This is a genomic window from Streptomyces sp. SAS_270, assembly GCF_052543295.1.
This window is the reverse complement of record NZ_JBMNDS010000086.1, coordinates 1-45,076: the sequence shown is the minus strand read 5'-3', so window position 1 is coordinate 45,076 and position 45,076 is coordinate 1. Positions and strand designations below refer to the sequence as shown.

Genomic DNA, 45,076 nt, shown 5'->3' with positions numbered 1-45,076 from the left:
CCCCCCCCCCCCCCCCCCCCCCCCCCCCCCCCCCCCCCCCCCCCCCCCCCCCCCCCCCCCCCCCCCCCTTCGCGACCACGAACGGCCGCCGAAGAGGACCGAAGAAGGGCCGAAGGATGCTGAACGGGGCCTGAGGGCGAACGGCTCAGAAGCCGGGGAAGACGCCCCGCAGTTCGTCCAGGCTGAGCGAGTCGCCGTCGAGGGCCACCCCGGCCGGCGTGTGCGCGGGCGCGTGGCGACCGGTCGTGAGCCGCAGCCACCACTCGGCCGGCGCGCGCAGCACGGCGTCGGGCCCGCTCGGCACCTCGTCGGCGAGCTGGACCGTGTCGTGCACGACCAGCCCGAAGGAGCGCTCCGGCTCGTGCGTCCGCACGGCGATACGCACCGCGCGCCCGCCCAGTACGTCGGCCTTGCCGAGGAAGCCGATGAGCATGCCGGCCTGGTCCAGAAGCAGTTCGACGGCCACGGGCGCCAGGGTGGCCGCGTGGTCGAACGCGACTTCCACGTCCCAGGTGTGGTGGGTGAACTCGCCGAGTCGCAGGCCCGCGACGGTGGCCACGTCCACGGGCACAGGCAGGAAGCCGAGGTCGACCCGCAGGTCCTTCCGCGCCTGCGCGTCAAGGCCCTCGTAGCGGCTGACCAGTGCCTCGTCGGCGGTCACGAAGGCTTCGGCCCGCTCAACGGGGGACATCGCGTCCCAGCGCGCCCACACGGACTTGTTGAAGTCCGCGCCCGGCGCACCGGTTCCGCCCAACGCGCCCTCCAGCGTGGCCAGGCCTATCTCGGCGCCGCTGCCCAGATGGCTGAGCACCTGCGAGACGTCCCAGTCCGCCGCTCCGGACGGTCGTCGCAGGTCAGCGGTGGCCAGGCCGTGCACCACGGCGGTGAGGTAGTCGTGCCCGCTGCGCAGGGCGTCGATCGTCCGGTCGGCACGTTCGGTCATGGTCGTCTCCAGAGAAGGGCGAGCAGGGTGTGTCGCACGATTCAACTCCCCGAGGATGTCCGCGGATTCCCCCAGCCGACCGGTGTTGCGTCGCCTCCTCACACGAAGGTCTGCCCGTCCCTCGTCCCGGCCGCGACCCACAAGGCGATCTGCGTGCGGGATCGCAGGCCGAGCTTGTCGCGGACCTTGTCGAGGTGGGTGGCGACCGTGCGGGTCGACAGGCCCAGGCGCTCCGCGATGTGACGGTTGGTCAGGCCTTCGGCTACGAGTTCGGCCACCATGAACTCCCGTCCGGTGAGGGTGAGGAGGAGCTCGGGGGCCTTCGCGGCGCCCGGGGCCCTTCGGGGGGCGCCGTCCGCTGCCCGGAGGGCGTAGGCGACAAGCCGCTCCCCGCGCAGGCGGCGGCTGCCGCTGACCGCTGCCTCGCGCGCGGCCGGCGACAGCCGTGTCCTGGCGCGCGCCGCCGTCTGCTCCACCCGGCGCCGCCAAGGGGTCTCGGCCTCGGTGTCCAGGCCGCGACGGGCCTGCACGCTCGCCTCGTACAGTCGTAGGGCTCGCTGCATGTCACCGCTCTCGGCGGCCACCAGAGCAAGGCCCTCGACGGGGTACAGCGCGTGGAAGCTTGCCTCGGGGACGATCCGCAGCACTTCGGCGAACAGTTCCTCCGCGCTGTCCAGCCGGCCCAGCGCGAGCCGTACGGCGCCCGCGGTGTGCAGGGCGGCGGCGGTCCGGCTCCATGGCGCGCGCTCCCTGATCACCGGCAGGCAGCGGGACATGAGCACGTCGGCCTCCGCCTCCCCGCCCGCTTGGAGCAGCGCCCAGGCCAGGTGGTGGGTGCACCACGCGGTGTCCTGTGGTCTGCCGAGCTCGGTGACGATGTCCAGGCACGCGCGCAGGTCCGCGACGGCCGGGGCGGATTCGCCTCGGCACAGATACGCCGCAGCCCGCGCGTCCAGAGCATTGGCGAGGCCCGCGGGGTGGTCGCGCCCGCGCTCCAGGTCCACCGCCCGGTCGCCCAGGTGCAGCGCCTGGACGGGGTCGGCCCGCTGGCAGGCCACGCGCGCGGCGAGCGCGAACGCCGCGCCGCCGGACGCCCGGCGGTCTGCGTCCCGCAGCAGTTCGGTCAGCAGCGGGCGGGCGGCCGACGGCTGCTCCTGCTGGTAGTGCACGCGCGCCAGTTCCAGCGCCAGCCGCGCTTCCGGGGTTCCCTCGGGCCCGGTGGAAGAGGCCAGGGCGGCCGCGAGATTGTCCCGCTCGGCGGCCAGCGGGCTGCCGGCCTGGTCGGCGAACACCTCGTCCTCTGCCCGGTCCGCCAGCTCGTTCAGCCAGCGAAGGACCCGCTGCCGGGTGGCGTGCAGTTCGCCGGATGCGAGGAGGCGCTCCATGGCGTAGGCCCGGATGGCGCTCAACTGCCGGAATCGCGCCGCCTCTTCGTCTCCGGATGCCTGTCCGGATGCGTCTCCCCGTCCGACTCCGGGCAGGCGGCTGATCAGGGACTTGGCCTCAAGCGCGCAGAGGATGCGGAGGATCTGCCGCGGCGCGACGCCGTCACCGGCGCAGACAGCCTGCGCCGCGGCCGTGTCGAACCCTCCGACGAGAACCGCGAGGCGCCGGAAGACCGTCTGTTCGGCCGGATCGAGCAGCCGGTGGCTCCAGTCGATCGCGGCGGCGAGCTCGCTGTGGCGCCGGGGGCCGGTTCTGCTTCCGTCGGCCAGGAGGGACAGCGCGGACACCGAAGGCAGGAGCGGTATTCGGGACAGCGGGGAAAGCTGGTCGTCCAGTCCCGCCAGGATGTCGCGCAGGGGAAGGGTTCCTGCCCGGCGCGCCGCGAGTTCGATGGCGAGCGTCAGGCCGTCCAGTCGTCGGCAGATCTCGGCGACGATCCAGCCGTTGCCCCGGTGGAGACGGAATCCGGGTGCGCGGCCGGCGGCGCGGTCGACGAACAGCCGGACGGCATCGGCCCGCAGCAGGGCCACCGGGTCGTCCGAGGCATCGGCGGGCGGCAGGGGCAGTTCGCCGACCCGGACGACGACCTCACCGGGCACCCGCAGGGCTTCCCGGCTGGTGGCGAGGATCCGTAAGCGGGGGCAGTGGCTCAGCAGGGTCGCGGTCAGCCGGGCGCACGGTTCGGCCAGATGCTCGCAGTTGTCGAGGATCAACAGCCGCGGGGCGTCGCCGATCGCCCGGACCAGGGCGTCGACGCCGGACCGGCCCGCCCGTTCGGCCACGGCCAGACCGGCGGCGACGGACTGCGCGAGCAGGGCGCCGTCCTGCAGCGCGTCGAGTTCGACCAGGTGGACGCGTCCGTGACGCCGGGGCGCGTCCTTGGCGAACTCCAGAGCCAGCCGTGTCTTGCCGACGCCGCCTGCCCCGGTCAGGGTGACGAGCCGCGACGTCCGCAACAGGGCACACAGGCTCGACAACTCCTGCCGCCGGCCCACGAAGGAGTCGAGGGCCCGCGGCAGGTCGCGCCCCTGGACGGTCGCGGAATCCGCGGCCGGCGTGACAGTCGGCGCGGTCGGCGGCGTCCTCGGAGGACCCCCGGTCGCCGCCGACCGCTGTCTGAGGGCACGTTGCCTGCACGCGTTGGAGCAGTAGCGAGCCGGCCGACCGCCCCCGTGCACGCGCGGGGTCAGCGCCGCGCCGCACACCTCACACGTCAGGCTCCGGGTCATCCCCGGTTCCTGGCCATGCGTGACCGGGACGAAACCATCGCGGCCCTCTCCGTGTCAGGGCGTGGCCGCGGGCCTGATGCCGAGTACGACGGTGCCGATCACGCCCTTGCCCAGGTCGCTGCCCATCTGGGTGAGGGTCAGCAGGGTCGACGATCCGCCGTTGCGGTAGATACCGTCCCTGGCGTTGAGCGTGCGGGTCGCCGAGTTGCTCCGGTAGGGCGCCAGGGCGGCGACTTTGGTGTTGTACGTCTCGGGGAAGTACAGCTGGCCCGTGTGGGACACATGGCCGCCGTGATACGTCCCGTTGGACACCGTGCCGCCCGCGTGGGTCTTCACATGGATGTGGAGGGCGCGGCCGACATACCAACCGGGGTAGACGGTGGCGAACTCCGCGACGCCTGTGGAGTCGGTCAGTTGGACACCGCGCAGGAAGGTGGTGTCCGGAGTGGAGCCGCCGGCCACGTATCCCGAGTACACGCCCAGGGCGTCGCAGTGCCATATGTCGACCGCCGTGTTGGGCAGCGGGGAGCAGGTCGCGGTGTCGACCACCGTGACGCGGAGGGTGAGCGGCACGCCGGCCTTGCCCTCGGTGATGTTCTTGCGGACCGTCTCCAGGTCCAGGTAGTACGGCCCCTCGGTCTGCTCGGGCGTGAGGACGCAGGCGGCGGCCAGTCGGGCAGGAGGCTGGGTCGCGGTGTTCGGCTCCGCGGCGGCGGTGGCCTGCGCGGCCGTGAGACCCAGGGCCGCCACTCCGAGGGTCGCGCCGCCCAGCGTCGCGATGACAGATCTGCGGGTGGCGCCGGCCGGAGGGGCGACCGGCTCGGAACCGCGCTCCGGTTCCGCTGAATTGAGGTGGGGGGTGTCAGTCATGGGGCTGACGATGGCGCGCACGACCGCCGCCGGGATCGGTCGAACGACCGAGGAATCGGGCGCGTTACGAAACTCACCGCGCCCCGTTCACGGCACCGGCGCTGTTGCGCGTGCTGTCCCAGAAGCTCGACCGGCCGTCGGTGGGCGGCGGCGACAAGCCAGGAGGTCGCGATTTCATCCGCTCCCTGGAACTGCTCGCACATCGTCGGCTTCGGACACTGCGGTTGTCCCCCGGTGCCGCCGGGGGTGCTCCCGCTGCGGAACCGGGGGACAGCGGGAGCGAATTGACCCCGGTTGCGCGGCTAGCGTTCCGATACAGGGGCGCCCCTCAGGCATCCTCCGGAAACGAGCGCCCGACCGAAGGAGCCGTACCCCATGGACCGGACCGATGCCACGCGCCGCAGCGTGCTCTCGCTGGGCGCCGCGGCCTCCGCCACACCGTGGCTCGGCACGGCGCGTGCCGACGCCCGGACCCCGCCCCCTGCCGACGCCGCGCCCGGCCCGCTGGACGACCTCGGCATCACCGAGCTGCGCAAGCGCATGGAGGACGGAGAGCTCGACGCCGTACGGCTCACCCGCTACTACCTGGACCGGATCGAACGGATCGACCCGCTCCTGCACGCGGTGATCGAGGTCAATCCCGACGCGCTCGGCGAGGCCCGGCGGCTGGACGCCGAACGGCATCCGCGCGGGCCGCTGCACGGTATGCCCGTCCTGATGAAGGACCTGGTGGAGACCGCGGACCGGATGCACACCACGGCCGGATCGCTCGCCCTGGAGGGTCTGCGGCCGGCAAGGGACGCCACGGTCGCGGCCCGGTTGCGTGCGGCGGGCGCTGTCATCCTCGGCAAGACCAATCTGAGCGAATGGGCCGGCGGCCTGTCGCTCACCCACCACGCCGGCTGGAGCGCCCGGGGCGGGCAGACCCGCAACCCGTACAAGCTGGACCGCTCGCCGAACGAGTCCAGCTCCGGCACGGCGGTCGCCGCAGCGGCGAGCCTGTGCGTCGGCGGCATCGGTACCGAGACGAACGGTTCCATCATCGACCCGGCCTCGGCGAACTCCGTCGTGGGGGTGAAGCCGACCGTCGGGCTCGTCGGGCGCGGGGGTGTGATCCCCGGCGTGCCGAGTCAGGACAGCGTGGGTCCGATCGCGCGCACGGTCCGCGACGCCGCGATCCTGCTCGGCACCCTCGTCGGTGTCGATGCCCGCGATCCTGCGACCATGGCGAGTCGCGGTCGCTTCCACCGTGACTACACCCGGTTCCTGCGCGCCGACGGCCTGCGCGGCGCGCGCATCGGCGTGCCCCGAGCCGTGTACTTCGGCTACAGCCACCACGCCGACGAGATCGCGGAGCGGGCGATCTCCGTGCTTCGCGCGGCCGGAGCCACCGTGGTCGACCCGGCCGACATCCCGACGGCCGAGCAGTTGGAGGACCTGCCCGGTTCCATGGTCGTCCAGGCCTACGAGTTCAAGCGGGCGCTCAACGCCTACCTGGCCGGCGCCCCTGGTGAACACCCGCGCAATCTGGCCGAGTTGATCGAGTTCAACCGTGCGCACGCCGACCGCGAACTCCGTTACGTCCGCCAGGACGGGCTGGAAGCGGTGCAGCGGCTGGACTTCTCCGAGCGCGAGTACCGCGAGGCGCTGGCCACCAACCACCGGCTGTCCCGCGCCGAGGGCATCGACGCCGTGCTGCGCCGGCACCGGCTGGACGCGCTGGTCATGCCGACCACCGGACCACCCGCCAAGATCGACCTGGTCCTCGGGGACAGCTATGGCGGCGGTGCGTCGACACCCGCCGCCCTTGCCGGGTACCCCGCGGTCAGCGTCCCGGCCGGTTTCGCGTTCGGTCTGCCGGTCGGCGTGACGTTCATGGGTACGGCATGGAGCGAGCCGACCCTGCTCCGCCTGGCGTATGCCTACGAGCAGGCCTCGCGCGTCCGCCGCCCTCCGACATACCGCCCGGCCGACATCGGCTTCTGACTCGGGACGGCCGCCGCCGGCCGATCGATCGTCCGATCACCACCACGGACTTCTACTCGGCCGGCAGGGCCTCCCGCATCAACTTCGCGGTGGACGCCGGGTCGTAGCCCTCGGGAACGCCGCCGACCAGGATGATGTCGCCCTCGATGTGCCGCGCGCGCAGCGGTGCGATCTCCTGGTAGTCGGGTGAGTCCCACCAGGCCCGCGCCTCGGCGATCCCGGGGAAGCCGATCACCACGACATGCCCGGGCCAGCCGCCCTCCTTCACCTCGTGCTGAGTGCCGTGTACGAGGAAACGGCCGCCGTACGGCTCGAAGGTGGCCGGGATGCGCTCCATGTACTCGGCGATCTCGGGGTGCGGGGCGGCCTCCTGCAGATGGGCTATGGCGTAGGCGGGCATGGTGTCCTTCCGGTTTGTCGGGTCGATCCGTACACCGACAACCATGCCAAGCGGTCGCGCCGGGGTCGATGACCTCGGAGGTAAGGCGGCGGTCGACGCCGCGCAGGTCACCGAAGCGGTTCGCCGTCCGGAACCTGCGAGCAAGCTGATCGTCCGGCGCAGCCGATGCCGTGGGCTGCCCCGGGTCAGCGCACCCTCCCGCGCGGTTTCAGCGGCACCGGCGGGAGTTCGGGTGCGGGCAGTGCGGCGCCGTCGTAGCCCTTCACCTCACCGAAGCGTGAGCCCGTCATCCAGTCCGAACGGGCCTGCGCGATGTCCTCGTTGGACCGGCCGATGAAGTTCCACCACATGACGAGTTCCTCGTCGAACGGCTCGCCGCCCAGAAGCATCAGGCCCGCGTCCGACAGGGCGCGCAGCGGGAGTTCGGTGCGGCCGCAGCCGAGGTAGAGCATGGAACCGGGCAGCAGCGGGACGCCGTCGACATGGGCCTCGCCGGACATGGACAGCACGGCGTACTCGAAGTCGGGCTCCAGCGGCAGGCGTACGTCGGCGCCCGCGGAGAGGGCCAGGTCGGCGCCGACGATCGGGGTGTACGTCGTACCGGGCGACGTCGCGCCGTCGACGCTGCCGAGGATGAGCGTGGCCTTGAGGCCGGGCGCCGTCACGACGGGCAGTTCGGCGTGGTGCTCGAAGTGCGGGTCGGTGTGGCGGTGACCGTCCGGGAGGGCGACCCAGAGCTGCGCGCCGTGCAGCAGGCGGGCGTGCGCCTTGGGGCTCTCCTCCGAGTGGCTGATCGCGCGGCCCGAGGTCATCAGGCCCAGTTCACGCGGGCGGATGGTCTGCAGGCTGCCGGTGGAGTCGCGGTGCAGGACCTCGCCGTCGTGCAGCCAGCTGACCGTCTGCAGCCCCATGTGCGGGTGCGGGGGAACCTGCATGCCGGGCTCGTCGGCGATGTCGTCGGGCCCGTAGTGATCGACGAAGCACCACGCACCGATCATGCGGCGGCCCAGGTTGGGCAGCAGGCGGCGGACTTCGGTGGACTCGCCGAGCTTGACCCGGCGGGGACTGAGGAGTTCACGGACCGGTTCGGCCACCACGAAACCGCGGCCTCCACAGAGCGCGGGTACCGCCTCACGATCAAGATTGCTCATGGCGCACAACCTAGCCCTGCCGGGGACCCTCCGTCAGTCCGTCGATCCGCCCATTGAGGGGCACTTGGCTCGGAACCGGCGCGGGACCCGGGCCTGCGGTCACCGACGCGTGCGCCCTTGGTCGCCGTCGGTCAAAAACAGTAGCCATGGACATAGTAGCCATGTATGGTTTCTGTCATGAGTTCGGTATCCGAGGGCGCGACGCCCGGTTTCCTTGTCTGGCGTCTGTCGATGAAGTGGCGCGTGGCCGTCGACCGCGCGGTCGCACCGCTCGGCCTCACCCACGCGCAGTACTCGCTGGTGGCATCGCTGTACGGCCTGCACCGGGACGGTCGGCGGCCCAGCCAGCGGCAGCTCGCCGACCACACGGGGCTTGAGGCGCTGTACGTCTCGAAGCTGGCCCGCGCCCTGGAGACGGCCGGGCTGGTCGACCGGACGAGGGATCCCGTGGACCCTCGGGCGATTCAGCTGTCACTCACCGAGAAAGGGCGCGAGGTCACACGGCGGGCCATCCGGGTCGTCCAGGGGCTTCTGGACCAGCTCCTCGAACCCCTCGGTGGCCTCGACGGCGAGCGCACGAAGGCCCTCAGCAAGGAGCTGGTGACCCTGCTCGACGTACCACTGGACCCACAGCCCGCCCCGCACGACTGAGCGAGACGCACGACGAAGCACGACCAGCACCACAGGCACGGCCGGCACAACCCGAGCAGGACGCACGAGACACACGACCGAGACACACAACAAGGAGCAGCCATGTCCACCACCACTCCCCCCGCCACCCCCGCCCCCTCGGTCAACGGTCAGGTCATCGGCCTCGCCCACTACGCGAGCCGGGCCCTCCTGGAGGCCATCCTGGCCCGCACGGGAACCAGCTTCAACGAGTCGGTCGCCCTCAGGGCCGTCGCCGACAACGGCGGGACCGTCGAGCGTGCCTGGCTCGTGGCCCGTCTCACCGGAGCCCTGAAGATCGCGGAGTCGGCTGCGTCGGAGACGGTCGACGAGATGGCCGAGCGGAAGACACTGGACACGCCCGCGGCCGGGCAGGTGTCGTTGACGGACAGCGGCCGGGAGCTGTTCGAGGGCATCCGCGCCGGCGGCAACCGGATCGCGGCCCGGCTGTACGCGGGCATTCCGGCCGAGGACCTGGCGGCCGCGGGGCGCGTACTGACGCTGGTCACCGAGCGCGCCAACGCGGAACTGGCCGACGCGTAGCGCACCGAAGTCTCCACGCCGGCCCGCCGACCCTCCGCCAAGGTGGTGGAATATTCAACCAGCAGGCTCGGTTGTGGCCGTCGAAGGAGGTCAGCAGTGAACACGACGTACTACGACCACGGAACGGCCGCGGAGCGCTGGGAGCGGGCGCGGATGTTCTTCGACGCCAAGGAATACGCCACCGCCGCGCGGATTCTGGACGGGCTGGTCGAGGAGGTGCCCGAGCAGGCCGGGCCGCGGCTGCTGCTGGCGCGTTCGTACTACCACTCGGCCCAACTTCGGCGCGCGGAGACGGAGTTGCGCGTTCTCGTGGAGCGTGACCCGGTGGAGCACTACGCCCGGCTGATGCTGGGCCGCACGCTGGAGCGCCAGGGACGCCACGACGAGGCCGGGTCCCACCTGCGGATCGCCTCGGCGCTGGCGGGCGACTTCGAGCAACTGTAAATCGCAGGCACAGCAGGAGGCCGAGCCCCGGGCACAGGGGCTCGGCCTTTTGCCGTACCGGCTACGCCGCCCGACCGCCGTACGTCCGCTTCCCCCTCCGGTACGCGATCTCACCGAGCAGCACATCCACCGCGATGAACGCGGCGAGCGGGATGCCGAGCAGCGGGACGAAGTAGCCGAGCACCGCGACGGCCGCCATGAGCGGGACCAGGAGCTGCGCGGGGACCTGTTGCCAGGCGCCGCGCGGGATGGGGCGGCCGAACGCGGAGGCACGGCCGCGCCGCCACCACATGAGGTAGCCCCAGACTATGAGCAGGACCAGGGACAGCGCGAGGGCCATCAGGGCGATCTGGTTGGCGAGGCCGAAGAGGACGCCGGTGTGGGCGTCGATGCCCCAGCGGGTCAGCTTGGCGAGCAACGGGTAGTCGGCGAAGCGGAGTTCGTCGGTCACCTTGCCGGTCGCCGGGTCCACCGCCACCGAGTCCTGCTTCTCGGGCCAGCTGCGCTGGATCTGCCGGACGACGTACGCGGAGGAGGCGTCGGCCGGCGCGACGATCTCGACCGGGTCGCCCAGGCCCTTGGCGCGGGCGGCCGCGAGGACCTTGTCGAGGCCCACGCCGTGGTCGGTGCCGCCGGCCGCGGCGCCGGATCCATGGCCCGCGTGCTCGCCGCCTGCCGCCGCCGACACGGAGGGCGTCGCCTGGTCGAGCGAGGTCCGCAGGTCGTCGATGTTCGCACCGGCGTACGTCGACCAGGTCAGGCCGGTCGCCGAGAGGAAGAAGAATCCGGCGGCCGCCCAGACACCGACCGTGCCGTGCAGGCCGAGGGTGCGACGCCGCCCGCTGGTGCCGCGCACCTTGCGCTGGGCGCGGCGGCGGCCGAACCACAGCACGAGCCCGCCGCCCGCGATCACCCACAGCCAACTGGCCGCCAGCTCGCTGTAGAGGCGTCCGTTCTCGCCGAGTTGGAGGTTCGCGTGCAGCCCGTCGATCCAGGTGCGCAGCGGGAGCGCGCCGGTGGACCCGTACTGCTCCAACGACCCGCGCACCTTGCCTGTGTACGGGTCGACGAAGACGGCGAGGGTGTGGTCCTCGTCGACGCCGGGAACGCCGGAGAGCAGCACCCTGGTCGTCGCGTCGGCCTCCGGCGAGGGACGTACGGCCGAGAGCGTGCCCTCGGGGTGCGCCTTGCGGGCTGCGGCGACCTGCTCGCCGATCGGCAGCTTGGTGTCACCGACCGGAACGGTCAGCTCATGCGCGTAAACGATCTTCTCGGCCTGGAACGAGGCGGCGTACAGGCACCCCGTCAGGGCGGCGACCAGCAGGAACGGGGCGATCAGCAGCCCGGCGTAGAAATGCAGGCGCAGGACCAGCGGGCGCAGGACGGGCCCCAGGCCACGGGCCGACGTCGGTGTCGGAGTCGGCGAGTCGGACTGAGGGGAGTCGTCCGCCTCGGTCGAGGGAGCGGTGGTCATCGGCGGGTTCTCCGTGGGCAGGGGACGGACTCGGGCCAAGGGCAGGGGAGTTCACCCGTGGCGGTCCAGTAGTCGGCCCCGTCCGTCACCGAGTTCCCGGCCTTTCGTGTGATGTGGAGCACAGGGGGTGCGTGCGGGAGACGTCGAGCCGCCTCGCACCGCGCGATTCCGCTTGGCATCCTGGCGCGATGGCATCCGAACGTGACCCCAGCACCTCCCGCCCGCTGAGCGACCGGATCGAGGAACTCCTCGCCCACGAAGGCCCGCTGCCGATCGTCGCCGCCGGGGACCCCGTGCTGCGCCGCGCCGCCGAGCCCTTCGACGGCCAGCTGGAGCCGGGCCTCCTGGCCCGTTTCATCGCGGCGATGCGCGCGACCATGCACGCGGCGCCGGGTGTCGGACTCGCCGCGCCGCAGGTCGGCGTGGCCCTGCGGCTCGCGGTCATCGAGGACCCGGCGCCGGTGTCGCAGGAGGTGCGGCTAGCGCGGGGCAGGGAGCCGCAGCCCTTTCGGGTGCTGGTCAATCCGTCGTACGAGGCGGTCGGCGCGGGCCGGGCCGCGTTCTTCGAGGGCTGCCTGAGCGTGCCGGGCTGGCAGGCGGTGGTGGCGCGCCATGCCGAGGTGCGGCTGAAGGCGCTGGACGAGCACGGCCGCACGGTCGACGAGGTGTTCACGGGCTGGCCCGCGCGCATCGTCCAGCACGAGACGGACCATCTGGACGGCATGCTCTACCTCGACCGCGCCGAGCTGCGCTCCCTGTCCGCGAACCAGGCGGTCGCAGAGCGCTGGATGCAGCCGACCCCCGAACAGGCCGCACGGGAACTGGGGTTCACGCTCCCCGACTGACGGCCGTCGTCCGGCAACCGTCCTCTGACACCCGTCTGCCGGACCGCACGGCATCGGTGAACAACACCGGTGACAAACACTGGCCAAAAAACCGAAGGCGCGCCGCACGCTCTTCCCGCTACCGTGAAGGCATGTCTACGCCCCGGCTCTCTTAGCTTCAGGACCCGCTTCCACGCCACCCGTGTGTCCTTTCGCTGATTGATCCCCCGGAGCGTTTCTCATGATCACCGTCCGCGGTGCGGATGTGCGCGTCGGCGCCCGTCTGCTGCTGTCCGACATCTCCTTCCACGTCTCCCCCGGCGACCGCATCGGCCTGGTCGGCCGCAACGGCTCGGGCAAGACGACCCTCCTGAACACCCTGGCGGGCGAGGCGCGGCCCACCGCCGGGTCCGTCTCGCGCAGCGGGGCGCTGGGTTACCTGCCGCAGGACTCCCGCGCGGCCGACCCCGCCGTGACGGTCACCGACCGGATCCTGTCGGCGCGCGGCCTCGACCGGGCGGCACACGCGCTGCGGGCCGCCGAGACGGCGATGGCCGAGGCGGTCCGACCCGGCTCGCAGGAGCGGGCGATGGACGCCTATGTGCGCGCGGAGGCCGAGTTCCAGGCGCACGGCGGGTACGCCGCCGAGGCGGAGGCCGCCCGGGTCGCCGCCGGACTGGGGCTGCCGACGCGCGTGATGGACCAGCCTGTCGGCGCCCTGTCCGGCGGGCAGCGGCGCCGCGTCGAGCTGGCCCGCATCCTGTTCGCGGGCCACGGCACACTGCTCCTCGACGAGCCGACCAACCACCTGGACGCCGACTCGATCGCCTGGCTGCGCGCCTTCCTGACGAACCATCAGGGGGGTCTCGTGCTCATCAGCCACGACACCTCACTGCTGGCCGAGACGGTCAACCGTGTCTTCCACCTCGACCCGCGGCGCGCCGCGCTCGACGTGCACAACACCGGCTGGCACGCCTACCTCGCCCAGCGGGACGCCGCCGAGCGCCGCCGTGCGCGGGAGCGGGCGAACGCCGAGCGCAAGGCGGCGACCCTGCACACGCAGGCGGACCGGATGCGCGCGAACGCGGGAACCTCGATGGCGGCGAAGAACATGGCACGCCGCGCCGACCGTCTGCTGGCCGAACTGGAACCGGTGCGGCAGACGGACCGGGTGGCCAGGATCCGGCTGCCCGAGCCCGCCCCCTGCGGACGGATGCCGCTCGGCGCCGTCGCCCTCGCCAAGTCGTACGGCGAGCGCCAGGTGCTGAGCGGCGTGGACCTGGCCGTCGACCGGGGCAGCCGGCTGGTCGTCCTCGGCTTCAACGGGGCGGGCAAGACGACGCTGCTGCGCCTGCTGGCCGGACACGAGAGGCCGGACGGCGGACGGGTGGTCCACGGCCACGGACTGCGCGTCGGCTACTTCGCGCAGGAGCACGACACGCTCGACCCGTCCGGCACGGTCCGCGGGCACCTGGGCGCGGCCGCGCCGCACCTCACGGACGGCGAGGTGCGGCGTGTGCTCGGCTCGTTCCTGTTCACCGGTGACGACGCCGACAAGCGCATCGGGGTCCTGTCCGGCGGCGAGAAGACCCGGCTCGCGCTGGCGGGCCTGGTCCACTCCGGTGCGAACGTGCTGCTCCTGGACGAGCCCACCAACAACCTGGACCCGGCCTCCCGCGCCGAGGTGCTGGCCGCGGTGGGCACGTACCCGGGCGCGATCGTCATGGTCACCCACGACGAGGGCGCGATCGCGGCCCTGCGCCCGGACCGGGTGCTGCTGCTCCCGGACGCGGACGAGGACCTGTGGAGCGAGGAGTACCTGGAGCTCGTCCGGCTGACCTGATGGGGCCGCCTACTTGTCCCGGTAGGCCTCCAGCAGTCGCAGCCACACCTCGCTCACCGTCGGGTACGACGGCACGGCGTGCCACAGGCGGCTGATGGGCACCTCCCCGGCGACGGCGACCGTCGCCGAGTGGATCAGCTCGCCGACGCCGGGGCCGACGAAGGTGACGCCGAGCAGGACCTCGCGTTGCACGTCGACGATCATGCGGGCGCGGCCGCGGTAGCCGTCGGCGTACAGACCCGCGCCGGCCACCGAGGAAAGGTCCACGTCGACGGAGCGGACGCGGTGGCCGGCCTGTTCGGCCTCGGCGAGGGAGAGGCCCACGGCCGCCGCCTCCGGGTCGGTGAAGACGACCTGGGGTACGGCCGCGTGGTCGGCGGTGGCGGCGTGTGCGCCCCACGGGTCCGTCTCCAGCAGGGGGGCGCCCTCGGCGCGGGCGGCGATGGCGGCACCGGCGATGCGGGCCTGGTACTTGCCCTGGTGGGTGAGGAGTGCACGGTGGTTGACGTCGCCGACGGCGTACAGCCATTCGCTGCCGAGCACGCGCAGGCTGTCGTCGACAGTCAGCCACGAGCCGGGCTCCAGGTCGACCGTGTCGAGGCCGAGGTCGTCGGTGCGCGGAGCGCGGCCGGTGGCGAAGAGGATCTCGTCGGCCTCGATGCGGTCGCCCTTGTCGGTGAGCACCACCACGGCGGAGCCCTCCCGGGTGACCGCGGACACCGAGGTGCCGGTCCGTACGTCCGCGCCCGCCTCGGCGAGGGCGTCGAGGACCAGTTCACCGGCGAACGGTTCCATGCGGGGCAGTACGCCCTTGCCGCGGACCAGGAGGGTGACCTGCGAGCCGAGGGACTGCCAGGCGGTCGCCATCTCCACGGCGACCACACCCCCGCCCACCACGACGAGCCGGCCGGGCACGGCGGGCGCGCTGGTGGCCTCGCGGCTGGTCCAGGGCTTGACCTGGGCGAGCCCGGGCAGGTCGGGCAGGAGGGCGCGGCTGCCTGTGCACACGGCGACGGCGTGCCGGGCGGTGAGCACGTGCCGCGCGCCGTCCGGCCCGTCGACGGCCACCGTGCGCGGCCCGGCCAGCCGGCCGTGTCCGCGGTAGAGGTCGGCACCGATGCCGCTGAGCCAGTCGACCTGGCCGTCGTCCTTCCAGTGGGAGGTGTAGTCGTCGCGGTGTGCGAGGACCGCGGGAGCGTCGAGGGGGCCCTGCACGGACTGGCGCAGTCCGGGCACGCGCCGGGCGTCGGCGCGGGCGATGGCCGGGCGCAGGAGGGCCTTGCTGGGCATGCACGCCCAGTACGAGCACTCGCCGCCCACCAGTTCGCTCTCCACGACCGCGGTGGAGAGACCGGCCGCACGGGTGCGGTCGGCGACGTTCTCCCCCACGGGTCCGGCACCGAGCACCACGACGTCGTAGGCGATGGATTCCGTTTCCGTCATGGGGCCAGTCTGGTGGGTGGTGTGCGCGCTGACCACACGGGTACGCGCGCGGAATACGCCGCGGCGGTGCGGCGTTCTCAACAGCGGCTTGGCCCCCGAGCCCCGACATTCAGGAAGAGGGATGCACGCCATGAGCAGCACCGTGGAGCTCACCAAGGAGAACTTCGACCAGACGGTCACGGAGAACGAGTTCGTCCTGATCGACTTCTGGGCGTCCTGGTGCGGGCCGTGCCGTCAGTTCGCCCCGGTCTACGAGAAGGCCGCGGAGGCCAACCCCGACCTGGTCTTCGCCAAGGTCGACACGGAGGCGCAGCCCGAGCTGGCCCAGGCCTTCGACATCCGCTCGATCCCGACGCTGATGATCGTCCGCGACCAGGTGGCGATCTTCTCCCAGCCCGGAGCGCTGCCCGCCACCGCACTCGACGATGTCATCGGGCAGGCCCGGAAGCTGGACATGGACGAGGTCCGCAAGTCCGTTGCCGCGCAGCAGGCACAGCAGGGCGAGTAGCTCTCCGTCCCGGCGTCGGATCCCGATCGGATCCCGGCGATCAGAAGGGGTACGTCGCCACGTCCCCGCGCACTGTCGTCCAGCGCACGTCGGTGAAGGCCTCCAGGTTGGCCTCGCCGCCGAAGCGGGCGCCGGTGCCGGAGGCGGCGATGCCGCCGAAGGGCGCGACGGCCTCGTCGTTGACGGTCTGGTCGTTGATGTGGGCGATGCCGGTCGGGATGCGCTCGGCGAGATCGAGGCCGCGCGCGGTGTCCCGGGTGACGATGCCCAGCGACAGGCCGTAGGGGCCCTCGGAGGCGAGGGCCGCGGCCTGTTCGGCGGTGGTGAAGGAGCGCACCGGCGCGACCGGGCCGAAGACCTCCTCGCTGTACGCGGGGGTCGCGTCGTCGACTCCGGCCAGCACCGTCGGCCGGTAGAACAGCCGCTCATGGGTGCCACCCGCCGCGAGCTTCGCGCCGCGCGCCGTGCTGGCCTCCACCAGGCCGTGGATCTTGGCGAGTTGGGCGTCGTCGATGATCGGACCGAGGTGCACCTGCTCGCGGTACGGGTCGCCGACGGCGAGCGCTTCGGCCTTCGCGGCGAGCCGTTCGACGTACTCCTCGTACAGGGAGGCGTGCACGAGATGGCGTCCGGTGGTCATGCAGATCTGGCCCTGGTGGAAGAACGAGCCCCACGCGGCCGTGGAGATCACCGCGTCGAGGTCGGCGTCCTCCAGCACGATCAGGGCGGAGTTGCCGCCCAACTCCAGGTGCACGCGCTTGAGATGACGTCCCGCCGCCTCACCGACCGCGCGTCCGGCGGCCGTTGAGCCGGTGAAGGAGACGACGGGCACCAGCGGGTCCGCCACCAGCGCCTGGCCGGTCTCGGCACCGCCCGGCAGGACGTGCAGCAGCCCCTCCGGCAGCCCGGCCGCCGCGAAGACCGCCGCGAGGACGAGGCCGCCGCAGACGGCGGTGCGCGGGTCCGGCTTCAGCACGACACCGTTGCCGAGCGCGAGCGCGGGGGCCACCGAACGGATCGAGAGGATCAGCGGCGCGTTGAAGGGCGCGATCACGCCGACGACACCGACCGGGACCCGCCGGGTGTACGACAGCCGGGGCGCCTCCGACGGCAGGATCTGGCCGGTGGGGCGGGAGACGAGCGCGGCCGCCTCGTAGCACTCCTGGGCGGCGACGTGCAGCTCGAAGTCGGCCTTGCCGGGTATCGAGCCGGACTCGCGCACGATCCAGTCGCGCAGCTCGTCGGCGTGCTCGGTGAACAGGTCGCCGGCCTTGCGCAGGGCGGCGGCACGGACGAAGTGCGGGGCCCTGGCCCAGTCGGCCTGGGCCGCGCGGGCTTCCTGCGCGGCCGTGGCGACGTCCTGGGCGGCGGCGAGCGTGACGGTGGCGAGCGTGTCGCCGGTGGCGGGCTCCGTGACGGCGTACTCACCCCCGGACAGGGTGCGGGACTGCCAGGTCTTGGGGTCGAGCAGCGGCATGACGCTCTCCGATCGATCACTGTCGCCGGTGGAATTCACAGGGCGAGAGGGAGTCCCGTGTAGTTCGCGGCCAGTTCGGCGGCCGCGGGCCGGGATGCCGTGATTCGGCGCAGCCGTGCGAGCTGCATCCGGTGTTCGAAGGCATCCCCATCTGGTTGAGCGTGCAACATCTTAGTCATGTCGTACGAGAACCGCGTGGCCTGCCAGACCCGGTCGAGACACATCTGCGAGTAGCGGTCGAGAAGTCGGGCGGATCCGGTGCGGTGCAGCTCGGCGAAACCGCGGGCCAGTACGCGGACGTCGGCCACGGCGAGGTTGAGGCCCTTTGCGCCGGTCGGCGGCACGATGTGGGCGGCGTCCCCGGCCAGGAAGAGTCGTCCGTGGCGCATCGGCTCGTGGACGCAACTGCGCATCGGGGTCACCGACTTGGTGGTGATCGGTCCGCGTTCAAGGCGCCAGTCGCCGTCGATCGCGAAGCGCGCGTCGAGCTCGTCCCAGATACGGTCGTCGGGCCAGTCCCGCAGGTCCGCGCCGTCCGGGACCTGGAGGTAGAGGCGGGAGACGGCCGGTGAGCGCATGCTGTGCAGCGCGAATCCGCTCTCACCGCGCGCGTAGATCAACTCCTCGCAGGAGGGCGGCACTTCGGCGAGGATCCCGAGCCAGGCGTAGGGGTAGTCGTGCGCGTATGTGCGGCTCACCTCGGGCGGAAACGCGTTGCGCGCGATGCCGTGGGACCCGTCGCAGCCGACGACCCAGTCGCAGCTCAGGGTCTGCTCCCGGCCTTCGTGCACGAAGCGCACCACGGGCGAGTCACTCTCCGCCTTCTCGACGCCGAGCGCCTCGGCCTGGAACAACAGCGGTGGTCCGTCGGCGAGTTGGAGGCCGACGAGGTCCTTCACGATCTCCGTCTGGGGGTAGATGGTGACGGTACGGCCGCCGGTGAGCGCCGGGAAGTCGAGGTGGTGGCGTTCACGGTCGAAGCGCAGCTCGATGCCGTGGTGGGTGAGGCCCTCCAGGTCGAGGCGGTCGGCGGCGCCGCACTCGCGCAGCGCGTCGACCGTGCCCTGCTCCAGCATTCCGGCGCGCTGGCGCTGCTCGACGTACGCACGCGCTCTGCTCTCCAGGACGACGCAGTCGATGCCCGTCCGGTGCAGCAGTCTGGCCAGCAGCAGTCCGGCAGGGCCTCCGCCGATGATGCCCACCGTGGTCCGCATGACGCGCCTCCCAGGGGATACGACAGCAGGATCTCAGCTGGAGTCGCGGTGCACGACCGTTGCGCCCAGGACCTCGTGCGCCTCGGGCGCGGCGCCCGGTTCCCGTACCGCCCGGTCGACCAGTTCCGCCAGGTCGCGCCCGGACGGCAGATCGATGTGGACCGTGCTCAGGCGTGGCCGCAGCAGGCGGCCGAGCATCAGGTCGTCGGCGCCGACGACGGCCGTCTCGTCCGGGATGCGGATGCCCTCGTCCTGGAGGGCGCGCATCAGGAGCATGGCGTACTCGTCGTTGTAGGCGAAGACGGCGTCCAGGCCGAGAGAGCGCCAGCGTCCGGCGAGGCGGGCCGCGGCTTCCTCGTCGTACGCCAGTGGCAGTTCGGTCACCGTCGCGTCCATGCCGTGCAGGGCACGGCGTACGCCTTCGAGACGGGGCGCGGAGAAGACCTCCAGGCCGGGTTCCTCGGGCACCACGACACCGATGCGGCGCCGGCCGCGGGCCGCGAGATGGGCGCCGGCGCTGTGGCCGACCTTGTGGTGGTCCATGAGCAGCGCGTGCGCGCCCTCGACCCGATCGGGCCCCAGCGTGACGACGGCCCGCGCGCCGGAGCGCTTGAGGACGGCCACGCCCTGCGGACCGAGGCTGCTGCCGGGCACCAGCACGGCGACCGGCCGCAGCTCCGCCCAGGCCCGGGCGGCCTCGTCGCCGTGCAGGCCGACGCTGCCGTGCTGCACGACGGTGTAGTCGAGGCGGCTCAGCGCCCACTGGAGTTCGTTGAGGAACTGGCTGTAGAGCGGGCCCACCGGCACGGGCGGCGCGGGCATCAGGACCATTCGGCTGTGCCCGGCGCGCAGGCTGCGCGCGGCGGCGTGCGGGACGTATCCCAGTTCCTTCGCCGCTGCGTGGACGCGGCGGCGGGTGGGTTCGCTGATGCGGACGGCGCTGGTGTTGTTGAGGACGTAGGACACGGTCGCGCGCGAGACGCCTGCCAGACGGGCCACGTCGGCACTCGTCGGCACGGAGCGCTGGGCGGGCGGTTGCGGTATCTGCTGCACCATGACGTACGGCATCCTTGCAGAAGCCGGCCGCGGGCTCGGGGCCGGGTGAACTTCCGGCGCGGGAACGTGCCTCGGGGGCAGCCGGCCCGCACTCCGCAGCGCGGCTCGGGCCGGGCAGACCTGCTCCCCTCGCCGCCCGGCGGCCTCAGCTCACCGGTTCGGTGCGGGTCACGCGCGCCACCAGGTCCAGCCAGCCGGCCTCCAGCCGCTCCAGGGGCATGCCGCACTGCTTGGTCAGATGATGGGCCAGGACGGGGTCGAGGTACCCCATCAGCGTGTGGGCGAGGAGTTCGCAGTCGCCGTCCGGGACCGCCTGCCGCAGCAGCAGGGTGACATGACCGGCGAGAACGCGGCGGGGCGCGGCCGAGAAACGGCGGGCCGGGTCCGGTTCGGCCGCCAGTTGCAGTTCCAGCGCGTCGACCGAGCGGCGCAGGACCGCGCAGCCGAACGCCCGCAGCCGCTCGACGGGCGGCGCCCCGGGTCCCAGCGGCGGCGGACCGCTGAGGAACGAGGCCTGGAGCTGCTTCTCGGAGTGATCCAGCAACGCCATCAGCAGGCCGGTGCGGTCGCCGAAGCGCCGGAAGACGGTGCCCTTGCCGACCTGGGCCGCGGCGGCGACGGCTTCCATCGTCACCCCGGCCGCCCCGTGCTCCTCCACCAGCCGGGCGGCGGCCTCCAGCAGCCGGGCGCGGTTGCGAGCCGCGTCCGCGCGCAGGCAGGGCTCGTCCACGCCGGACGAAAGCTCCAGCAGGACGGGCTCGTCGGTCGATGCCTGGGGCTTCGGAAAGGGTGGCAGGGCGGCGGACATGAACACAGCGTAACGCGTCGGGAAGAAAACTGGACCGCGGTCCGTTTGGCTGGTAGTAATTAAAGCGGACCTCGGTCCGGTTCATTGCGGCCCTGTTTCAGCACCCTGGAGTCCCCATGTCTGTTCGCATCCTCGCGCTCGTCGGCAGCCTGCGTGCCGGTTCCCACAACCGCCAGCTCGCCGAGGCGGCCGTCAAGCTCGCTCCCGAGGGCGCGGAGGTCGAGCTGTTCGAGGGCCTGGCGGAGGTCCCCTTCTACAACGAGGACATCGACGTCGAAGGCGCCGTGCCTGCCGCCGCCGCGCGCCTGCGCGAGGCCGCCGGCCGCTCGGACGCCTTCCTGCTCTTCTCGCCCGAGTACAACGGCACCATCCCCGCCGTCCTGAAGAACGCCATCGACTGGCTGTCGCGCCCGTACGGCGCCGGCGCCTTCACCGGCAAGCCGGTCGCCGTGGTCGGTACCGCCTACGGCCAGTTCGGCGGCGTCTGGGCGCAGGACGAGGCCCGCAAGGCCGTGGGCATCGCCGGCGGCACCGTCCTGGAGGACGTCAAGCTCTCCATCCCCGGCTCCGTGGTCCGCTTCGCCGAGACCCACCCGGTGGACGACGCCGAGGTCGCCGGCCAGCTCACCGAGGTGATCAGCCGCCTCCACGGTCACGCGGAGACGGCCACCACCGCGGCCTGACACCGACGCCTCACCCCTCGACACCTCGGTGCCGAACGGCCCCGGCCGTACGGTGACTGACGCGGCTCAGCCGAGCTCGCTCAGCCGCCGGACGACCGGGGCCGCGGTGCGTTCGATCCACGCGGCGGGCTCCTCCTCGCGCGGTCCCACGATCACGGTGTCGACCCCGAGCTTCGCGTACTCGGCCATCTCCCGCGAGAACGCGTCGACGTCACCTTCTCCCGGGGCGCCGCCCGCGGGCACGATCGTCGTGCGGATGTCGGCGTAGTCGCGCCCCACGGCATCGCAGTGCCCGCGCAGCACGTCCAGCTTGTGCGCGGTCTCCGCCGGGGACGAGGTGATCAGGTTGCACGCGTCCGCGTACTGGGCGACCAGCCGCAGCGTCTTCTTCTCCCCGGTGCCGCCGATCATGATCTCCGGATGCGGTGCGCTCACCGGCGCGGGAACACAGAGCGTCTCGGCGAGCCGGTAGTGGGTGCCCTCGAAGGGGCCGTTGGTGTCCGGGTCCCACATCTGCAGGCAGATCCGCAGCGTCTCCTCCAGCCGTTCGAAGCGCTCGGCGAGCGGCGGGAACGGAACGCCGAGCCCCTCGTGCTCACGGTCGTACCAGGCCGCGCCGATACCGAGCGTGGCCCGGCCGCCGGACAGTACGTCGAGCGTGGTGGCGACCTTGGCCAGCAGCCCGGGGTGGCGGTAGGTCACGCCGGTCACCAGCGCGCCGAGGCGGACCGTGGAGGTGTGGGCGGCGAGGTAGCCAAGGGTCGTGTAGGCCTCCAGCATGGCGTCCTCGGCGCCGCCGTTGAACTCCATCTGGAAGTAGTGGTCCATGACCGACAGCCAGCTCACGCCCGCGGCCTCGGCGGCGGCACCGGTCGCGGCCAGCTCCGGGCCGAGGCCGACCGCGCCCCGGGGGTGATTGAACCGAGTGATGTGGACGCCCAACCGCATGTCCGTCTCCCGTCGTGTCCCGTCGTGCCGAGACCTCTGCCGGATCGGTCACCGGCTCCGGTGACGCTAGTTCTTGGAGCGCTCTCGAAGTCAAGCCCTGCCGTCGAGGGACGGCTCGGTGTCAGGATGACCTGCTGTCACAGCGGGCCTGTGCCATGAAGGCCGGATGGCGACAGCGATACTGAGCCACGACGTTCGGGGGCCGCGGCGACGGCCACCCGCCGGATGGCGGGACACTTCCGCCGTACGGCGGCGTCCGCGCCCGGGGCGGGGCGCCGACGATGACCGTACGAGCCGCCGGAACGGCACCCGCCCCGTTCGAGGAGTAACCATGCCCCTGGTCCCGCCCCCGTTCGACCCCGAACTCGCCGCCGCCCTGGAGCTGGTCGGCGAGCTGGTCCCTCCCGCCATCACGCTGGACCATCTCCCGGTCGCGAGGGAAGGCGTCGGCGCCCTGCTGCCGCCCGACGAGACGCTCACCGGGGGCGGTGCCTTCGAGGTCGAGGACCGGACGGTGCCGGGCCCTGCGGGCGCGCCCGACATCTCGCTGCTGATCTGCCGTCCGGCCGCGCCGGTGCACGACGACCCGCGTCCCGTCGTCTACCACGTCCACGGCGGCGGCATGATCCTCGGCACGAACCGGTTCGGCATGGACGTGGTCCTGGAGTGGGCGAAGGAGCTGGACGCCGTCGTCGTGTCGGTGGAGTACCGGCTGGCGCCGGAGAACCCCTACCCGGCCGCCGTGGAGGACGTCTACGCCGGACTGCTGTGGACGGCCGAGCATGCCAAGGAGGTCGGCGGCGACGCCGAGCGGATCGTGATCGCCGGCTCCAGCGCGGGCGGCGGCCTGACCGCCGCGCTGGCCCTGCTCGCCCGCGACCGCGGGGGCCCGCGGCCGCTCGGCCAGGTCCTGATGTGCCCGATGCTGGACGACCGCAACGACAGCCCGTCCGTGCGGCAGATGGAGGGCATCGGCATATGGGACCGTACGTCCAACGAGACAGGCTGGACCGCACTCCTCGGCGAGCGGCGCGGCGGCCCGGACGTACCCGCGTACGCCGCACCGGCCCGGGCCGAGGATCTGACGGGGCTGCCGCCGACCTTCCTCGACGTCGGCTCCGCGGAGACGTTCCGGGACGAGGTCGTCGCGTACGCCTCGCGCCTCTGGCAGGCCGGCGGGCGCGCAGAACTGCATGTGTGGCCCGGCGGTTTCCACGGCTTCGACGCCTTCGCCCCGCAGGCCGCGCTGTCGCAGACGGCCCGGGCGGCCCGGATTCAGTGGCTACGGCGGCTGCTCGGAGAGTGACCCGGTAGCGCACCATGGACGTATGAGAGAGCTGGCAGGGCGCCTGACCGCGCTGGATCCGGACGCCGGTGCCGCCGTTCGGGTCATCGCCTACTTCGACCGGCTGTCCGAGGCCCGGGCCGGCCTGGAGGCACTGGTCCGCGGCGCCGCCGTACTGGCCGGCTGCCCCGCCCGCCTCGCGGACCCCGACCGACGCGTCCACGTCCGCGTCGAACCCGACGGCATACGCCGCGACACCGACGCTCCACCGGATCCGACCTGGCCGTCCGCGGCACTGAGACCGGACGGGGCTCCGGCACTTTGGCTGGAGCGGAGCGAGGGGCAAGCGGGTTCGGCGGAGATGGCGGTCGGCGCGGTCGGCGCGGTCGGCGCGGTCGGCGCGGTCGGCGCGGTCGGCGCGGTCGGCGCGGTCGGCGCGGTCGGCGCGGTCGGCGCGGTCGGGGCCGAACGCGTCGACGGTGTGCGGGACATGGGCCAGGAACTGGCCCCCGCACGGGCTGCCGACCCGCGCGGCACAGGCGAGGGGATCACCGTCGCCCCGTCCGCTCGCTCGCTGCCCGAAGCAGTCGCCGAGGCGTCGCCGGAATCTGCCGTCGCGCACGACGCGGTCGATCCATCCGGACCCGGACCTGGACCCGGACCGGCCGCCCGGCCCGAAGCGCCCCATGGAACCCACCCCGAACCGTCCGCCGCCCTCACCCTCAGCGTCGTCGACGCCGTCATCCTGGAGCGGGCCGCGGGTGCCATCCGGCTCGTCCTGGACCGCACCCGGGGCCGCGCCCCCGCGGCTCGTGCAGACGACCCGGCACTGGTGGAGACCGTCCTGGACCCCACCGCATCCGAGCAGGCCCGGCTGCACGCGGCCCGTCATCTCGGCCTCGACACCGGTGATCCCGGCACCCGGGCACGCGCGCTCGCCCCGCTCGTCGGGCCGCCCCGCATCGCCGCGGCGCATCCGGATGCCGAGCTGCCGCCGATCGGCCGTCTCGGGGTCGGTCCGGCCGTCCCGGTGCTGGACCTGCCCCGTTCCTGGACCGCCGCCCGCACGGCCCTGCGGTTCACCGCCGAGGGCACCGCGCAGGATCCCGGCCCGCGCGTGGTCCATGCCGACGAACTCGGCGGCATCGCCCTTCTCGCCACCCTCGTCACGCCGGGGGCCGAGCCGCCTCCTGACGTCCACGCCCTCGAAGCCGCCGCGGCCGCCGCGCCCTGGATGCTCGTCACCCTCCGCGCGGTCGCCTCGACGGCGAGCCTGCGGGCAGCCGCCACCGAGGTCAACGTCCACCACTCCACCCTGCAGGACCGGCTGACCCACGCCGAAACCCTGCTCGGCTGGCCCATCCGCACCCCGCAGGGCCGCCTGCGCCTGCAACTGGCCCTGACAATGCGGAATTTGTCCCGCCCTTGACCTCAGAGGGAGCGGCTCGCAAATCCCCTACCGTGTCACGTCATGACGATCCTGATCATCGGCGGCAGCGGTTACCTGGGCAGTGAGCTGGTCCGCCAGTCGGCAGCGGCCGGGCACCCGACGGCCGCGACCTTCGCGACCAGGCCCGGCAAGGCGGCGGAGGTCACGTGGCACGCGCTCGACCTGCGCGATCCCGAGCGTGTCGAAGCAGTGCTGGCCGAGTCCGCCCCGCACGTCGTCGTCAACGCGACGAGCGGCGGATCCGACTGGGCGATCACGGCCGAAGGCCCTGTCCGTCTGGCGATGGCCGCGGCGAAGCACGATTGCCGCCTGGTCCATGTGTCCAGCGACGCGGTGTTCTCCGGCGCCCGCGTGCACTACGACGAATCCTGCCTCCCCGACCCCGTCACCCCTTACGGCGCGGCAAAGGCCGCAGCGGAGACCGCGATTCGTCTCTCGCACCCGGACTCCGTCGTCGCGCGCACCTCGCTGATCATCGGCGACCGGCGGTCCACACACGTACGCGCGGTGCACGACCTCGCGGCCGGTACCCGCAACGGCGCCCTGTTCACCGATGACATCCGCTGCCCCGTGCATGTCGCCGACCTGGCAGCCGCCCTGCTGGAACTCGCATCCGGCGAGGCGAACGGCATCCACCATCTGGCAGGAGCCGACGCCGTGAGCCGGTATGAACTCGGACGCCTCATCGCCAGGCGTGACGGGCTCGACGCCTCCCGACTGCCGACAGGTCTACGGGCGGACAGCGCGCTTCCCGGGGCCCTCGATGTGCGCCTCGACAGTCGCGCAACCCAGCGCAAGCTGCACACCACGTTGCGCGGCGCCCGCCGGTTCCTCGCCCAGGGGGCTTGAGTGTCACAGACGCCAGCCTCAACTCGCCCCTGTCGCACGCTTGTTGATGTGTCCGATCCGTGTGCACCTGCGTGTTACCGCCAATAACCGTCCGCCCGATTTGGTGGCCCCATGCCCTGCGCCGCCGCACCCGGCCCGGCTAACGTCCCGGCATGACGCGACGCAAACGGATCGGAACGCGGCGAATCAAGGGCTTACAGCGCGTACGGGACCGAGCGCTACGGCGGCGTGAGGACGGGCTGTCGGTCGGCTGGGGCCGACGGCTCGGGCGACGGGCCGAACGGGCCCGCCCCTGGCTCCAGTTCCTCACCGACCTCACGGCGCTCCTGGCGAGGGTGGTGAGGTGACGTACGGCGATCACGGAAATCCGTTTTCGAGCGTTGCCGCGACGCCTCTACTCTGACGTGATGACGACTGAGGTGATCGTTCTCAACGGTGGTTCCAGCTCCGGGAAGTCCGGGATCGTCCGGTGCCTGCAGGCGGTCCTGCCGAACCCGTGGCTGGCCCTGGGAACGGACACGCTGGTCGATGCGATGCCCGCCTCCATGCGGGCATCCGATGCCGGGATCGAGTTCGCCCCGGACGGAGAGGTGATCGTCGGGCCGGAGTTCCGGACGCTGGAGGCCGCCTGGATCGAGGGGGTCGCCGCGATGGCCCGCGCGGGCGCCAGGGTCATCGTCGACGAGGTCTTCCTCGGCGGAGCGGACTCACAGCAGCGATGGCAGAAGGCCCTGGGCGAACTGCGGGTGCTCTGGGTCGGCGTGCGGTGTGACAGTGCGGTCGCCGCGGACCGTGAGGTCGCACGCGGCGACCGGGTCATCGGAATGGCCGCGGCCCAGGCGGACATGGTCCACCGAGGCATGGCCTACGACCTGGAGGTGGACACCACCCACGCCGAACCGATGGAGTGCGCCCGGACCATCGCCGCACACGTCAGCTGATCGCCCCCGCCACGCGACGACCACGACACCGGACACTGCGTACGGTCAGGACACTCAGCACCAATTCGTCGGCGACCGCGGCGAGAAGGGCGGCGCCCACCTGAGACATGTACGAGTTCTCATCCGGTTTCTGCCTCCCCGGTACGGCAGCCCGCGAGGGGCCGCACCGAGCGGCTCAGGTGAGCTCATGAGCACGTGAACGGCGGTATGTCCCGGTCGGCAGCGGGCCGGAGACGACTGCCGAGCCCTCGTCAGACCGCTGTCGTTCGCCGGGCCGCTGTCATTCCCCGCCGTCGAGATCGGTGCACTGGCGCAGCACCCGTAGCTCGTGGCCATGGAGTTGCATCTCGTACAGCTTGCCCCGGGCGTTGCCGAAGGGACGGTGCAGGACCATCATCAGCCTGCCGTCGAAGGAGGCGAACAGCATGCCGTGCCCGCTGTCGTCCCGGACCAACGGCCGGCGCTGCTGCCACGGCCCTGTGATGTCGCCGGACTCCGAGACGGCGTAGGTCTGCACATAGCCGCCGCTGATCGTGCCGTCCCTGCCCGCCACGTTCTTCTCGTACGTCGACCACAGCATGAGCAGGGACCCGTCGGGGGCGCGGTGCAGCTGCGGTCCGTCGGTGATGTACGGCGGGAGCTGATGCGGCGTGCCGCCGGGGATCTGCTCGCTGAGCCAGGGTGCGTCCGAGCCCTTGAACAGGAAGACGGGTTCGCCGATGGTCCGGGTGAGGTCCGGGGCAAGGCGGATCGCTTCCATGATTCCGTCGATGGTCTGCAGCCACTCGTGTGCGTAGACCATCCAGGGCTGTCCGGAGGGGTCGACGTGGAGCGTGCCGTCGAGGGTCATGAGGTTCTCGGGCGGGGTGGGCCGTGCGGGGTCGACGACCGTGAACGGGCCGAGCAGCGAGTCGGATACGGCGGTGACGGTGCCGCGTCGGTGGTTCGGGACCTGGAACGGCGTGCCCCAGCGGTTCGGTGGGGGCACCGGGAGCTTTTCGTCCTCGTTGTGCAGCGTGGTGAAGAGGTAGTACTTGTCACCCCAGGCGTGCACCTCGGGCGCCCACGCTCCGTCGGTCGCCCAGATTCCCTTTTGTTCGGCGGTCAGGAAGACAACGACGGGGCGCATCCAGTCACGCAGGTCGTGGCTGCGGTAGACCATCGTGCCGATGCCGTCCACGCCCGACACGGACGGTTCGTTGGACGTGTAGAGGTAGTAGGTGCGGGTGTCGCTGTCGGCGACGATGAACGGATCGTGCAGCGGCATGTCGGGAAGCCGCAGGAGTTCGGTCTCAGCCACGGTCGGAGCATACGTTGGCGCGGCGCCGACGATTCGGCGGGAAGAGTGGGGAAACCTTGACGGTGTCGGGACGGAGGCCGGGAGTGACGACGGCGCGGGCACGCCCTGTGGGTCTGTTCGTCGGGCTGTGCACACTGGATGTCATCCAACTCCTGGACCATGTGCCGGGGTCCGACGAGAAGGTGACGGCTCGCGATCAGACCGTGGCGGCAGGCGGGCCCGCCGCGAACGCCGCCGCGGCCTTCGCCCACCTGGGCGGCGCGGCCACGCTGCTCACCGCGATCGGCTCCCATCCGCTGGGAGTTGCTGTCGCCGCGGACCTCGACCGCCTGGGTGTGATGGTGTCGGACCTGGCCGCCGAGTCGGTCGATCCGCCCGCCGTGTCCTCCATCCTGGTGACCGCCTCCAGCGGGGACCGTGCCGTCGCCTCGACCAATGCGACGGGGTACCGGCTCGGCCCGCCCGACGATCTCGACGCGTCGGTGGCGGCCTGCGACATCCTCGAACTCGACGGCCACCACATGGAGTTGGCCATGGCTGCCGCCCGCACCGCGCGTGCCGTCGGCCGTCGGACGGTTCTCGACGGCGGCAGTTGGAAGGCCGGTACGGAGAGCCTGCTGCCGTCGATCGACGTGGCCGTCTGCTCGGACGACTTCCACCCGCCCGGTGCGATCACTCCGGCGGACACCCTGCGGTTCCTCCGGGAGCACGGCGTCGCCTGGTCGGCGGTCAGCCGGGGAGGACAGCCTCTCGTGTGGGCGGGCCCCGACGACAGCGGCACGGTGGACGTGCCTGCCGTACGGGTCGCGGACACCCTGGGCGCGGGTGACGTCCTGCACGGCGCCCTCACCTATCACCTCGCGCTTCAGGGCGAGTTGACGGCACCCGGCTTCGTCGAGGCCCTTCGCGCCGCGGCCGCCGTGGCGTCGCGGGCGTGCGCCTCGTTCGGCACCCGGGCCTGGATGCGGGGAGAGTGACGCGCGGCGGCCGGTGGTGCGAAAGCAGCCCTCGGGCCCGACCACGTCCGCCGCGCGGACGGCCCTGTCTCACCGTCGGTCCGCGGACGCCGGGTCCTGGGCGAGCCCGAGGTCCGGGACGCTCCCGGACCCCGACCGATCCGATCGACGTGCCGCGACCGTCATCACGGCGAGCCCCATCAGGACGATGACGGCGCCGACGTACAGCGGAGCCGTGTAGCCGAGTCCGGTGCTGATGGCGAGGCCGCCCAGCCAGGCGCCCAGGGCGTTGCCCACGTTGGAGGCGGATACGTTGGCGCTCGCGGCGAGCGGCACCCCATGGGCGTGGTCGGTGACCCGGGTGATCATGCCGGGAACACTGGCGAACCCGAACACCCCTGTCAGGAAGACCAGGACGACAGACGCGACAGGGCTGGCCGCCAGCAGCCCGAACGCGGCGAGGGTGGCGCCGAGACCGGCCAGGGAAACGATCAGGGTGAGGTCGCGATTGCGGTCGGCGGCCCGTCCTCCGGCCACGTTGCCGATGACGAGGCCGCTGCCGTACACGACGAGCAGCCAGGCGACATCGGTGCTGGAGAACCCGGTGACCTCGGTGAAGGTGTAGGCGAGATAGCTGAACGCGCCGAACATCCCGCCGTAGCCGAGCGCGGTGGCGGCGAGGGTCAGCCACACCTGCCCCGAGCGGAAGGCGCGCAGTTGGCCGCGCAGCCCGTCGGTCCGGCCGGTGGCCGTGCCGGAACCCGGCGGAGGACGCCGGTTCACGGCGCCGGCCCAGCCCGGCACGAACACGGCGATGGCGACCGCAGCGACGACTCCGATGCAGGTGATCGCCCAGAACGTGGCGCGCCAGCCCCACCGTTCACCGACCAGGGCGCCGAACGGTACGCCCAGCACGTTCGCGACCGTCAGGCCGGCGAACATCACGGCCACCGCCCTCGACGCCCGTTCGGGAGCGACCATGCGCCGGGCGACGAGCGAGCCGAGACCGAAGAACGAGCCGTGGCAGAGGGCCGCGACCACGCGTCCGCCCAGCATCACGGGATAGTTCGGTGCGACGGCGGACAGCAGATTGCCGACGACGAACAGCGCCACCAACCCGACGAGCACCGGTTTGCGGGGCAGAGCGGCGGTGGCGGCGGTCACCACCATGGCGCCGACCGCGACCGTCAGGGCGTACCCGGATATCAGCCATCCTGCGGCGGCCTCGGACACCGACAGGCTCCGCCCCACTTGCGGCAACAGCCCGGCTATCACGAACTCGGTCAGGCCGATCCCGAAACTGCCGAGCGCGAGCGCGACGAGCCCCGCGGGCATCTGCCGTGTACTGCTGATCGGTTGAATGGCCATCGCACCATCATGGTCAGGGATCCGTGGCGGCCCGGATCGGGGTCCGGGGACCGGACGCGACACGGCCTCCTCCGTCCGCCGAAGCGTGACGGCACAGCCCCGCGCCTGCGCCCGCGGCGACGACAACGGCCATTGGAGATTTGGTGCGCTGTCCGGCCTGTCACGTGCACAAGTTGACCGCCCCGTACCCCTTGCGTCGAATGCGAGTACGGATACCGCCGGTAACATCTCAATAGGCCGAGGACTTTGAAGATGGGTCAGTCGAAGTTCTTGTTTCGCGTGAGGCGCGTGTGCAAAGGTAAGCCTCCCCTTGGGACGGTCCAGGCCAGAACCAGTCGGCAGGACCGCCTCTTAAGGTATGCACCAATCACCCCCCGCTTTCCGACAGGACGTCATTTCGCATGCCGCCCTGCGAATGGAAAGGAATTGGTCCCGTGCAGTCCGTTTACCCCCCACGTCCGCCGTACCCGCCCCGCCCTGGGCCTGTCCCTGGGAAGTCGGATCGAGACCTCGTCGTCCAACTCCGCGGCAAGGACGGCGAACGGCACTATGCGGTAGCCCTGTTGCTGGCCCGACACTGGCTGCCCGCCCGCGACTACGCACTGCTCTGCCTGGCCTCCGCCACCCCTACCGCCCAACTCGTCGCCACCAGCGCCTTTCACCAGGTACTGGGCCGGCTCACGGGCGGCACGCCGCCCAGCGGCGCCCTGCGGCCGCAGCTACTGGTGGCGGTCCGGGAGACCGTCCGCACCTGGGCCGCGGATGACGGAATATGCGCAGCCATACCAGAACTGCGCAAACCCACCGGCGGCCGTGGTCTGCACTCGGCGAAGCCCGGAGCACCCGCGAGTCGACGGCTCGCCGAGCGCGCCTTCACCGCACTGCCCGGTGCCGCCCAATGCCTTCTCTGGCATACCGAGGTCGAGGCGGAACCCATAAACATACCCGCCGGTCTGCTCGGAATTGACACGGCTACCGCAAGGGTCGCCGCCGAGCAGGTTCGCGAACAATTCCGGGTGGGCCTGGTACGCGCACACAAGGAACTCGCACCGTCCCCGGAATGCCGCTTCTACAACCGTCTTCTCGACGTACCCATCCGCCGCGGCGGCACATTGCTCCCTGATGTGCAACAGCATCTGGCTCAGTGCGCCCACTGCCGGTATGCCGCCGATCAACTCGGCCATTTCGAGGGCGGGTTGGGGCTTCTTCTGGCCGATGCCGTACTCGGCTGGGGCGGCCGGCGCTATCTCGCCTCACGGCCCGGCCGCGGCGCCCTCGAACCGTGGTCGCCCGCAGCGGAGCCGGCCGCGGCACCGGCACCCCCGGCCCCGGCCGGCCGACACCGCACCGCATCCGAGCGCAGGCACACGGCCGCCGCCGTCGCCGTCGGCCTCGCCTCGCTCGCCCTGCTGGCAGCTGTCCTGGCGGCCCACGGCTGGTCCGACGACGACGGGCTCCCCCGACCCAGCGCCACCTGGGGCATCCCCGCCGTCGGCTTCCCCCGCCCCGGCGCCACCGGGCTGCCGGCCACCGCGTCCGCGGCCGGCGCCTCTCTCGCAGAACCCGGCGCCGGCACCCAGGGCAGTCTGCGCAACGTCGCCACCGGCCGCTGTCTGGCCATCAAGGTCGGCCGGTCGTCGTCCGGCACGGGCATCCGGCTGACGGAGTGTTCGTCGGCCGGGTCCCAGCAGTGGTCGTACGAGTTCGACGGGGTGCTGCGCAGCACCGCCGACCCGGCCCTGTGCCTGACGGCCGACCCCGAGGCCCGAAGCGTCCGGGTCGCCCCCTGTGCCGTACACGCGGGGGAGGCGGCGTACATCCTGACCGGCAGCGGGGAACTCCTGCTCCGCCGGAGCCAGGATCTTGCCCTGGCCGCGAAGTCCGGCAGAAGGCACGCTCACGTGGTCGTGGCGGACCGCGACGGCTCGGGCCCCCAGCGCTGGGTGCTTGGGGATCACGAGGACACGGAAGCGCGGCACGCTTCCGCCTCCCCCACCTCGACGCACCGTTCGAGGACGTGACGACCGACGGGTGTCACCGGGCAACGGTGGCACCCGTCCGGACTGACGCCCCACTGCGTGGTGACACCGGTCTGCGGTGAAACCCGCCTCCCGTTGCCGCCCGTGAACGATGGATTCCTGCGCGAACCCTTGACGGGTCCGCTTTCGGTGCGTACATATGACTGCGCAGTCATGACAGCGCAGTCACACACGCGACCGGCTGGTGACTCGCTAGGATTCAGGCCGTCGAACACAGGGAGACACCATGGCGCGAGGAGAGGCACGGAGCGGTGGCTCCGCCGCGCCGCGCGGTGTGGACGTGGCCCGGCTGGCAGGGGTCTCCCAGAAGACGGTGTCCCGGGTCTTCAACGGGGAGCAGTACGTCTCCACCGAGGCGCGTCAACGTGTTCTCCATGCCGCCGAAGAACTCGGCTACCGGTTGAACAACGCGGCCCGGGCACTGGCCTCCGGCCGGACCCGGTCCATCGGCGTGGTCGCGCTGGGCACCGCCCTGTACGGTCCCGCCTCGCTGCTCATCGGCATCGAGCGGGCCGCCCGGGACGCGGGCTATGCCCTGCGGGTGGTCAACACGCTGGAAGGCGACCCGGGAGGCGTTGCCGGTGCCGTGGAGTCCCTTCTCGAACAGGGCGTGGACGGCATCGTCGTCTCCGAACCGATCGACGAGGGGGACGGGGGTGCCGCCTCCCTCGGCGTCGACGTGCCGGTCCTGGTCCTGGGCGCACCGGCAGCACTGGCCGGGCCCCGGGCGGTCGCCACGGGTGTCGGGTCCGAGTCACTGGCCCGCGCGGCCACCGAACACCTTCTGGACCTGGGCCATGTGACGGTCCATCACATCACTGGCCCACAGCGCTGGTTCGCCGCGCGGGACCGCCTCGCCGGCTGGCGGGCCGCCCTCACGGCACACGGCAGGCACCAGCCGCCCGTCCTGGAGGGTGACTGGTCGGCCGCGTCCGGCTACTCGGCGGGCCGCGAACTGGCCGCCGGTGGCGAGGTCACCGCGGTGTTCGCCGCGAACGACGACATGGCCATCGGCCTGATGCGGGCGCTGACGGAAGCCGGTCTGCGTGTACCGGAAGACGTCAGCGTGGTCGGCTTCGACGACATCCCCGTCGCCGCCTATGTGACCCCTCCGTTGACCACCGTGCGTCAGCCGTTCGACGCCGTGGCACAGGAGGGACTACGGCTTCTCGTGCAGGCCATCGAGAAGCCGGACGTGGAACTGCCACCGGCGAACGACCCGCCGGTCGACCTCATCGTCCGTTCCTCGACCGCTCCCCCGCCGCCCACGAAGGCTCAGGGGCGCGGGCGCCGCGCGGCTTCGCGTTCGCTCGGCGGGGCGCATGCGCCTCCCGTCACGGACGCACCATCTCCTCGCCCTTGATCCCTTCCCCTCGCGCCCTTCTCCGATCCTCTCCCCGCTCTCTCCTGCTCAACACTTCTCAGCCCCGGGTGGCACACCCAACCCACCGTGCACTTCCCGCCGCGCCGCACGCTCGGCGTGCGCCGGACACACCCCGCGCGGACCGCACCTGAACATGGCGACCCCAATGCCCCGGTAGCCACATCCGCGCAGCTCTGACGCGAGAGCACCGCTCTCCCCTCCTCACCCGTATCACTCTCCCTCCCTCACCCGTGCGTCGCGCCCTCGCCAGGTGCGCCGTTCCCTTCGCCATCGGCCGGAGTTCACCATGCCCAGATCCTTCACCCACCCGTCCGCCATGAGCCGCCGTCTGTTCCTCACCGCCACCGGGGCGGTGTCCCTCGGCGCCGCCCTGTCCGCGTGCGGCGGCGGGGACGACACCGGCAGCACCACCTCGGCCGAGCCGGTCAGTCAGGCCGACATCGACAAGGCGATGAAGACGCCGACCGAGCTGACGTTCTGGACATGGGTTCCGAACATCGCCGCGGAGGTCGCACTCTTCGAGAAGAAGTACCCGGCGATCAAGGTCAAGGTCGTCAACGCCGGTCAGGGCGTGGCGCACTACACGAAGCTGCGTACCGCCCTCAAGGCCGGCACCGGCGCCCCGGACCTGGCGCAGATCGAATACCAGGCGGTCCCGACGTTCACAATCACGGGCAGCCTTCTCGACCTGAGCCCGTACGGCGCCTCCGCGCTCAAGGACAGGTTCGTCGACTGGACCTGGGGCCAGGTCAGCGGTCCGGGCGGCGAGGTCTGGGCGATCCCGCAGGACACCGGCCCGATGGGCATGCTGTACCGCAAGGACATCTTCGACAAGCACGGCATCCAGGTGCCGGGCACCTGGGACGAGTTCGCCGCCGCGGCCCGCAAGCTCCACAAGGCCGACCCGGACGTGTATCTGACCAACCTGTCGGCGAACGAACCGGCGGCCTGGCACGGCCTGTTGTGGCAGGCGGGCGCCAAGCCGTACACGACCTCCGGCAAGAGCACCCTGTCCATCAGCGTCGACGACGCGATCTCCCGGAAGCTCGGCAAGTTCTGGGGCGGCCTGGCGAAGGAAGGGGTCATCAGCACCGACCCGGACTTCACCGAGGGCTGGTACTCCGGGTTCAACAAGGGCAAGTACGCCACCTGGCTCACGGCGGCCTGGGGCCCGGCCTTCCTGTCCGGTTCGGCGAAGTCCACCGCGGGCAAGTGGCGTGCCGCGCCGCTGCCGCAGTGGGACGCCGCCAAGCCGGTCTCGGGCAACTGGGGCGGCTCGACCACGGCGGTCCTCAAGAACACCAAGAACGCTGTCGCGGCGGCGATGTTCGCGCAGTTCCTCAACAGCGACCCCGCCAGCGCGAAGCTGTTCGCCACCAAGCAGTTCTTCTTCCCCGCGACCAAGAGCATGCTGGCCGACGCGGACTTCGCCGGCGACGCGCCCGCCTTCTACGGCGGCCAGAAGGTCAACCAGGTGTTCGCCGGCATCAGCGACACGGTCTCCCCCGACTTCCAGTGGCCCCCGTTCCTCGACCAGGTCGCCACCGACTGGACCGAGACGGTCGGCAAGTCCCTCGCCGGCAGGTCCGACACCGTCACCGCGCTGGGCACATGGCAGTCGCGGATCACCACGTACGCCAAGAACCAGGGCTTCACGGTCAAGGGAGCCTGACATGGCCACCACCGCGGCACCTGCCAAGCGCCCGAGGCGACGAGCCGGGCCGCCGGGCCACCGCTCGGCAGGACCCCTGTTCGTCGCACCGTTCCTGGTCCTCTTCGCCCTGCTCTTCCTCGCCCCCCTCGGCTACGCCGCCTACCTCAGCCTCTTCCAGCAACGCCTCATCGGCGGAACGGTGTTCGTCGGCCTGGACAACTACGTCAAGGCCGTCAAGGACCCCCTCCTGCACGACGGTGTCCTGCGGGTCGCGGAGTTCTTCGTGCTCCAGGTCCCGCTGATGCTGCTGCTGGCCCTGCTGTTCGCCCTCGCGCTGGACAGCGGTCTGCTGAGGCTGGCCCGTGTGATCCGGCTGGGCATCTTCGTGCCGTACGCCGTCCCGAGTGTGGTCGCCGCGCTCATGTGGGGCTACCTGTACGGCCCCGACTTCGGTCCCTTCGCGCAGCTCAGCCGCAAGCTGGACCTGCCCGCCCCGCACTTCCTCAGCGACGGCTGGATGCTGGGCAGCCTCGCGAACATCGTGACCTGGGAGTTCGTCGGCTACAACATGATCATTCTGTACGCGGCCCTGCGGACCATCCCTCAGGACCTGTACGAGGCCGCCGCGATGGACGGCGCGGGTGCCTGGCGCGTCGCCTGGTCGATCAAGCTTCCCGCGCTCAAGCCCGCCCTGCTGCTGACCGTCCTGTTCTCCGTGATCGGCAGCTTCCAGCTCTTCAACGAGCCGAACCTGCTGATGAAGATCGCGCCGGACGTCATCAGCAGCTCCTACACCGCCAACCTGTACGCCTACTCCCTCGCCTTCACCGGCCAGCAGCTCAACTACGCGGCCACGGTCTCCTTCCTCCTCGGCCTGGTCATCGTCATCGCCTCCTACGCCGTGCTGCTGACCGCCAACCGCAGGAGGACACCGTGACGACCACATCGCCGCCGGCCACTGCCGCCCCGGCGCCGCCCCGGGCTCCCACCGCACATCGCGCGCGGCGGAAGCCGTCGGCCCATCGCCGCAGCACCCCGCTCACGATCGCCATGCTGGCCGTCCTGGCCTACTTCCTGCTGCCGCTGTTCTGGCTGCTGATCGCCTCCACCAAGAGCACCCAGGACCTCTTCAACAGCTTCGGCCTGTGGTTCTCGCACACCCCTCAACTGCTGACCAACGTCAAGGCGACGTTCACCCAGGACGACGGCGTCTTCGTCCACTGGCTGCTCAACACGGTGATGTACGCCGTGGTCAGCGCAGTCGGCGCCGCGCTGCTCGCCGCCTCCGGCGGGTACGGGTTCGCCAAGTTCCGCTTCCGCGGGGACCGCGCGGCCTTCAGCCTGGTCCTCGGCGCCGTCATGGTCCCCGCCACCGCCCTGGCGATCCCGACCTACCTGCTGTTCGCGAAGGCGGGCCTGGTCAACACCCCCTGGGCGGTCATCCTGCCGTCGCTGGTCAACCCCTTCGGCCTGTACCTCATGCGCGTCTACGCGCAGGACGCCGTCCCCGACAGCGTCCTCGAAGCCGCCCGGATCGACGGGGCCGGCGAGGCCCGGATCTTCTTCCGGATCGTCCTCAGGCTGCTGGCACCCGGTCTGGTCACCGTCGTGCTGTTCACGCTCGTGGCGACCTGGAACAACTACTTCCTGCCGCTGATCATGCTCAACGACCCGAAGCTGTACCCCATCACGGTCGGTCTGTCGTCCTGGGCCGCCCAGGCGCAGAACGGCGGGGCCGGAGCCAGCAGCGACCTGCTCGCGCTCGTCGTGACCGGGTCCCTGATCTCCATCGTCCCCCTCGTCGTGGCCTTCCTGCTGCTGCAGCGCTACTGGCAGAGCGGTCTGGCGACCGGAAGCGTCAAGCAGTGACCCACTCTTCACCGGAGGTTCCCTTCATGGCGGATCTGCCCGCCCACGTCCTTTTCGGGGCCGCGTACTACCACGAGTACACGCCCGCCTACGACCCCGAACTGCGCCCCGACGAACGGCTGAAGACCGACCTCGACCTGATGGCCGAGGCCCACTTCAACGTGATCCGGGTCGGCGAGTCGGTCTGGTCGACCTGGGAACCGGAGAACGGCCGCTTCGACCTCGACTGGCTGCAGCCCGTCCTGGACGGCGCCCACGAGCGCGGCATCTCCGTCATCCTCGGCACACCCACGTACGCCGTGCCGCCGTGGCTGGCCCGCCAGTACCCGGAGATCGCCGGGGAGCAGGCAACCGGGCAGCGCATCGGCTGGGGCGGCCGGCAGGAGGCCGACTTCACCCACCCGGCCTTCCGCTTCCACGCCGAGCGGGTGATCCGCAAGGTCGTCGCCCGGTACGCCGACCACCCGGCGGTCATCGGCTGGCAGGTGGACAACGAACCGGGCCTGCACCTGTTCCACAACCACGGAGTCTTCCAGCGCTTCGTCGACCACCTGCGCGCGAAGTACGGCGACGTCACGACCCTCAACCGCGAGTGGGGCCTGGTCTACTGGTCGCACCGCCTGTCCACCTGGGCCGACCTGTGGACCCCGGACGGCAACAACCAGCCCCAGTACGACGTCGCCTGGCGGGAGTTCCAGGCCCGCCAGGTCACCGAGTTCATCGGCTGGCAGGCCGACCTCGTGCGCGAGTACGCCCACCCCGAGCACTTCGTCACCACGTGCATCTCCTACACCCGCCAGGGCGTGGCGGACGACGAGCTGTCCGCCCGCCTCGACATCGCGTCGGGCAACCCGTACTACGACATGCAGGACGGCCTGCTGCTCCCCGACCCGACACCCGACCACCACGAGCAGATCTGGAAGACGACCGGTGTCTGGTCCATGTACCAGACGGCGGACTGGATGTTCTCCTCCCGTCAGGCGCCGTTCCTCGTCACCGAGACCAACGCGAGCTCCATCGGCTTCCCCTGGGACAACCGCCCCGGCTACGACGGCCAGTGGCGCCAGACCGCCTGGGCGCACGTGGCGCGCGGCGCGCGGATGATCGAGTACTGGCAGTGGCAGACATTGCGCTTCGGCGCGGAGACCTACTGGGGCGGCGTCCTGCCGCACAGCGGCCGGCCCGGCCGTACGTATGCCGAACTGGCGCGCCTGGGGGCCGAGTTCGAGGCCGCCGGACCACTGGTCGCCGGCCTCGAACCGGACGCCGACATCACGATGGTCTACTCGACGCCGAGCAAGTGGCTGATGCAGAAGTATCCGCCTCTGGCGACCGCCGACGGCGAACCGGACCCCGCCGCCTACCACCGCATCTTCGACCCCTTCTACCGGGGCGCCTTCGACGCGGGACGCCAGGTCCGCATCGTCCACGCCCGGCAGTTGCACGACCCGAGCGGCGAGCAGGCGGGGATGACACCCGAGGAAGCCGTACGACGCCACCCGGTCCTGGTGGCACCGGCCCTGTACGTCGCCGACGACGCGACGATCGACTGGCTCGCCGCCTACGCACACGCGGGCGGCCACCTGGTGCTCGGCCCGCGCACCGCGTACGCCGACCAGGAGGCCAGGGCGCGGCTCGAACCGGCGCCCGGACGCCTGGCCGAGGCCGCGGGCGTCACGTACGACGAGTTCAGCAATCTGGTGCGCGACCTCCCGGTCGACGCCACCCCCGGCGGTCCGCTCGACCTGCCCGAGGGTGCGACCGCCACGCACTGGGCCGACGGACTGACCGTCCTGGACGCCGAGGTGCTCGCCGCGTACGACCACCCGCACTTCGGCCGCTGGCCCGCCGTCACCACCCGCGGCCACGGTGCCGGCCGCATCACGTGCGTCGGGACGGTACCGGGCCGGGGCCTGGCGCGGGCGCTGGCCGAGTGGCTCGCCCCCTTGGCGAACAGCGGCTGGCGCGACCTGCCGGAAACCGTCACCGCGACCACCGGGACCTCCCCCGAGGGCCGCCGCGTCCACGTGATCCACAACTGGAGCTGGGAGCCGACGCGCATCCCCGCTCCGGCGCGGCTGACCGACGTCCTGGACGGCGGTTCCCTCGTTCCCGCCGGCGCCGCGCTGGAGCTCGGCCCATGGGACGTGCGGGTGTTCGCCGGTGCGGACTTCAGCACCGACGCGGACAACCCGGCGGCTTAGGGCGGGCCCAACGACATCACCCCTTCACCCGGTCGGCCAGGCATCACGGCGACCAACCGTCAACCCTTCAACCACCAACCTCAAAGGAGAGGCTGTGCAGAAGAGAACCCTGGGAAAGGCGCTGGGAACGTTCGTCGCGGCATCGGCGATGCTGGCCGTACCCATGGCCAGTGCGCAGGCATACGACCCCACGGGCGGGATCCTCTACCAACTCGGGAACGAGCCCTGTCTCAAGGGCCGGGGGAACTGCGCGATCTACCCGAAGTCGGCGCAGCTGCCGAGCGGCCGTCTGGTCGCGTCGTTCGAGAAGTCCACAGTCGTGCCGGCAACGGGAAGCGCCGACCGGCAGACTCTCCCGGTCTACAAGAGCGACGACCGCGGCACGACGTGGCAGCCGCTGTCCGAGGTCAAGGCCCCGGCGTATCTCTCCCGCGACCCCAAGTACGCGAAGTACACGAGCAACTGGACCAACCCGTACCTGTACACGCTTCCGCAGGACGTCGGAGCCCTGAAGCGGGGCACGCTGCTTCTCGCGAGTGTCGTGTCGGGTGACGACCACTACTACAAGGAGCACAAGGCAGCCGACCCGAACTGGACGCCGTCCAACGACGGAGACCGCAGCGACCTGGCGATCGCCCTGTACTCCAGCACCGACGAAGGCACGACGTGGAAGGTGGTCAACGTCGTCGCGACAGGCGGCTGGCAGGGCGGCAGCGCGGGCGCGACCGGCCAGAACATCGCCGCCGCGAACACGAACAAGCAGGTGGACCCCCTCTGGGAGCCCTATCTGATGGTCTACAAGGGCCGGCTCATCTGCTACTACTCGGACGAGAACGACTACGCCGGCTTCGATCCGGCCACCGGCGTCCCGACACCGGACCCCGCGAACGACACCGCCAAGGACTCGCTCGGCCAGATCCTCGTTCACCGGACATGGGACGGCCGCAGTGCGCGGTGGAGCTCTCCCGTCGTCGACCTCGCGGGCCTGACCCAGGACATGGGCGCCGGCAGGACGGAACTCGGCGGCGGACGGCCGGGCATGACGAACGTCGTGCGGACGACGGACGGCAAGTGGCTGCTCACCTACGAGTACTGGGGCGGCGGAGCCAACGTCAGATACCGCGTCGCCGACAACCCGTTGGAGTTCTACCGCGGCTCCCCCACCGGGGAGAGCATCACCTCGCTGCCGATTGCCACCGGCTCCCACCCGCTCGCCACGGGCGGCAGCCCGGTCGTCATCGGGCTTCCCGACGGGCGCCTGGTCTACAACGCAGCCGGCAGCGGCAACGTCTGGGTCAACGACAGCGGACGCAGTGACGGCGCGTGGAAGGAGTACCAGACGACCTCGCCGGCCGGCTACAGCCGCAACCTGCAGTACGTCAAGGGCACCGGCCGCATCGCCGTACTCAACAACCAGGGCACCTCGACGCTCGCCTACGCCGAGGTTGATCTCGGCCGTTCGAACGGCGCCTACTACCAGTTGGTGAACCGCAGGACCGGCCAGGTGATCGGCACCGGGAACCACACCAACGACGCGAACACCGGCAACGCGGACGTGCCCGACGTCGTACTGGAGAGCCCCGGTTCGGCGGCGAACCCGGACACCCAGTACTGGCACGTCGTGACCGAGCCCAACGGCGGAAAGACCCTCCTGAACAAGTCGGGCGGCCGTGCCGCGGCCATCTGGACCGGGAACGCGACGGCCGGACAGAGGATCGGCCAGTGGGTCGACAACAGCGACACCGGCAGCTGGAACCTCCTCAAGGCCGGCGACGGGTTCTACCGGCTGCAGGCCGTCAAGAACACGAGCCTGTACCTGACCGGCGCTTCCGCCGGCGCGCCCCTCACCCTGCAGAACGCGGTCGCGGACGGCTCGCAGGACTGGGAGCTCGTTCGGTAGGTTCCGGGCCCGCATGATCTGCCCTGTTGCAGGGCTACGAAGACGGTAATGTGGGGCGGCGCCCCGGCTCGTTCAGCTGTGGCTCACCAGGGCAGTGCGCCCTTGGCGTCGAAGTAGCCTCCGGTGGGCCCGTCGGGACCCACCTGCGCCATGCGGACGATGATCTCGGCCCCCTCCTCGACGGTCTGGACGCCCGTGTTCCCGTTGAGGTCCGTCTTCGTGAAGCCGGGCTCGACGGCGTTGATCCGCATGCTCGGGTAGGCCTTCGCGTACTGCACGGTCAGCGTGTTGACCGTCGTCTTCGAGGCCGGGTAGGCGACGCCCGGGTAGAAGTGCGCGGGGTGGTCCGGATCGGAGAGGTGGGTCAGCGAGGCCAGGCCGCTGCTGACGTTGACCACGACCGGGGTCGCCGAACGCTCCAGCAGCGGCAGGAAGGCGTGGGTGACACGGACGACGCCGAAGACGTTCGTCTCGAAGGTGTTGCGCATCTGGGCGGCGGTCACGGTCGCGGCGGTGGGCACACTGTTGCCCTCGCCCCTCGTCTCGATCCCGGCGTTGTTGATCAGCACATCCAGGCCGCCGCCGGCCTCGACAGCCTTGGCGGCGGCCTCGACGGAGGCGTCGTCGGTGACGTCGAGGTGGAGGAACCTGGCGCCGAGCTGTTCGGCGGCCCGGCGTCCGCGCTCGGCGTCGCGAGCCCCCACGTACACGGTGTGACCTGCTGCTACGAGTCGACGGGCGGTCTCGAAGCCAAGACCCTTGTTCGCTCCGGTGATGAGTGTTGTCGTCATGCGTCCAGCCTCCGGCGCCGCTGCGCGGACAGCCAGAAGACCCTTCTTCCTGGGACTGCGGGTACCAGGCACATCCCCGTCCGACGGTGTTCACTGGGGGCATGACGGCGACGGAACTCGGACAGGCGCTGCGGCGCTGGCGCGACCGGGTCTCCCCCGACTCGGCCGGTCTGCCGGCCGGCGGACACCGGCGCGCGGCGGGGCTGCGGCGCGAGGAGCTGGCTCTGCTGGCCGGGATCTCGGTCGACTACGTCACACGCCTCGAACAGGGCCGGGCGTCCAACCCGTCCGGGCAGGTCGTCGAGGCGCTGTCCCGGGCGCTGCGGTTGTCGGGGGACGAGCGGAGATATCTGTACGGGCTGGCGGAGCTGGTGTCGCCGGGTCCCGACGTGGTGCCCGGGTACCTCACGCCCAGTGTGCAGCGGCTGCTGGACCGGCTGGTGGACACGCCTGTGGGGGTCTCCGACGCGGCGATGACGCTGCTGGTGGCGAACCCGATGTACGCGGCGTTGATGGGTGATCCGTCCGGCCTGCGGGGCTTCGAACTCAACGGTGTGTGGCGGAACTTCACCGGCCGGCCCACCCGGGTCCGGCACACACCGGAGGAACACCGGGCCTTCGAGGTCGGCATGGTCGCCGAGCTGCGCTCGACCGCCGCCCGCTATCCCGCCGACCGGCAACTGCACCGCATGATCGCGGAGTTGCGCACCCGGAGCGAGCGCTTCGCCGAGCTGTGGGACGAGGGTGTCGTCGGCAGGCTGGAGGCCTCCCGCAAGTCGATCGAGCATCCGCAGGTGGGCCTGCTGACGCTCGACTGCGACCTGCTCCGGGTGGAGGGCAACGACCTGCACATCCTGGTCTACTCGGCCGAACCGGGCACCGAGGCGGCCCAGAAGCTGGCGCTGATCTCCGTGCTCGGCACCCAGAGCCTGGCCGGGGAACGCTAGCGGAGCCTCTCCTTCATCTCGTCCGGCTGGGCGAGAATCGGGCATCCGCTGACGCTGAGCGCCGCGCAAGGACAGATCGCCGACCTCACGAAGTGGTGAGGATGACGAGTTGTCGGGTCGCTCGGGTCATCGCGACGTAGCGGTCCACCGCTCCTTCGATGCCCTCGCCGAACCTCTCCGGGTCGATGAGGACGACCAGGTCGAACTCGAGCCCCTTGGACAGCTGGGGGGTCAGCGACCGGACGCGGGAGGTCGTCGGCCGGAAGGTGGGATCGCCGATGACACAGGCGATCCCCTCGGCATGTGCGGCGAGCCAGGTGTCGAGGACGGGGCTGAGGTCCGCAGCAGGTCCGTGGACGACGGGGATGTCGTTGCTGCGGATGGACGTCGGCACGTTGGCGTCCGGGAGTGCGGCCCGGATGACCGGCTCGGCCTCCGCCATGATTTCTTCCGGCGTCCGGTAGTTGACGTTCAAGGAAGCCAGGTTGATCCGGTCGAGCCCGACCCGTTCGAGCCGTTCCTGCCACGACTCCGTGAACCCGTGCCTGGCCTGCGCGCGGTCCCCGACGATGGTGAAGCTCCGGGACGGGCAGCGGAGCAGCAGCATCTGCCATTCCGCGTCGGTCAGTTCCTGGGCCTCGTCCACGACAATGTGCGCGAACGGGCCGGCCAGCAGGTCCGGGTCGGCGCCGGGCATGGCGCTCTCGTCGACCAGGACGTCGTGGAAGTCCTCGCCGCGCAGCATCGTCACCAGACCTGTCCCGTACTCGTCGTCGGCGACCGCGATCAGGTCGTCGACGACCCTGGCCATGCGCTCGCGTTCGGCGGTGACGGCGGCCTCGTGCCGGCGCTTGCGTCGTGCCGACTCCGGGTCGCCGAGCCGCTGCCGTGCCGCGTCCAGGAGCGGCAGGTCGGACACCGTCCAGGCCTGGGTGTCCTCGCGCTGCAGCTTGTGTACGTCGTCACGGCTGAGCCAGGGAGCGCATTTGCGCAGGTAGGCGGGGACCGACCACAGGTCCCCGACGAGGTCGGCCGCGTCGATCAGCGGCCACGCGCGGTTGAGGACCGTGCGCAGCTCCCTGCTCTGCCGCAGCGCCTTGCTGACCAGGTCGGGCGAGGTGTCCCCGTCGTACTTGTCCACCAGCAGCGTGACCAGCTCCTCCAGGATCTGATCGCGTGCCTCGTTGTGCGCAGTACCTTCCGCCGCCTCGAACGCCACGGCCCAGTCGTCGGCGCTCAGTCGGAGGTCGGACCACGGCGTCGAGACCGTCAACCCCTTGGTGGGCGGCTCCTCGTAGAACCTGACAGCGGTCTCGATCGCCTTGACCATGTCCGCGGAGGACTTCAGGAGAGCCACGTCCTCATCGGCCTCGATCGCTGCTGCGGCCCCCTCGGTGACGAGGTCTCGAAGGGTGCAGGTCTGCACGCCCTCCTCGCCGAGGCTGGGCAGGACGTCGGCGACGTAGGCGAGGTAGGGCCGGTGCGGTCCGACGAAGAGCACGCCGCCGCGGCGGTGACCGAGGCGAGGGTCGGAGTGGAGGAGGTAGGCGGAGCGGTGCAGGGCGACGACGGTCTTGCCGGTGCCCGGACCGCCGTCGACGACGAGAGCGCCGCGGGATCCCGCGCGGATGATGGCGTCCTGGTCGGCCTGGATGGTGCCGAGCACGTCCCGCATCCGGGGCGAGCGGTCACTGCCCAGGCTGGCGATGAAGGCGGACTGGTCGTCGAGCGCGGCGTGCCCGGCGAACCCGTCCGAGGTGAACACCTCGTCCCAGTAGTCGCTGATCAGGCCGTTCGTCCAGCGGTAGCGGCGTCGGCTTGCCAGGCCCATCGGGTTGGCGTGGGTCGCTCCGAAGAACGGCTCGGCCGCCGGGGAGCGCCAGTCGACCAGCAGCCGACGCCCCTCGCTGTCGGTGAGGCCGAGCCGTCCGACGTACACGGGCTCGGGGTGGTCCGCGCTCACCATGTGTCCGAGGCACAGGTCCAGGCCGAAGCGGCGCAGGGTACGCAGTCGGGCGGTCAGCCGGTGGACCTCGATGTCCCGGTCCATCGCCTCCTGGCCGATGCCGCCGGGCGCCTTGCGCAGGTCGTCGAGGCGGTCGGACAGTTCGGCGATGGCCTGCTTGAGGCACTCCGCGATGGCCGCGAAGTGCTGCTCGTCGCCGGCGACCCGCTGCCCG

37 protein-coding genes and 1 pseudogene are annotated in these 45,076 nt (G+C 71.5%); 22 read left to right on the top strand and 16 right to left on the bottom strand.

Going from position 1 to position 45,076, the window contains the following annotated elements:
- Positions 1-145 precede the first annotated feature (145 nt).
- The 3 genes from ACN6LB_RS38135 to ACN6LB_RS38125 all read right to left on the bottom strand — a co-directional run bounded on the left by ACN6LB_RS38135 (position 146) and on the right by ACN6LB_RS38125 (position 4,488).
- Entirely contained in the window at positions 146-943 is a 798-nt protein-coding gene (locus tag ACN6LB_RS38135; RefSeq protein ID WP_445029852.1) for a maleylpyruvate isomerase family mycothiol-dependent enzyme, read from the bottom strand.
- A gap of 98 nt (positions 944-1,041) precedes the next feature.
- Positions 1,042-3,618: an ATP-binding protein gene (locus tag ACN6LB_RS38130; RefSeq protein ID WP_445029851.1), complete on the bottom strand. Its 2,577-nt coding sequence runs from the start codon at positions 3,616-3,618 to the stop codon at positions 1,042-1,044.
- Between the two features lie 54 nt (positions 3,619-3,672).
- Complete coding sequence (locus tag ACN6LB_RS38125; protein WP_445029850.1) at positions 3,673-4,488, bottom strand: intradiol ring-cleavage dioxygenase; 816 nt, start codon at positions 4,486-4,488, stop codon at positions 3,673-3,675.
- 375 nt (positions 4,489-4,863) lie between these two features.
- Between ACN6LB_RS38125 and ACN6LB_RS38120 the strand changes: the two genes are divergently transcribed.
- Positions 4,864-6,474 carry an amidase gene (locus tag ACN6LB_RS38120; RefSeq protein WP_445029849.1) on the top strand — a complete coding sequence of 537 codons (1,611 nt, stop codon included), beginning with the start codon at positions 4,864-4,866 and terminating at the stop codon, positions 6,472-6,474.
- Positions 6,475-6,526: 52 nt separating this feature from the next.
- On the opposite strand, the gene ACN6LB_RS38115 is transcribed toward ACN6LB_RS38120, so the two are convergent.
- Both ACN6LB_RS38115 and ACN6LB_RS38110 read right to left on the bottom strand, forming a co-directional pair.
- Positions 6,527-6,874, bottom strand: coding sequence for a DUF1330 domain-containing protein (locus ACN6LB_RS38115; protein ID WP_445029848.1), 348 nt, complete (start codon positions 6,872-6,874; stop codon positions 6,527-6,529).
- Positions 6,875-7,059: 185 nt separating this feature from the next.
- The gene (locus ACN6LB_RS38110; RefSeq protein WP_445029847.1) at positions 7,060-8,025 is read right to left on the bottom strand and encodes a pirin family protein; all 966 of its coding nucleotides are present in this window, start codon (positions 8,023-8,025) and stop codon (positions 7,060-7,062) included.
- 177 nt (positions 8,026-8,202) lie between these two features.
- On the opposite strand from ACN6LB_RS38110, the gene ACN6LB_RS38105 reads away from it, so the two are divergent.
- The 3 genes from ACN6LB_RS38105 (at position 8,203) to ACN6LB_RS38095 (ending at position 9,681) form a co-directional block, all read left to right on the top strand.
- Entirely contained in the window at positions 8,203-8,676 is a 474-nt protein-coding gene (locus tag ACN6LB_RS38105; protein WP_445029846.1) for a MarR family winged helix-turn-helix transcriptional regulator, read from the top strand.
- 102 nt (positions 8,677-8,778) lie between these two features.
- Complete coding sequence (locus ACN6LB_RS38100) at positions 8,779-9,237, top strand: MarR family transcriptional regulator (RefSeq protein ID WP_445029845.1); 459 nt, start codon at positions 8,779-8,781, stop codon at positions 9,235-9,237.
- A gap of 96 nt (positions 9,238-9,333) precedes the next feature.
- Positions 9,334-9,681 carry a tetratricopeptide repeat protein gene (locus ACN6LB_RS38095; protein WP_356138330.1) on the top strand — a complete coding sequence of 116 codons (348 nt, stop codon included), beginning with the start codon at positions 9,334-9,336 and terminating at the stop codon, positions 9,679-9,681.
- Between the two features lie 61 nt (positions 9,682-9,742).
- On the opposite strand, the gene ACN6LB_RS38090 is transcribed toward ACN6LB_RS38095, so the two are convergent.
- Positions 9,743-11,155 carry a PepSY-associated TM helix domain-containing protein gene (locus ACN6LB_RS38090; RefSeq protein ID WP_445029844.1) on the bottom strand — a complete coding sequence of 471 codons (1,413 nt, stop codon included), beginning with the start codon at positions 11,153-11,155 and terminating at the stop codon, positions 9,743-9,745.
- Positions 11,156-11,343: 188 nt separating this feature from the next.
- On the opposite strand from ACN6LB_RS38090, the gene ACN6LB_RS38085 reads away from it, so the two are divergent.
- Positions 11,344-12,000, top strand: a complete 657-nt coding sequence (locus ACN6LB_RS38085) for a peptide deformylase (protein WP_356138326.1) — start codon at positions 11,344-11,346, stop codon at positions 11,998-12,000.
- Between the two features lie 220 nt (positions 12,001-12,220).
- Positions 12,221-13,822, top strand: a complete 1,602-nt coding sequence (locus ACN6LB_RS38080; protein ID WP_445029843.1) for an ABC-F family ATP-binding cassette domain-containing protein — start codon at positions 12,221-12,223, stop codon at positions 13,820-13,822.
- Positions 13,823-13,831: 9 nt separating this feature from the next.
- Here the strand turns inward: ACN6LB_RS38080 and ACN6LB_RS38075 are convergent, their stop codons facing one another.
- Complete coding sequence (locus ACN6LB_RS38075) at positions 13,832-15,265, bottom strand: dihydrolipoyl dehydrogenase family protein (RefSeq protein WP_445029842.1); 1,434 nt, start codon at positions 15,263-15,265, stop codon at positions 13,832-13,834.
- A 130-nt stretch (positions 15,266-15,395) separates the two neighbouring features.
- On the opposite strand from ACN6LB_RS38075, the gene trxA reads away from it, so the two are divergent.
- On the top strand, positions 15,396-15,773 hold the full coding sequence (gene trxA, locus ACN6LB_RS38070; RefSeq protein ID WP_356138320.1) for a thioredoxin: 378 nt from the start codon (positions 15,396-15,398) through the stop codon (positions 15,771-15,773).
- A 40-nt stretch (positions 15,774-15,813) separates the two neighbouring features.
- On the opposite strand, the gene ACN6LB_RS38065 is transcribed toward trxA, so the two are convergent.
- The 4 genes from ACN6LB_RS38065 to ACN6LB_RS38050 form a co-directional block, all read right to left on the bottom strand.
- Positions 15,814-17,250: an aldehyde dehydrogenase family protein gene (locus ACN6LB_RS38065; RefSeq protein ID WP_356138318.1), complete on the bottom strand. Its 1,437-nt coding sequence runs from the start codon at positions 17,248-17,250 to the stop codon at positions 15,814-15,816.
- Between the two features lie 35 nt (positions 17,251-17,285).
- Entirely contained in the window at positions 17,286-18,464 is a 1,179-nt protein-coding gene (locus ACN6LB_RS38060) for a 4-hydroxybenzoate 3-monooxygenase (protein ID WP_356138316.1), read from the bottom strand.
- A gap of 33 nt (positions 18,465-18,497) precedes the next feature.
- On the bottom strand, positions 18,498-19,532 hold the full coding sequence (locus ACN6LB_RS38055) for a LacI family DNA-binding transcriptional regulator (RefSeq protein WP_356138314.1): 1,035 nt from the start codon (positions 19,530-19,532) through the stop codon (positions 18,498-18,500).
- A 133-nt stretch (positions 19,533-19,665) separates the two neighbouring features.
- Positions 19,666-20,328 carry a TetR/AcrR family transcriptional regulator gene (locus ACN6LB_RS38050; RefSeq protein WP_356138311.1) on the bottom strand — a complete coding sequence of 221 codons (663 nt, stop codon included), beginning with the start codon at positions 20,326-20,328 and terminating at the stop codon, positions 19,666-19,668.
- A 116-nt stretch (positions 20,329-20,444) separates the two neighbouring features.
- Between ACN6LB_RS38050 and ACN6LB_RS38045 the strand changes: the two genes are divergently transcribed.
- Positions 20,445-21,011: an NAD(P)H-dependent oxidoreductase gene (locus ACN6LB_RS38045; protein ID WP_356138309.1), complete on the top strand. Its 567-nt coding sequence runs from the start codon at positions 20,445-20,447 to the stop codon at positions 21,009-21,011.
- 66 nt (positions 21,012-21,077) lie between these two features.
- Here ACN6LB_RS38045 and ACN6LB_RS38040 read toward each other — a convergent pair whose 3' ends face one another.
- On the bottom strand, positions 21,078-21,959 hold the full coding sequence (locus ACN6LB_RS38040) for an LLM class F420-dependent oxidoreductase (protein WP_445029841.1): 882 nt from the start codon (positions 21,957-21,959) through the stop codon (positions 21,078-21,080).
- Between the two features lie 331 nt (positions 21,960-22,290).
- Here ACN6LB_RS38040 and ACN6LB_RS38035 point away from each other — a divergent pair, with 331 nt between their 5' ends.
- From ACN6LB_RS38035 to cpt, 5 genes and pseudogenes are all read left to right on the top strand, one after another.
- The gene (locus tag ACN6LB_RS38035) at positions 22,291-23,265 is read left to right on the top strand and encodes an alpha/beta hydrolase (RefSeq protein WP_445029840.1); all 975 of its coding nucleotides are present in this window, start codon (positions 22,291-22,293) and stop codon (positions 23,263-23,265) included.
- A 703-nt stretch (positions 23,266-23,968) separates the two neighbouring features.
- Positions 23,969-24,673 (top strand): annotated as a pseudogene (locus ACN6LB_RS38030) (helix-turn-helix domain-containing protein); the annotation flags it as partial.
- 42 nt (positions 24,674-24,715) lie between these two features.
- Positions 24,716-25,543 (top strand): SDR family oxidoreductase, encoded by an 828-nt coding sequence (locus ACN6LB_RS38025; protein ID WP_445029839.1) that lies wholly within the window; start codon positions 24,716-24,718, stop codon positions 25,541-25,543.
- 152 nt (positions 25,544-25,695) lie between these two features.
- The gene (locus tag ACN6LB_RS38020; protein ID WP_445029838.1) at positions 25,696-25,890 is read left to right on the top strand and encodes a hypothetical protein; all 195 of its coding nucleotides are present in this window, start codon (positions 25,696-25,698) and stop codon (positions 25,888-25,890) included.
- A 60-nt stretch (positions 25,891-25,950) separates the two neighbouring features.
- Positions 25,951-26,484: a chloramphenicol phosphotransferase CPT gene (gene cpt / locus ACN6LB_RS38015; protein ID WP_445029837.1), complete on the top strand. Its 534-nt coding sequence runs from the start codon at positions 25,951-25,953 to the stop codon at positions 26,482-26,484.
- 280 nt (positions 26,485-26,764) lie between these two features.
- Here cpt and ACN6LB_RS38010 read toward each other — a convergent pair whose 3' ends face one another.
- Positions 26,765-27,751, bottom strand: coding sequence for a glycoside hydrolase family 43 protein (locus ACN6LB_RS38010; RefSeq protein ID WP_445029855.1), 987 nt, complete (start codon positions 27,749-27,751; stop codon positions 26,765-26,767).
- A gap of 116 nt (positions 27,752-27,867) precedes the next feature.
- Here ACN6LB_RS38010 and ACN6LB_RS38005 point away from each other — a divergent pair, with 116 nt between their 5' ends.
- Positions 27,868-28,761 (top strand): PfkB family carbohydrate kinase, encoded by an 894-nt coding sequence (locus tag ACN6LB_RS38005; protein ID WP_445029836.1) that lies wholly within the window; start codon positions 27,868-27,870, stop codon positions 28,759-28,761.
- A 69-nt stretch (positions 28,762-28,830) separates the two neighbouring features.
- Here ACN6LB_RS38005 and ACN6LB_RS38000 read toward each other — a convergent pair whose 3' ends face one another.
- The gene (locus ACN6LB_RS38000; protein WP_445029854.1) at positions 28,831-30,075 is read right to left on the bottom strand and encodes an MFS transporter; all 1,245 of its coding nucleotides are present in this window, start codon (positions 30,073-30,075) and stop codon (positions 28,831-28,833) included.
- A 596-nt stretch (positions 30,076-30,671) separates the two neighbouring features.
- Here ACN6LB_RS38000 and ACN6LB_RS37995 point away from each other — a divergent pair.
- The 7 genes from ACN6LB_RS37995 to ACN6LB_RS37965 all read left to right on the top strand — a co-directional run bounded on the left by ACN6LB_RS37995 (position 30,672) and on the right by ACN6LB_RS37965 (position 41,158).
- A complete protein-coding gene (locus ACN6LB_RS37995; protein ID WP_445029835.1) occupies positions 30,672-32,129 on the top strand; it encodes an RICIN domain-containing protein in 1,458 nt (485 codons plus the stop codon).
- A gap of 244 nt (positions 32,130-32,373) precedes the next feature.
- On the top strand, positions 32,374-33,510 hold the full coding sequence (locus tag ACN6LB_RS37990; RefSeq protein ID WP_445029834.1) for a LacI family DNA-binding transcriptional regulator: 1,137 nt from the start codon (positions 32,374-32,376) through the stop codon (positions 33,508-33,510).
- Between the two features lie 307 nt (positions 33,511-33,817).
- Positions 33,818-35,203 carry an ABC transporter substrate-binding protein gene (locus ACN6LB_RS37985; RefSeq protein WP_445029833.1) on the top strand — a complete coding sequence of 462 codons (1,386 nt, stop codon included), beginning with the start codon at positions 33,818-33,820 and terminating at the stop codon, positions 35,201-35,203.
- 1 nt (position 35,204) lies between these two features.
- Positions 35,205-36,122, top strand: coding sequence for a carbohydrate ABC transporter permease (locus ACN6LB_RS37980; RefSeq protein WP_445029832.1), 918 nt, complete (start codon positions 35,205-35,207; stop codon positions 36,120-36,122).
- Positions 36,119-37,054: a carbohydrate ABC transporter permease gene (locus ACN6LB_RS37975; protein WP_445029831.1), complete on the top strand. Its 936-nt coding sequence runs from the start codon at positions 36,119-36,121 to the stop codon at positions 37,052-37,054. Before ACN6LB_RS37980 ends, ACN6LB_RS37975 begins: the two co-directional genes overlap by 4 nt.
- A 26-nt stretch (positions 37,055-37,080) precedes the next feature.
- Positions 37,081-39,258: a beta-galactosidase gene (locus ACN6LB_RS37970; protein WP_445029830.1), complete on the top strand. Its 2,178-nt coding sequence runs from the start codon at positions 37,081-37,083 to the stop codon at positions 39,256-39,258.
- Positions 39,259-39,406: 148 nt separating this feature from the next.
- Positions 39,407-41,158, top strand: coding sequence for an RICIN domain-containing protein (locus ACN6LB_RS37965; protein WP_445029853.1), 1,752 nt, complete (start codon positions 39,407-39,409; stop codon positions 41,156-41,158).
- An 83-nt stretch (positions 41,159-41,241) separates the two neighbouring features.
- Here the strand turns inward: ACN6LB_RS37965 and ACN6LB_RS37960 are convergent, their stop codons facing one another.
- Positions 41,242-41,949, bottom strand: coding sequence for an SDR family NAD(P)-dependent oxidoreductase (locus tag ACN6LB_RS37960; protein ID WP_445029829.1), 708 nt, complete (start codon positions 41,947-41,949; stop codon positions 41,242-41,244).
- A gap of 101 nt (positions 41,950-42,050) precedes the next feature.
- Here ACN6LB_RS37960 and ACN6LB_RS37955 point away from each other — a divergent pair, with 101 nt between their 5' ends.
- Positions 42,051-42,896: a helix-turn-helix transcriptional regulator gene (locus ACN6LB_RS37955; protein WP_445029828.1), complete on the top strand. Its 846-nt coding sequence runs from the start codon at positions 42,051-42,053 to the stop codon at positions 42,894-42,896.
- 85 nt (positions 42,897-42,981) lie between these two features.
- Here the strand turns inward: ACN6LB_RS37955 and helR are convergent.
- A partial coding sequence (gene helR, locus ACN6LB_RS37950; protein ID WP_445029827.1) for an RNA polymerase recycling motor ATPase HelR occupies positions 42,982-45,076 on the bottom strand: 2,095 nt, incomplete at its 5' end.

Coding starts and splice junctions, on each gene's coding strand:
- ACN6LB_RS38135 (WP_445029852.1), bottom strand. CDS start 943: ATGACCGAACGTGCCGACCGGACGATCGACGCCCTGCGCAGCGGGCAC.
- ACN6LB_RS38130 (WP_445029851.1), bottom strand. CDS start 3,618: ATGACCCGGAGCCTGACGTGTGAGGTGTGCGGCGCGGCGCTGACCCCG.
- ACN6LB_RS38125 (WP_445029850.1), bottom strand. CDS start 4,488: ATGACTGACACCCCCCACCTCAATTCAGCGGAACCGGAGCGCGGTTCC.
- ACN6LB_RS38120 (WP_445029849.1), top strand. CDS start 4,864: ATGGACCGGACCGATGCCACGCGCCGCAGCGTGCTCTCGCTGGGCGCC.
- ACN6LB_RS38115 (WP_445029848.1), bottom strand. CDS start 6,874: ATGCCCGCCTACGCCATAGCCCATCTGCAGGAGGCCGCCCCGCACCCC.
- ACN6LB_RS38110 (WP_445029847.1), bottom strand. CDS start 8,025: ATGAGCAATCTTGATCGTGAGGCGGTACCCGCGCTCTGTGGAGGCCGC.
- ACN6LB_RS38105 (WP_445029846.1), top strand. CDS start 8,203: ATGAGTTCGGTATCCGAGGGCGCGACGCCCGGTTTCCTTGTCTGGCGT.
- ACN6LB_RS38100 (WP_445029845.1), top strand. CDS start 8,779: ATGTCCACCACCACTCCCCCCGCCACCCCCGCCCCCTCGGTCAACGGT.
- ACN6LB_RS38090 (WP_445029844.1), bottom strand. CDS start 11,155: ATGACCACCGCTCCCTCGACCGAGGCGGACGACTCCCCTCAGTCCGAC.
- ACN6LB_RS38085 (WP_356138326.1), top strand. CDS start 11,344: ATGGCATCCGAACGTGACCCCAGCACCTCCCGCCCGCTGAGCGACCGG.
- ACN6LB_RS38080 (WP_445029843.1), top strand. CDS start 12,221: ATGATCACCGTCCGCGGTGCGGATGTGCGCGTCGGCGCCCGTCTGCTG.
- ACN6LB_RS38075 (WP_445029842.1), bottom strand. CDS start 15,265: ATGACGGAAACGGAATCCATCGCCTACGACGTCGTGGTGCTCGGTGCC.
- trxA (WP_356138320.1), top strand. CDS start 15,396: ATGAGCAGCACCGTGGAGCTCACCAAGGAGAACTTCGACCAGACGGTC.
- ACN6LB_RS38065 (WP_356138318.1), bottom strand. CDS start 17,250: ATGCCGCTGCTCGACCCCAAGACCTGGCAGTCCCGCACCCTGTCCGGG.
- ACN6LB_RS38060 (WP_356138316.1), bottom strand. CDS start 18,464: ATGCGGACCACGGTGGGCATCATCGGCGGAGGCCCTGCCGGACTGCTG.
- ACN6LB_RS38055 (WP_356138314.1), bottom strand. CDS start 19,532: ATGCCGTACGTCATGGTGCAGCAGATACCGCAACCGCCCGCCCAGCGC.
- ACN6LB_RS38050 (WP_356138311.1), bottom strand. CDS start 20,328: ATGTCCGCCGCCCTGCCACCCTTTCCGAAGCCCCAGGCATCGACCGAC.
- ACN6LB_RS38045 (WP_356138309.1), top strand. CDS start 20,445: ATGTCTGTTCGCATCCTCGCGCTCGTCGGCAGCCTGCGTGCCGGTTCC.
- ACN6LB_RS38040 (WP_445029841.1), bottom strand. CDS start 21,959: ATGCGGTTGGGCGTCCACATCACTCGGTTCAATCACCCCCGGGGCGCG.
- ACN6LB_RS38035 (WP_445029840.1), top strand. CDS start 22,291: ATGCCCCTGGTCCCGCCCCCGTTCGACCCCGAACTCGCCGCCGCCCTG.
- ACN6LB_RS38025 (WP_445029839.1), top strand. CDS start 24,716: ATGACGATCCTGATCATCGGCGGCAGCGGTTACCTGGGCAGTGAGCTG.
- ACN6LB_RS38020 (WP_445029838.1), top strand. CDS start 25,696: ATGACGCGACGCAAACGGATCGGAACGCGGCGAATCAAGGGCTTACAG.
- cpt (WP_445029837.1), top strand. CDS start 25,951: ATGACGACTGAGGTGATCGTTCTCAACGGTGGTTCCAGCTCCGGGAAG.
- ACN6LB_RS38010 (WP_445029855.1), bottom strand. CDS start 27,751: ATGCCGCTGCACGATCCGTTCATCGTCGCCGACAGCGACACCCGCACC.
- ACN6LB_RS38000 (WP_445029854.1), bottom strand. CDS start 30,075: ATGCCCGCGGGGCTCGTCGCGCTCGCGCTCGGCAGTTTCGGGATCGGC.
- ACN6LB_RS37990 (WP_445029834.1), top strand. CDS start 32,374: ATGGCGCGAGGAGAGGCACGGAGCGGTGGCTCCGCCGCGCCGCGCGGT.
- ACN6LB_RS37985 (WP_445029833.1), top strand. CDS start 33,818: ATGCCCAGATCCTTCACCCACCCGTCCGCCATGAGCCGCCGTCTGTTC.
- ACN6LB_RS37980 (WP_445029832.1), top strand. CDS start 35,205: ATGGCCACCACCGCGGCACCTGCCAAGCGCCCGAGGCGACGAGCCGGG.
- ACN6LB_RS37970 (WP_445029830.1), top strand. CDS start 37,081: ATGGCGGATCTGCCCGCCCACGTCCTTTTCGGGGCCGCGTACTACCAC.
- ACN6LB_RS37965 (WP_445029853.1), top strand. CDS start 39,407: ATGCTGGCCGTACCCATGGCCAGTGCGCAGGCATACGACCCCACGGGC.
- ACN6LB_RS37960 (WP_445029829.1), bottom strand. CDS start 41,949: ATGACGACAACACTCATCACCGGAGCGAACAAGGGTCTTGGCTTCGAG.
- ACN6LB_RS37955 (WP_445029828.1), top strand. CDS start 42,051: ATGACGGCGACGGAACTCGGACAGGCGCTGCGGCGCTGGCGCGACCGG.